Source organism: Microbacterium sp. 18062 (assembly GCF_902706225.1).
Taxonomy (GTDB): domain Bacteria; phylum Actinomycetota; class Actinomycetes; order Actinomycetales; family Microbacteriaceae; genus Microbacterium.
On sequence record NZ_CACSKB010000014.1, the window covers coordinates 1 to 56664 of the forward strand.

At 72.1% G+C, this 56664-nt stretch carries 53 protein-coding genes and 1 tRNA gene (1 of these 54 only partly in view); 31 read left to right on the top strand and 23 right to left on the bottom strand.

Annotation, left to right across the window (positions count from 1 at the left end):
* Nucleotides 1–228: hypothetical protein (locus tag GVL03_RS07035; RefSeq protein WP_235038059.1), on the bottom strand; the 228-nt coding region annotated here is incomplete at its 3' end.
* A gap of 175 nt (nucleotides 229–403) precedes the next feature.
* Here GVL03_RS07035 and GVL03_RS07040 point away from each other — a divergent pair.
* From GVL03_RS07040 to GVL03_RS07055, 4 genes are all read left to right on the top strand, one after another.
* Nucleotides 404–1861: a GuaB1 family IMP dehydrogenase-related protein gene (locus GVL03_RS07040; RefSeq protein ID WP_159500282.1), complete on the top strand. Its 1458-nt coding sequence runs from the start codon at nucleotides 404–406 to the stop codon at nucleotides 1859–1861.
* Nucleotides 1862–2097: 236 nt separating this feature from the next.
* On the top strand, nucleotides 2098–2814 hold the full coding sequence (locus GVL03_RS07045; protein ID WP_159500283.1) for a hypothetical protein: 717 nt from the start codon (nucleotides 2098–2100) through the stop codon (nucleotides 2812–2814).
* Nucleotides 2815–2992: 178 nt separating this feature from the next.
* Nucleotides 2993–4339 carry a hemolysin family protein gene (locus GVL03_RS07050; RefSeq protein WP_159500284.1) on the top strand — a complete coding sequence of 449 codons (1347 nt, stop codon included), beginning with the start codon at nucleotides 2993–2995 and terminating at the stop codon, nucleotides 4337–4339.
* A complete protein-coding gene (locus GVL03_RS07055) occupies nucleotides 4336–5388 on the top strand; it encodes a hemolysin family protein (RefSeq protein WP_159500285.1) in 1053 nt (350 codons plus the stop codon). The genes GVL03_RS07050 and GVL03_RS07055 overlap by 4 nt, the downstream gene beginning before the upstream one ends.
* A gap of 79 nt (nucleotides 5389–5467) precedes the next feature.
* On the opposite strand, the gene GVL03_RS07060 is transcribed toward GVL03_RS07055, so the two are convergent.
* Nucleotides 5468–6532, bottom strand: coding sequence for an NADH:flavin oxidoreductase/NADH oxidase (locus GVL03_RS07060; RefSeq protein ID WP_159500286.1), 1065 nt, complete (start codon nucleotides 6530–6532; stop codon nucleotides 5468–5470).
* A gap of 27 nt (nucleotides 6533–6559) precedes the next feature.
* Between GVL03_RS07060 and GVL03_RS07065 the strand changes: the two genes are divergently transcribed.
* From GVL03_RS07065 to GVL03_RS07080, 4 genes are all read left to right on the top strand, one after another.
* A complete protein-coding gene (locus tag GVL03_RS07065; protein WP_159500287.1) occupies nucleotides 6560–7420 on the top strand; it encodes an ADP/ATP-dependent (S)-NAD(P)H-hydrate dehydratase in 861 nt (286 codons plus the stop codon).
* Between the two features lie 78 nt (nucleotides 7421–7498).
* Nucleotides 7499–8767 (top strand): DUF2029 domain-containing protein, encoded by a 1269-nt coding sequence (locus tag GVL03_RS07070; protein WP_200847085.1) that lies wholly within the window; start codon nucleotides 7499–7501, stop codon nucleotides 8765–8767.
* Nucleotides 8768–8815: 48 nt separating this feature from the next.
* Nucleotides 8816–9130: a thiamine-binding protein gene (locus GVL03_RS07075; RefSeq protein WP_159500288.1), complete on the top strand. Its 315-nt coding sequence runs from the start codon at nucleotides 8816–8818 to the stop codon at nucleotides 9128–9130.
* Nucleotides 9131–9232: 102 nt separating this feature from the next.
* Nucleotides 9233–10447 (top strand): MFS transporter, encoded by a 1215-nt coding sequence (locus tag GVL03_RS07080; protein ID WP_373683830.1) that lies wholly within the window; start codon nucleotides 9233–9235, stop codon nucleotides 10445–10447.
* 17 nt (nucleotides 10448–10464) lie between these two features.
* On the opposite strand, the gene GVL03_RS07085 is transcribed toward GVL03_RS07080, so the two are convergent.
* Nucleotides 10465–11667 carry a homoserine O-acetyltransferase gene (locus tag GVL03_RS07085; RefSeq protein WP_159500290.1) on the bottom strand — a complete coding sequence of 401 codons (1203 nt, stop codon included), beginning with the start codon at nucleotides 11665–11667 and terminating at the stop codon, nucleotides 10465–10467.
* Nucleotides 11668–11812: 145 nt separating this feature from the next.
* Entirely contained in the window at nucleotides 11813–13135 is a 1323-nt protein-coding gene (locus tag GVL03_RS07090) for a bifunctional o-acetylhomoserine/o-acetylserine sulfhydrylase (RefSeq protein ID WP_159500291.1), read from the bottom strand.
* Nucleotides 13136–13271: 136 nt separating this feature from the next.
* Between GVL03_RS07090 and GVL03_RS07095 the strand changes: the two genes are divergently transcribed.
* Entirely contained in the window at nucleotides 13272–14051 is a 780-nt protein-coding gene (locus GVL03_RS07095) for an SDR family oxidoreductase (protein ID WP_200847086.1), read from the top strand.
* Between the two features lie 170 nt (nucleotides 14052–14221).
* Here GVL03_RS07095 and GVL03_RS07100 read toward each other — a convergent pair whose 3' ends face one another.
* Nucleotides 14222–15712, bottom strand: a complete 1491-nt coding sequence (locus GVL03_RS07100) for an MFS transporter (protein ID WP_200847087.1) — start codon at nucleotides 15710–15712, stop codon at nucleotides 14222–14224.
* A gap of 89 nt (nucleotides 15713–15801) precedes the next feature.
* Here GVL03_RS07100 and GVL03_RS07105 point away from each other — a divergent pair, with 89 nt between their 5' ends.
* From GVL03_RS07105 to GVL03_RS07115, 3 genes are read left to right on the top strand one after another with little or no spacing between them, the layout of a single operon-like run.
* Complete coding sequence (locus GVL03_RS07105) at nucleotides 15802–16317, top strand: phosphoribosyltransferase (RefSeq protein WP_159500292.1); 516 nt, start codon at nucleotides 15802–15804, stop codon at nucleotides 16315–16317.
* A gap of 3 nt (nucleotides 16318–16320) precedes the next feature.
* The gene (locus GVL03_RS07110) at nucleotides 16321–17013 is read left to right on the top strand and encodes a uracil-DNA glycosylase (protein WP_159500293.1); all 693 of its coding nucleotides are present in this window, start codon (nucleotides 16321–16323) and stop codon (nucleotides 17011–17013) included.
* 10 nt (nucleotides 17014–17023) lie between these two features.
* Nucleotides 17024–17635 carry a GNAT family N-acetyltransferase gene (locus GVL03_RS07115; protein ID WP_159500294.1) on the top strand — a complete coding sequence of 204 codons (612 nt, stop codon included), beginning with the start codon at nucleotides 17024–17026 and terminating at the stop codon, nucleotides 17633–17635.
* A gap of 56 nt (nucleotides 17636–17691) precedes the next feature.
* On the opposite strand, the gene GVL03_RS07120 is transcribed toward GVL03_RS07115, so the two are convergent.
* Nucleotides 17692–18648: an alpha/beta fold hydrolase gene (locus GVL03_RS07120; RefSeq protein ID WP_159500295.1), complete on the bottom strand. Its 957-nt coding sequence runs from the start codon at nucleotides 18646–18648 to the stop codon at nucleotides 17692–17694.
* Between the two features lie 138 nt (nucleotides 18649–18786).
* On the opposite strand from GVL03_RS07120, the gene GVL03_RS07125 reads away from it, so the two are divergent.
* From GVL03_RS07125 to GVL03_RS07135, 3 genes are all read left to right on the top strand, one after another.
* The gene (locus GVL03_RS07125) at nucleotides 18787–19257 is read left to right on the top strand and encodes a carboxymuconolactone decarboxylase family protein (protein ID WP_159500296.1); all 471 of its coding nucleotides are present in this window, start codon (nucleotides 18787–18789) and stop codon (nucleotides 19255–19257) included.
* Nucleotides 19254–19982, top strand: a complete 729-nt coding sequence (locus tag GVL03_RS07130; protein ID WP_235038060.1) for a tyrosine-protein phosphatase — start codon at nucleotides 19254–19256, stop codon at nucleotides 19980–19982. The genes GVL03_RS07125 and GVL03_RS07130 overlap by 4 nt, the downstream gene beginning before the upstream one ends.
* Nucleotides 19983–20087: 105 nt before the next feature.
* Nucleotides 20088–20558, top strand: a complete 471-nt coding sequence (locus GVL03_RS07135) for an SIP domain-containing protein (RefSeq protein ID WP_159500297.1) — start codon at nucleotides 20088–20090, stop codon at nucleotides 20556–20558.
* A gap of 139 nt (nucleotides 20559–20697) precedes the next feature.
* On the opposite strand, the gene GVL03_RS07140 is transcribed toward GVL03_RS07135, so the two are convergent.
* From GVL03_RS07140 to GVL03_RS07155, 4 genes are read right to left on the bottom strand one after another with little or no spacing between them, the layout of a single operon-like run.
* Entirely contained in the window at nucleotides 20698–21153 is a 456-nt protein-coding gene (locus GVL03_RS07140) for a Fe-S oxidoreductase (protein WP_235038061.1), read from the bottom strand.
* Entirely contained in the window at nucleotides 21150–21965 is an 816-nt protein-coding gene (locus tag GVL03_RS07145) for an arginase family protein (RefSeq protein ID WP_159500298.1), read from the bottom strand. Before GVL03_RS07145 ends, GVL03_RS07140 begins: the two co-directional genes overlap by 4 nt.
* Before the next feature lie 50 nt (nucleotides 21966–22015).
* Nucleotides 22016–22807 carry a PspA/IM30 family protein gene (locus tag GVL03_RS07150; protein WP_159500299.1) on the bottom strand — a complete coding sequence of 264 codons (792 nt, stop codon included), beginning with the start codon at nucleotides 22805–22807 and terminating at the stop codon, nucleotides 22016–22018.
* A gap of 41 nt (nucleotides 22808–22848) precedes the next feature.
* The gene (locus GVL03_RS07155) at nucleotides 22849–24864 is read right to left on the bottom strand and encodes a TPM domain-containing protein (RefSeq protein ID WP_159500300.1); all 2016 of its coding nucleotides are present in this window, start codon (nucleotides 24862–24864) and stop codon (nucleotides 22849–22851) included.
* Nucleotides 24865–25079: 215 nt separating this feature from the next.
* On the opposite strand from GVL03_RS07155, the gene GVL03_RS07160 reads away from it, so the two are divergent.
* From GVL03_RS07160 to GVL03_RS07180, 5 genes are all read left to right on the top strand, one after another.
* A complete protein-coding gene (locus GVL03_RS07160) occupies nucleotides 25080–25913 on the top strand; it encodes a DUF3097 family protein (protein WP_159500301.1) in 834 nt (277 codons plus the stop codon).
* A gap of 299 nt (nucleotides 25914–26212) precedes the next feature.
* Entirely contained in the window at nucleotides 26213–26875 is a 663-nt protein-coding gene (gene trmB / locus GVL03_RS07165) for a tRNA (guanosine(46)-N7)-methyltransferase TrmB (protein WP_159500356.1), read from the top strand.
* Nucleotide 26876: 1 nt separating this feature from the next.
* Complete coding sequence (locus GVL03_RS07170; protein WP_235038065.1) at nucleotides 26877–27752, top strand: CPBP family intramembrane glutamic endopeptidase; 876 nt, start codon at nucleotides 26877–26879, stop codon at nucleotides 27750–27752.
* A gap of 145 nt (nucleotides 27753–27897) precedes the next feature.
* Nucleotides 27898–29196, top strand: coding sequence for a hypothetical protein (locus GVL03_RS07175; protein ID WP_159500302.1), 1299 nt, complete (start codon nucleotides 27898–27900; stop codon nucleotides 29194–29196).
* Nucleotides 29197–29239: 43 nt separating this feature from the next.
* Nucleotides 29240–29312: transfer RNA gene (locus GVL03_RS07180), tRNA-Arg, on the top strand.
* Nucleotides 29313–29661: 349 nt separating this feature from the next.
* Here the strand turns inward: GVL03_RS07180 and GVL03_RS07185 are convergent.
* The 6 genes from GVL03_RS07185 to GVL03_RS07210 form a co-directional block, all read right to left on the bottom strand.
* The gene (locus GVL03_RS07185; RefSeq protein ID WP_159500303.1) at nucleotides 29662–29961 is read right to left on the bottom strand and encodes a metal-sensitive transcriptional regulator; all 300 of its coding nucleotides are present in this window, start codon (nucleotides 29959–29961) and stop codon (nucleotides 29662–29664) included.
* 55 nt (nucleotides 29962–30016) lie between these two features.
* A complete protein-coding gene (locus tag GVL03_RS07190) occupies nucleotides 30017–32179 on the bottom strand; it encodes a heavy metal translocating P-type ATPase (RefSeq protein ID WP_200847088.1) in 2163 nt (720 codons plus the stop codon).
* On the bottom strand, nucleotides 32176–32391 hold the full coding sequence (locus tag GVL03_RS07195) for a heavy-metal-associated domain-containing protein (protein ID WP_159500304.1): 216 nt from the start codon (nucleotides 32389–32391) through the stop codon (nucleotides 32176–32178). Before GVL03_RS07195 ends, GVL03_RS07190 begins: the two co-directional genes overlap by 4 nt.
* A gap of 167 nt (nucleotides 32392–32558) precedes the next feature.
* A complete protein-coding gene (locus GVL03_RS07200) occupies nucleotides 32559–33434 on the bottom strand; it encodes a carbohydrate ABC transporter permease (protein WP_159500305.1) in 876 nt (291 codons plus the stop codon).
* A complete protein-coding gene (locus tag GVL03_RS07205) occupies nucleotides 33431–34378 on the bottom strand; it encodes a carbohydrate ABC transporter permease (RefSeq protein WP_159500306.1) in 948 nt (315 codons plus the stop codon). Before GVL03_RS07205 ends, GVL03_RS07200 begins: the two co-directional genes overlap by 4 nt.
* Complete coding sequence (locus GVL03_RS07210; protein WP_159500307.1) at nucleotides 34378–35616, bottom strand: extracellular solute-binding protein; 1239 nt, start codon at nucleotides 35614–35616, stop codon at nucleotides 34378–34380. The genes GVL03_RS07205 and GVL03_RS07210 overlap by 1 nt, the downstream gene beginning before the upstream one ends.
* A gap of 197 nt (nucleotides 35617–35813) precedes the next feature.
* Here GVL03_RS07210 and GVL03_RS07215 point away from each other — a divergent pair, with 197 nt between their 5' ends.
* A complete protein-coding gene (locus GVL03_RS07215; RefSeq protein ID WP_159500308.1) occupies nucleotides 35814–36875 on the top strand; it encodes a nucleoside hydrolase in 1062 nt (353 codons plus the stop codon).
* 122 nt (nucleotides 36876–36997) lie between these two features.
* Here GVL03_RS07215 and GVL03_RS07220 read toward each other — a convergent pair whose 3' ends face one another.
* The 5 genes from GVL03_RS07220 to GVL03_RS07240 all read right to left on the bottom strand — a co-directional run bounded on the left by GVL03_RS07220 (nucleotide 36998) and on the right by GVL03_RS07240 (nucleotide 42957).
* Nucleotides 36998–38371, bottom strand: coding sequence for an NtaA/DmoA family FMN-dependent monooxygenase (locus GVL03_RS07220; RefSeq protein ID WP_159500309.1), 1374 nt, complete (start codon nucleotides 38369–38371; stop codon nucleotides 36998–37000).
* Complete coding sequence (locus GVL03_RS07225) at nucleotides 38364–39728, bottom strand: amidohydrolase family protein (protein ID WP_159500310.1); 1365 nt, start codon at nucleotides 39726–39728, stop codon at nucleotides 38364–38366. The genes GVL03_RS07220 and GVL03_RS07225 overlap by 8 nt, the downstream gene beginning before the upstream one ends.
* Before the next feature lie 25 nt (nucleotides 39729–39753).
* Complete coding sequence (locus tag GVL03_RS07230; RefSeq protein WP_159500311.1) at nucleotides 39754–41007, bottom strand: adenosylhomocysteinase; 1254 nt, start codon at nucleotides 41005–41007, stop codon at nucleotides 39754–39756.
* Entirely contained in the window at nucleotides 41004–41843 is an 840-nt protein-coding gene (locus GVL03_RS07235; RefSeq protein ID WP_159500312.1) for a hypothetical protein, read from the bottom strand. Before GVL03_RS07235 ends, GVL03_RS07230 begins: the two co-directional genes overlap by 4 nt.
* A gap of 163 nt (nucleotides 41844–42006) precedes the next feature.
* Nucleotides 42007–42957: a manganese catalase family protein gene (locus GVL03_RS07240; protein WP_159500313.1), complete on the bottom strand. Its 951-nt coding sequence runs from the start codon at nucleotides 42955–42957 to the stop codon at nucleotides 42007–42009.
* 225 nt (nucleotides 42958–43182) lie between these two features.
* Between GVL03_RS07240 and GVL03_RS22280 the strand changes: the two genes are divergently transcribed.
* The gene (locus GVL03_RS22280; RefSeq protein ID WP_159500314.1) at nucleotides 43183–43671 is read left to right on the top strand and encodes an SRPBCC domain-containing protein; all 489 of its coding nucleotides are present in this window, start codon (nucleotides 43183–43185) and stop codon (nucleotides 43669–43671) included.
* A complete protein-coding gene (locus GVL03_RS07250) occupies nucleotides 43668–45122 on the top strand; it encodes an NAD(P)/FAD-dependent oxidoreductase (RefSeq protein ID WP_159500315.1) in 1455 nt (484 codons plus the stop codon). Before GVL03_RS22280 ends, GVL03_RS07250 begins: the two co-directional genes overlap by 4 nt.
* A gap of 35 nt (nucleotides 45123–45157) precedes the next feature.
* Here the strand turns inward: GVL03_RS07250 and GVL03_RS07255 are convergent, their stop codons facing one another.
* Together GVL03_RS07255 and GVL03_RS07260 are read right to left on the bottom strand one after the other, a co-directional pair.
* Complete coding sequence (locus GVL03_RS07255) at nucleotides 45158–45718, bottom strand: manganese efflux pump MntP family protein (RefSeq protein ID WP_159500316.1); 561 nt, start codon at nucleotides 45716–45718, stop codon at nucleotides 45158–45160.
* A 242-nt stretch (nucleotides 45719–45960) separates the two neighbouring features.
* Complete coding sequence (locus GVL03_RS07260) at nucleotides 45961–46731, bottom strand: SGNH/GDSL hydrolase family protein (RefSeq protein WP_159500317.1); 771 nt, start codon at nucleotides 46729–46731, stop codon at nucleotides 45961–45963.
* A gap of 90 nt (nucleotides 46732–46821) precedes the next feature.
* On the opposite strand from GVL03_RS07260, the gene GVL03_RS07265 reads away from it, so the two are divergent.
* The 8 genes from GVL03_RS07265 to rho form a co-directional block, all read left to right on the top strand.
* Entirely contained in the window at nucleotides 46822–47628 is an 807-nt protein-coding gene (locus GVL03_RS07265; RefSeq protein WP_159500318.1) for a transglutaminase family protein, read from the top strand.
* A gap of 151 nt (nucleotides 47629–47779) precedes the next feature.
* A complete protein-coding gene (locus GVL03_RS07270) occupies nucleotides 47780–49447 on the top strand; it encodes an arginine--tRNA ligase (protein ID WP_159500319.1) in 1668 nt (555 codons plus the stop codon).
* Between the two features lie 7 nt (nucleotides 49448–49454).
* The gene (locus GVL03_RS07275) at nucleotides 49455–50273 is read left to right on the top strand and encodes a DUF2993 domain-containing protein (RefSeq protein ID WP_159500320.1); all 819 of its coding nucleotides are present in this window, start codon (nucleotides 49455–49457) and stop codon (nucleotides 50271–50273) included.
* A gap of 139 nt (nucleotides 50274–50412) precedes the next feature.
* The gene (lysA, locus tag GVL03_RS07280; protein WP_159500321.1) at nucleotides 50413–51828 is read left to right on the top strand and encodes a diaminopimelate decarboxylase; all 1416 of its coding nucleotides are present in this window, start codon (nucleotides 50413–50415) and stop codon (nucleotides 51826–51828) included.
* Complete coding sequence (locus GVL03_RS07285) at nucleotides 51825–53147, top strand: homoserine dehydrogenase (RefSeq protein WP_159500322.1); 1323 nt, start codon at nucleotides 51825–51827, stop codon at nucleotides 53145–53147. Before lysA ends, GVL03_RS07285 begins: the two co-directional genes overlap by 4 nt.
* A gap of 1 nt (nucleotide 53148) precedes the next feature.
* Nucleotides 53149–54234: a threonine synthase gene (gene thrC, locus GVL03_RS07290; RefSeq protein ID WP_159500323.1), complete on the top strand. Its 1086-nt coding sequence runs from the start codon at nucleotides 53149–53151 to the stop codon at nucleotides 54232–54234.
* The gene (gene thrB / locus GVL03_RS07295) at nucleotides 54231–55166 is read left to right on the top strand and encodes a homoserine kinase (protein WP_159500324.1); all 936 of its coding nucleotides are present in this window, start codon (nucleotides 54231–54233) and stop codon (nucleotides 55164–55166) included. The genes thrC and thrB overlap by 4 nt, the downstream gene beginning before the upstream one ends.
* Nucleotides 55167–55352: 186 nt before the next feature.
* On the top strand, nucleotides 55353–56664 hold the 5' portion of the coding sequence (gene rho / locus GVL03_RS07300) for a transcription termination factor Rho (RefSeq protein ID WP_235038062.1). The gene runs 737 nt beyond the window's last position; 1312 of the gene's 2049 nt are visible here — the first part of the coding sequence; it begins with the start codon at nucleotides 55353–55355; its stop codon lies beyond the right edge, outside the window.

A 56664-nucleotide genomic window follows, 5' to 3' on the forward strand; every position in this document is an offset into this window, starting at 1 on the left:
GAGACAGGTGGGGGCGGGGGCTGCGCTGGGAGTCTCGACCGCGTCCTTGTGGGCCTCGGCGCTCGCGGTCAGGTCGGCGGGCGTGTAGGCCTCCAGGACCGGCCACCACGACTTGTCGACCGAGTTCCTGTCGACCTTGAACTGCTCATAGAGTTCTTCGACGAGCCATTCGTTCGCCCCGAACTCTCCGTCGTTCGACACTCCGACGCCCGTCACCTGGCTCGACACCCTCGATCGCCTGCTTTCGTGAGATTCGTTGGCATTGCGGGGCCATCGTGGTGCCCGCACACACGACTACCAAGGGTAGCCCAGTCTTCCCCGGGCGGCACGGGGAACGGCGCGTCCCCGCTGTCACGACCTGCATCATTATCCGGACTGTCAGGAATCGCTAACCTTGACAGACATGGAGTTCCACGGCGAAGACCCAGAACCGGACCTGACGTACTCGGATGTGTTCCTCATCCCTCGCCGGTCCGCCATCACGAGCCGGCTGGACGTCGACCTATCGCCGGGCGACGGCACGACCGCCCGCATCCCGCTCGTCTCGGCCAACATGAACTCGGTGACCGGTGCACGTCTGGCCGCGACGCTGGCCCGCCGTGGCGGGCTGGGCGTGCTGCCGCAGGACATGCCGCTGCAGGAGCTGGACGCCGCCGTCCGCTGGGTCAAGCGCCAGCCGGTGCGCTGGGACACGCCGCTCGTGCTGCCGCCGGGCGCGACCGTCGGCGACGCGTCGAGACTGCTCCCGGCGACCCCCGGACACGGGATCGTCGTCGCCGACGACCCCGGTGAGGCGCTCACCCTCGACCGCATCACCGGGGTGGTCCCGGCGTCGCGCCTCGCGAGCGCGCTGGCGGACGCCGTGCTCGGCGACCTCGTGCGCGGGCGGCCGGTCGCGATCGACGCCGACGACATCGCCGACGCGCGCGCCGCGTTCGACCTGCTCGTCGCCGCCGACGTCGAGACGGTCTGCGTCGTGCAGCACGGCCGGCTCGTCGGGACGCTGTCGCAGCGCAGCGCCCTGCGGTCGACGCTGTACCGCCCCGGGGTCGACGCGGACGGGCGGCTCATCGTCGCGGCAGCGATCGGCATCAACGGAGACGCCTCCGGCAAGGCGCGGGCGCTCGCCGCCGCGGGCGTGGACGTGCTCGTGCTCGACACGGCGCACGGGCACCAGGAGGGGATGCTGCGCGCCCTGCGCGAGGTGTCGGCGCTGGGGCTCGGCCTCCCGATCGTCGCCGGCAACATCGTCACGGCCGAGGGCGTCGGCGACCTCGTGGCGGCGGGGGCGACGATCCTGAAGGTGGGGGTCGGCCCCGGCGCCATGTGCACCACCCGTATGATGACCGCGGTCGGGCGTCCCCAGTTCTCCGCGGTGCTCGAGACCGCCGCGGCGGCGCGGGAGCTCGGCGCCCACGTCTGGGCCGACGGCGGCGTGCGCTACCCGCGCGATGTCGCGCTGGCACTCGCGGCGGGCGCCGCGTCCGTCATGATCGGGTCCTGGTTCGCCGGGACGATCGAGGCGCCGGGCGAGCTGCTCGCCGACGCGGAGGGCCGGGTCTACAAGGAGTCGTGGGGGATGGCCTCGACCAAGGCCGTGCAGGCCCGCTTCGGCCGTCTCGACGCGTACGAGCGTGCGCGCAAGGAGCTGTTCGCCGAGGGCATCTCGTCGTCGAGGATCTATCTCGATCCGCTGCGGCCGGGGCTCGAGGACCTGCTGGACATGATCACGTCGGGCGTGCGCTCATCGTTCGCCTACGCCGGCGCGTCGACGGTGGCCGGGTTCCACGAGCGGGCCCTCGTCGGGCTGCAGTCCGCCTCGGGCTACGAGGAGGGCAAGGCGCTCCCCGTCAGCTGGTGACCGCCGGGTCAGCTGGTGATCGCCGGGCCTTCGCGGTGTCGTCTTGTGGCGCCCCGGGCCTGTGGTGGTGTCCTGGAGCGGCGATGGCGCCTTCGGCCTGCGATGGCTGTTGAAGCTTCGATAGCCATTGCGGATTCTCGGCGCCGTGTTCCGGATCTGCGCAGCGGGCCGATCCGTGGATCGCGCGATGTGTCCTCCCCAGAGCCGCTCGTACGGCGGGTCATCCCCATCGCGGGGTGCGGCCCGCATCCGGATGCGGCACGCCGCCATCGTGGACGGATGCAGCTGCCGCGCACCGAGCCCGGATCGAGATCTTCCGTCGCCGCGAGAACGACGGTGTGCCCGTCGACGACCGGCGCCTCCGTCGTCTCGTAGAGTCGGGCGAGTTCGTCCGCATCGTCGGCGGCTCCTATGCGCGCGCCTCGCAGTGGCGGGCGCTCACCCCCATCGACCGGCACTATGCGCGGGTCATCGAGGCGGTGGATCGCACCCGCGGACCGGTGACCGTCTCGCACTTCGCCGCTGCCGCCGCGTGGGGGATGGACATGGTCGGTGCGTGGTCCGAGCGCATCGATGTACTGGTGCCGCGCACGAGCGGCGGGCGTTCCTCGGGGGCGTTCCGCCGCCATACGGTGCAGAGCTCGGATGCGCAGACGATCCCGTGGCGTGGCCATCGGATCACCACCCCGGCGCAGACGGCATGGGACCTGGCGCGAGTCCTGTCGTTCACCGATGCCGTGGTCGTGTTCGACCAGGCGCTGTGGCACCGCCGTGGTGGTGCCTTGTATCCCGCGGTGGTGCTGACAATCTGCGATGGCGCTACTTTCCCGCGGTGGCGGCCGCATCCTGCGATGGCGTCACTTGTTTCGGTAGCCGCGGCAGGTTTCGGTAGCCATGCCGGGCACCCCTGGGATGGCTACCGAATCCTGGGATGGCGCCAGCGGTTTCGGTAGCCACGACAGGTTTGTGCAGCCGTCACCGGACCCGGCACCGGGTGATGACCTGGTGACGGGCGACCGAGCGGCGCCGGGCGCACGCACGGTTCGCTAAAGTGGTCGGCACGATGGACGACCCTCCCAGTTGCAGACCCTCGCCCCACCGACCCGTCTCCCGCCAGGGAGGTGATGTGTGATGGATTACGTCATGCTGGGCGTGGGGCTCCTGCTCACGGTCGGAACCGGCCTGTTCGTCGCGAGCGAGTTCGCGCTCGTGAACCTCGACCGTGCCGACCTCGAATCCCGTCAGGCCGCCGGGGAGACGCGGTTGTCGCTGACGATCAGCGCGCTGCGGATCACCTCGACCCATCTGTCGAGCGCTCAGCTCGGCATCACCTTGACGACGCTGCTCACCGGATACACGATGGAGCCCGCGATCTCGAACCTGCTGCGCCCCGTGCTCACCTCGTGGGGACTGCCCGAGGGGGTCGTGGTCGGGCTCGCCGCCGTCATCGGCATCACGATCGCGACGATCGTCTCCATGATCCTCGGCGAGCTGGTGCCGAAGAACTTCGCGCTCGCCATCCCCCGCCGGACCGCGAAGCTCGTGATGCCGTTCCAAGTCGCGTTCACGACGGTGTTCCGCCCCGCGATCGCCCTGCTCAACGGCAGCGCGAACGGCATCCTGCGCAGCATCGGGATCGAGCCGAAGGAGGAGCTCTCCGGCGCGCGCACGGCCGAGGAGCTCTCGAGCCTCGTCCGCCGCTCCGCCAGCGCCGGTGTGCTCGAGGAGGACACCGCGTCGCTCCTGGACCGCAGCCTGACGTTCGCCCGGCTGAGCGCCGACGACGTGATGACCCCGCGCCCGCGCGTGCACGCGGTGGCCGCGTCCGACTCGGCCGAGGACGTCATCCAGCTCGCCCGTACGACCGGTCACAGCCGCTTCCCCGTCTTCGACGAGTCGATGGACGACATCGTCGGCATCGTGCATCTGAAGGCCGCCGTCAGCGTCCCGCGCGACCGCCGCGACGACGTGCCGGCCGCGGCGCTCGCCAGCGAGCCGCTGCGGGTCCCCGAGACCGTGCACCTGGACGCGCTCGTCGCCGAGCTGCGCGCCCGCGGCTACCAGATGGCGGTCGTCGTGGACGAGTACGGCGGGACGGCGGGTGTGGTCACCCTGGAGGATCTGGTTGAGGAGATCGTCGGCGAGGTGCTCGACGAGCACGACCGTCGCCGCGCGGAGGTCGTGCGCGGTGCCGACTCGCTCACGTTCTCCGCGGCGCTGCGCCCGGACGAGCTGCGCGACCGTGCCGGTGTCGAGGTGCCCGAGGGGGACGTCTACGATACGGTCGGCGGATTCCTCATGAGCGAGCTCGAACGCATCCCGCGCGTGGGAGACGAGGTCGAGATCGAGGACGGCACGCTCGCCGTGGCACGGATGGACGGTCGTCGCGTCGACCGCGTGAAGTTCACGCCCAGGCCGATACCCGGGGGCGCCGGTGCCGATGTCGAACGCGAGATCCGAGGGGGTGAGTCCCGATGAGCGATTGGGCCGGAATCGCCTGGCTGGTCGTGCTGCTGGTGTTCAACGCGTTCTTCGTGGGCGCGGAGTTCGCGGTCATCTCCGCCCGGCGGTCGCAGATCGAGCCGCTCGCGGAGAAGGGGTCCCGCGCGGCCAAGACGGCGCTGTGGGCGATGGAGCACGCGACGCTGATGCTCGCCACCTGCCAGCTGGGCATCACGATCTGCTCGCTGGTGATCCTGAACGTCTCGGAGCCGGCGATCCACCACCTCCTGGCCGTGCCGCTGGAGCTGACCGGATGGGGGACGGGCGCGGTCGACGTGATCTCGTTCGTCATCGCCCTCGTGCTGGTGTCGTACCTGCACGTCGTGTTCGGCGAGATGGTGCCGAAGAACCTCGCGTTCTCGGTGCCCGACCGCGCCGTGCTCATGCTCGCGCCGCCGCTCGTGTGGGTCTCGAAGGTCTTCCACCCGATCATCGTCACGCTCAACTGGATCGCGAACCACGTCGTCCGTCTCTTCCGTGTCGAGCCGAAGGACGAGGCCGCCTCCACCTTCACGCTCGAGGAGGTCGCCACGATCGTGACCCAGTCGCGCATCGAGGGGGTGCTCGACGACTCCGCCGGCACCGTGACCGCGGTGGTCGAGTTCACCGACAAGAAGGCGATGGATGCGGCCGTGCCGCTCGCGGAGCTCGTGACGCTGCCGCAGACGACCACCGCATCCGAGATCGAACGCGCGGTCGCGAAGCACGGCTTCTCGCGATACGTGATCGTCGACGACGCCGGCGTGCCGGTCGGGTACGTGCACCTGAAGGACGTGCTACGGGTCGCCGAGGGCCCCGCCGACCCGCACATCGACCGGCCCATCCCGGCGAAGCGGATCCATCAGATGGTGCCGTTGCAGGAGACGACGGACCTCGAGGACGCCCTCGCGCTCATGCGCCGGGCCGGCCGCCATCTCGCCCAGGTGCGAAACAGCACCGGCGAGACGACGGCCGTGCTGTTCCTCGAGGACATCATCGAGGAGCTCATCGGAGAGGTGCAGGACGCCACCCGCCGCGCCCGCTGAGGCCGCCTCCCGTGCCCTCTCGCGGTCCGGGGCGGCCCTGGGAGCGCGAGAGGCGCGGGCGCGCGCGGGCGGAGGCCGGTCAGTGCCGGCGGGCGCGGGCGTACTGCGGGGGCCACGGCGCGTCGGACACGCCCAGCTCGCCGGCGGCGCGCAACCCGAAGTGCGGATCCCGCAGCCACTCGCGGCCCGACATCACTGCATCCGCATCGCCGTCGACGAGCACCTGCTCGGCGTGGGCCCCGGAGTCGATGAGGCCGACCGCGTTGACGGCGAGACCGGCCTCGCGCAGCCGCCGGGCGAACGCCACCTGGTAGCCGGGGCCGAGCGTGATCCGCTGGTGCGCGACGAGGCCGCCCGACGAGACGTCGAAGAAGTCCGCGCCCCGGTCGGCGGCCCACTGCGCGACCTGCACGGTGTCCTCGACGCTCCAGCCGCCCTCGGCCCAGTCGGATGCGGAGAAGCGCACGAAGAGCGCGATGTCCGGCGTCTCGCGGCGCACCGCCTCCACGATGCGCAGCAGCAGGTGCGCGCGGCCGGCGAGCGGGCCGCCGTACTCGTCGGTACGCGTGTTCGACAGCGGCGAGAGGAACGTGTGCAGGAGGTATCCGTGCGCGGCGTGCACCTCGAGCACCGTGAAGCCGGCGTCGGCCGCGCGCCGGGCCGCCGCGATGAAGTCGGCCACCACGGCGTCGATGTCGGCGGGGGTCATCTCCCTCGGCGTCGCGTATCCCTCGTACGCGATGGCCGAGGGGCCGAGCGTCTCCCACCCGCCCTCGGCGACCGGCACGCTGCCGCGGCCGTCGGTGAGCGGCGACCAGGTCGAGGCCTTCCGGCCGGCGTGGGCGAGCTGGATGCCGGCGGCCGCGCCTCGTGCGCGGATCGCCGCCGCGATGGGCGCCCAGGCGTCGCGGTGGGCATCGCTCCAGATGCCGGTGTCGTCGGGGGAGATGCGTCCCTCCGGCGACACCGCGGTCGCCTCGGCCATGACGAGCCCGGCGCCCCCCGACGCGAACTGCGCGAGGTGCACGTGGTGCCATTCGCCGGGCAGGCCGTCCTGCGCGCTGTACTGGCACATGGGGGACACCCAGAGTCGATTGCGCATCTCGGCGGCGCGGATGGTGAAGGGCGTGAACAGAGCGGCCACGGATCTCCTCGGGGATAGGGTGTCGCCATGACGGCGGTGGAATGGGATGCGGCGCGGACCCGTGCATCTCTGCGTGAGCCAACGGCCGATGACGACAAGTATTCCCGTGGCGTGGTGGGCATGCGCACCGGCTCGCAGGAGTATCCGGGCGCCGCCGTGCTCGGCGTCGAGGCTGCGTGGCGGACCGGCACGGGGATGGTGCGTTACGCCGGGCCGTCGCGCCCGGAGGGTCTGGTGCTCGCGCGACGGCCGGAGACGGTCGCCGCGGAGGGACGTGTGCAGGCGTGGGTGATCGGCTCCGGCACGGATGCCTCGGCGCGCACGTCGCCGGAGCGGGCCGCGCTCGTCCGCATCCTGGCCGGCGACGTGCCCGTCGTCGTCGACGCCGGCGCCCTCGATCTCGCGGCATCGGCGACCGCGCCGATGGTCGTCACGCCCCATGCGCGCGAGCTCGACAGGCTGCGGCGGAGTCTCGGTCTCGAGCAGCTGCCCCCGGGCGCGGACGAGGAGCGGCGTTCGGCCGCAGCGCAGGAGACCGCGGCGGCGCTCGGCGCGGTGGTGCTGCTGAAGGGGGCGACGACGCTCGTCGCGGAGCCCGGCGGCGCCGTGCGGGCGGTGCGCAGCGGGTCGCCGTGGCTCGCGACCGCGGGCACCGGAGACGTGCTGGGCGGCGCGCTCGGCGCGGTGATCGCCGGCTGCTCCGCGCGCGGTGCGACCGCGCTCGCCGACCTCGCCGACGGCGCCGCGTCGGCCGCGTGGCTGCACGGCCGTGCCGGGGGCATCGCCGCGGAGCGGCTCGGGGCCGTCGGCGGACCCGTCACCGCGCTCGACGTCGCCGAGGCTCTGCCGTCCGCCGTCGCCGAGGTGCTCGCCGCGCATCGACGGTGACCGCCGGGGCCGTGCCTCCCGTCCGCGGGACGTGCGTGCGGTCCGGGAGTGCGCGCATGTCGCCCGTAGGATGAAGCGGTGTCGAAACGGGCGGTGCTGTGGATCGCGTTCCTCGTCGTCCACGTCGGCGTCTCGATCCTCGGCTGGGTCATGCCGAACGAGCCGATGGGCGATGTCTACCGGGTGTACGAGCCCTGGTCGGGTGCGTTCCTGAACGGCGGGTGGTTCACCGAGCTCGACTCCGCCACCGGACAGGAGATGCGCACCGAGGTGGGTTTCGTCGGGATCACCGAGTCCTGGGTGTACCCGCAGCTCGCGCTGCTGCCGATGCTCGCCGCCTGGGCGTTCGCGTGGGCGGTGTCGTACACCCCGGCGTGGGCGATCATGGTGGGCCTCGTGGATGCCGCCGCCTTCGCGGTGCTCGTCGGCCGGGGCCGCTCGACCGGACGGAACGCCGCCGCCTGGTTCTGGCTCGCCTTCGTCGCGCTGATGGGGCCGGTCGCGCTCTACCGCCTCGACGCGATCACGGTGCCGCTGGGCATCCTGGGCTGCCTCTGGCTCGTCCGGCGACCCTGGCTCGGCTCGATCCTGCTGGCGGTCGCGACCTGGATCAAGGTGTGGCCCGCGGCGTTGCTGGCCGCGGCGGTGATCGCTGTCCGACGCCGGTCCGCCGTGATCGGCGGGGCGGTGGCGGTGAGCGTCGTGACGCTCGGGGCGGTCGTGCTGGCCGGCGGAGCCGCGCACGCCTTCGGTTTCGTCGGCGACCAGACCGGGCGCGGCCTGCAGGTCGAGTCCCCGGTGAGCACGTTCTATCTCTGGGACCTGATGCTCGGCGGGCCCTCGCGCGTCTACTACAACCCCGATCTGCTGACCTTCGAGGTGCTCGGTCCGTACGTGGACCCGGTGATCGACGCGATGACGCCGCTGCTCGTGATCGCGGTGGTCTCCATCGCGCTCCTCGGCGCCTACAAGGCCTGGCGCGGCGCGACCTTCGTCACGCTGTTCCCGCCCCTCGCCCTCGCCCTGGTGACCGCGTTCGTCGCTTTCAACAAGGTGGGCTCGCCGCAGTACATGGTCTGGCTCGTCGTGCCCCTCGTCGTCGGCCTCGTCATCGACCGGCGCTGCTGGTGGAAGCCGGCGCTGCTCGGCCTGGTCATCGCGCTCGCGACGCAGATCATCTACCCGATGACGTACTTCGACCTCCTGGTCGCGATGCCGTTCCCCGTCGTCGTCATCACGGTGCGCAACCTCCTTCTCGTCGTGCTGACGGTCTGGTCGGTCCTGCTGCTCGCGCGGGTGCGCACCCGCCGCAGCGTGGGGCGGACCGCGCCTGTTCCCGTCGGCTGATCGCTCCGCATCCGTCCGTCCGTCCGTCCGATCCGAAACGAGGTCCCCATGCTCGTCGCCTTCTCCGTCGCACCGTCCGGAAACGGCCGCGCCGACGGCTCCGTCCACGACGCGGTCGCCGCCGCCGTCCGGGTCGTCCGCGCCTCCGGGCTGCCGCACCGCACCACCTCGATGTTCACCGAGATCGAGGGAGAGTGGGACGAGGTCTTCGCCGTCGTCAAGGCCGCCACCGAGGCCGTGCAGCCGTACGGCTCCCGCGTCTCGCTCGTGCTGAAGGCCGACATCCGCCCCGGATACTCGGGCGAGATCGTCGCGAAGGTGGAGCGGCTGGAAGAGGCGATCGCCGCGGACCCCGACGATTGACGCGGATGCTCGCGACCGTCGTCTCGAATCGATTCGACTTGCGCGTCTCCCGCTGACTAGCATGGGCCGGTGACCTCTTCGACTCGGACGAAGGGGGCGGCGATGTGGGCGCTCCTGTCCCTCGCCATCGGCAGCTTCGGCATCGGCATGACCGAGTTCACCGTGATGGGGCTCCTGCCCGACATCGGTCAGGAGCTGCTGCCCGGCTCGTGGACGGCGAACCCCGACGAGGCGATCGCGCAGGCCGGCTGGCTCATCAGCCTGTATGCGCTCGGCGTGGTGGTCGGCGCCCCCACGATCGCGGGATCGGTGGCGCGCTTCCCGCGGCACCGGGTGATGGTCCTCCTCGCGCTCGCCCTCACCGTCTTCAACGCCCTCACCGTGTTCGCGCCCACCTTCGAGCTCGTCGCCGCGTCGCGGTTCCTCGCGGGCCTGCCGCACGGCGCGTACTTCGGCATCGGCGCACTCGTCGCCGCGGAGGTGCTGGGCCCCGGAAACCGGGCCAAGGGGGTCGCGTTCGTCCTGACCGGCCTGACGGTCGCGAACGTCGTCGGCGTGCCGCTCGGCACATTCCTCGGCCAGCAGTTCGGATGGCGCGTCGCCTTCGCGCTCGTCGCCCTCGTCTTCGCGCTCGCCACGGCGATGATCGCGATCTTCGTGCCGCGCCGCCCCGGCCGGCCCGGCCAGACGCTCCGCGCCGAGCTCGGGGTCTTCCGCATCGGGCAGGTGTGGTTCGCGCTCGGCACGGGGGCGATCGGATTCGGCGGCTTCTTCGCCGTCTACTCCTACGTGTCCCCTCTCGTCACGGACGTCGCCCGCTCGCCCGTCTGGGCGGTGCCGATCGTGCTGATCGTGATCGGGCTCGGGATGACGGTCGGCAACCTCGTCGGCGGACACCTCGCCGACATCGACCTGCGTCGCACCCTCCTGTGGGGGCTGACCGCGCTCGCGGGGGTCCTCGTGATCCTCGCGCTCACCGCCGCCTGGATCGTCACGCTCGGCGTTCTCGTGTTCCTGGTCGGACTCGTCTCTGCGGCGCTCAGTCCCCCCATCCAGTCTCGCCTCATGGACGTCTCCGGCGACAACCAGTCGATCGCCGCCGCGCTCAACCACTCGGCGCTGAACATCGGCAACAGCCTCGGCGCGTTTCTCGGAGGTCTCGTCATCGCCGCCGGATGGGGCTTCGTCGCGCCGACCTGGGTCGGGGTGGGGCTCGCCGTGGGCGGTCTCACGATCGCCGCGACCGGCTACGCCGTCGAGAGTCGCGCCGGCACGCCCGCGCCCGTGCTGCATCCGCACGAGCCGCTGTCCGACTGACCGCGCGGGCGGGGGACTCAGGTCGCGAGCAGCCGGCTCAGGTGCCGGGCGACCGCGTCGGTCTCGATGAGGAAGCCGTCGTGGCCGAAGTCGCTGGAGATGACGACCGTCTCGTCGCCCAGAGCGTTCCGGATGCTGCGCGCGATGCGGTGCTGTCCGTCCACAGGGAAGAGCCGGTCGCTGTCGATGCCGAGGACGAGGGCGGTCGCGGTGACGCGTCGCAGCGCCTCCTCGACGCCGCCCCGGTCGCGCCCGACGTCGTGCGAGTTCATCGCCTCGACGAGCGTGATGTAGCTGTTCGCGTCGAAGCGGCGCGTGAACTTGTTGCCGTGGAAGTCGAGGTAGGACTCTACTGCGAACCTGCCGCCGTGTCCGAGCGGGCTGACCCCCGACTGCCACGAGCGCTGGAACCGCTGGTTCAGCTCCGTCGGACTGCGGTAGTTGAGCAGCGCCATGCGGCGCGCGAGTGCGAGCCCCCGGTGCGGGCCGTCGCCGGCGAGCGCGTCGTAGTACTCACCGCCGACGTAGCGCGGATCCATGCGGATGGCCTCGATCTGCACCGAGTTGAGGGCGATCTGGTCGGCCGTGGTCACCGGGGGAGCCGAGAGGACGGCCAGGCGCGCGACCCGCTCGGGATGGGCGACGCTCCACTCGAGGGCATGCATCCCGCCCATCGAGCCGCCGACGACGGCGCCCCACCGATCGATGCCGAGGGCGTCGGCCAGCGCGACCTGCGCGGCCACCTGATCGCGGATCGTGAGGTACGGGAACCGTGCGGCCCACTCGTAGCCGTCCGGCGAGATGCTCGCGGGGCCCGTCGAGCCCTGGCATCCCCCCAGCATGTTCGGAGCGATGACGAACCAGCGGTCGGTGTCGATCGCGGCTCCCGGGCCGACGATGTTCTCCCACCAGCCGGCCGTCGCGTGGCCGGAGCCGGCGGGACCGCGCACGTGGCTGTCTCCGGTGAGCGCGTGCAGCACCAGCACCGCATTGTCGCGGCTGTCGTTCAACGCCCCCCAGGTCTCGTAGGCGAGACGGTATGCCGGCAGCTGTTCGCCGCCCTCGGTGCGGAAGCCGGCGAAGGCGGTGAACTGCCGGTCGCCGTTCGGGTCGCCGTCGCGCCATGCCCCGGTGGCCGGAGGGCGCCCGCGCAGCAGACGCGTGTCGGCCTCCGTCACCAGCGCGCTCGGCACGGTGTCCTCGGAGGTCTGCCAGTCCATGTGCTCCATTCTTCCGGGCTTCGCCGGGTGTGCGGGCACGTGTTACGTCGCCGGCCTCGACGACGGGTCGGCGTGTGCTCGGGTGAGACGACGGATGCTCCGGACCCGCGCGGGTCCGGAGCATCCGTCGTCCTTCGAGATGCGCTCAGGCGCGTGCGGCCTCCGAGAGGCGGCGGGCCGCGGCGAGGGCCTGCTCGAGGTCGGCCTTCAGGTCGACGACGTTCTCGATGCCCACCGAGAGGCGCACGAGGCCCGGAGTGACACCGGCGGTGAGCTGCTGCTCCGGCGTCAGCTGCGAGTGGGTGGTCGAGGCGGGGTGGATCACCAGCGAGCGGACGTCGCCGATGTTCGCCAGGTGGCTGAAGAGGGTCAGGCTGTTGACGAACTCGCGACCCGCGCCCACGCCGCCCTTGAGCTCGAACGAGAGCACCGCGCCGACGCCTTTGGGCGCGTACTGGTTGGCCGCCGCGTACCAGGGCGAGGTGGGGAGGCCGGAGTAGTTCACCGAGGCGACGTCGTCCTGGTTCTCGAGCCACTCGGCGATCTCCTGCGCGTTCTGCACGTGACGCTCGATGCGCAGCGACAGCGTCTCGATGCCCTGCAGCAGCAGCCAGGCGCTGATCGGCGCGATCGCGGCGCCCAGGTCGCGCAGCAGCTGCACACGGGCCTTGGTGATGTAGGCGACGCCGTCGCCGAGCACGCCGGTGTAGCTCAGGCCGTGGTACGAGGGGTCGGGCTCGGTGAGACCGGGGAAGCGCTCGACGTTCTGCGACCAGGGGAACTTCCCGCCGTCGACGATGACGCCGCCGATGGTCGTGCCGTGCCCGCCGAGGAACTTCGTGGCCGAGTGCAGGACGATGTCGGCACCGAACTCCAGCGGACGGATGAGGTACGGCGTCGCGATCGTGTTGTCGACGATCAGCGGCACGCCGGACTCGTGCGCGACGTCGGCGACGGCGCGGATGTCGAGGACGTTGATCTGGGGGTTTCCGACCGTCTCGGCGAAGAACAGCTTCGTGTTCGGCTGCACCGCACGACGCCACTCCTCAGGGTCGTCCTGGTTCTCCACGAACGTCGTCGTGATCCCGAGCTTCGCGAGCGTGTACTTGAACAGGTTGTACGTGCCGCCGTAGATCGAGCTGGAGGAGACGATGTGGTCGCCGGACTCGGCGATGTTGAGGATGGCGAAGGTCTCCGCCGCCTGGCCCGAGGCCACCAGCAGTGCGGCCGTGCCGCCCTCGAGCGCCGCGATGCGCTCCTCCACGACGCTCTGCGTCGGGTTGATGATGCGGGTGTAGACGTTGCCGGGCTCGGCGAGCGAGAACAGGTTGGCGGCGTGATCGGCGTTGTCGAACACGTACGACGTGGTCTGGTAGATCGGGGTCGCCCGCGCCTTGGTCGTCGGGTCGGGTGCGGCGCCAGAGTGGACCTGCTTGGTCTCGAAACGCCAGTTCTCGGGTGCGGACATCGCGGTCTCCTGAAACTCCGTGGGTGCCGCGGCGGGTGTCGCGGACACCTCGAGATTACGGGCGGGCCCGAGGCGCGACAACGCATGGGACACGTGACGTAACACCCTCGTCGCCCGGATTGCGTAGCGTGGAGCCATGGCGAACAGACGTGCTGTGGTGACCGGAGCGAGCTCGGGGATCGGTGAGGCGACCGCGCGGGCGCTGCGCTCCCGCGGATGGGATGTCGTGGGAGTCGCGCGTCGCGCCGACCGCCTCGAGGCCCTCGAGGCGGCGACCGGCGTCGTCGCGTACGCCGCGGACCTCACGGTCGAGGCGGACGTCGAGGCCCTCGCGAGCTGGCTGGCCGGTTCCGGCCCGGTGCATGCCCTGGTGCAGGTCGCCGGCGGCGCACGCGGCACCGACCGGGTCGCCGAGGGGACCGCTGCCGACTGGCGGTGGATGTACGAGGCCAACGTGCTCTCCTCGCAGCGGCTCGTCGCGCACCTGCTGCCGCTCCTGCGGCGGGCGGCCGCATCCGATTCCCACGCGGACGCGTTGTTCGTGACCTCCACGGCGGCGCAGGTCGCCTACCCGGGCGGCGGCGGCTACAACGCGGCGAAGGCCGCGGAGTCGATGCTCGTGAGCGCGCTGCGGCTCGAGCTGAACGGCGAGCCGATCCGGGTGATCGAGATCGCCCCGGGCATGGTGCGCACGGAGGAGTTCTCGCTGAACCGGCTGGGCGGCGACGCCGCAGCCGCGGACGACGTCTACGCGGACGTGGAGCAGCCGCTGTCGGCGGACGACGTGGCCGATGTCATCGCGTACGCCCTGGGGGCGCCGGGGCACGTGAACCTCGACCTGGTCACGGTTCGGCCGGTCGCCCAGTCGGCGCAGCATCTGCTGGCGCGCGGGCCGTTGCGGGTGCGGGAGTCCTGACCCGAAAGTCTCCCCGCCCCGGTTCTGTTCAACAGGCGCATTGCCTGGACTTTCCCCACCCCACGGAGTGCCCCGCCAGGGGCGCGGAGAAGCTGACCCGAAAGTCTCCCCGGAGTGGGAAGATCTCGCCTCCTTCGTCGGTCGTCAGCGACCCAGGCCGCTGGCCCGCGTCAGATGATCTGCGACTCGCCGGCGGCGGCGGCCGCCTCGGCGGTGTCGGTGTCGGCGAACGCGACCTTCGGCACCGCGAAGAGCACCGCGGCGGCGACGAACCCGCCGACCGCGCAGATCGTCCACACCGCGAGGTAGCCGCCGAGCGATGCGGCCGTCTGGCTTGCCACGGCGCCGAGGCCGGCGGCGAGCACGACCCCGAAGACAGCGGAGGCGAACGTGCCGCCGATCGTCTTGGTGGTGTTGGTGAGCGCGGAGGCGACCCCGGTCTGCCCACGCGGCGCCGCGGCGGCCGCGGCGGCCGGCAGCGCCGCGACGAGCGCACCCGAGCCGAGGCCCGCGATCGAGAGGTTCAGCAGCACCTGCCAGAGCTCGAGGTGGAACGGGAGGAACAGCAGATACCCGATGCCGACCAGCAGCGATGCGCCGATGAGGATCAGTCGCGGGCTCGCCCGGCGCGAGGTGAGGGAGAACACGACCGCGCCGACGATGAGCGACACGAGGTACACGCCGATGACGTTCGAGCGTCCGGTCGCGTCGAGGCCGAGACCATAGCCGAGCGAGGAGTCCGTGCCGGCGTACGTCGAGAGCGGGCCCTGCGCGCCCAGCAGGCTGATGCCGACGAGGGCGGCGGTCGCCTGGACCGGCCACATCTCGGGACGTCGGAGGACGCGGATGTCAATGGCCGGGTCCTCCTGCCGGAGCTCGAACCGGACGAACCACACGAACGCGGCGAGCCCCGCCGCCAGCAGCGCCCAGGTCCAGACGAACCCGGGTCCGTTGAGCCGCAGGAACGTGAGCGCGCTCGTGACCAGCAGCAGCGCGACGGCGAGGATGACGAAGCCTCCCGCGTCGAGCCGTCGTCCCGGGAGCGGCTCGGACTCGGGGACGCCGAACCAGATGACGAACCCGATGAGCGTCACCGCTATGGCGGGGATCATGAGGGTCACGGTGAGGTTCTCCGCCGTCGCGGCGAAGATGCGCCCGGCCGCCAGGGCTCCGACGATCGCGCCGGCCTGGAGGCCCACCACGAGCAGGCCCGCCGCCCGTCGAGTGGCCGAGACGCCGCGGCCCTGCCGGCGCCCGCGTTCGAAGATGAGCGCGATCTCGAGGGGCAGCCAGACGACGTAGAACCCCTGCAGCGCCCACGCGATGAGGAACCCCCAGAAACCGTCGGCGAAAACGATCCACCAGGTCGCGCCGGCGGTGAGGACCGTGGCGACGAGCAGGATCCGCTTGTGGCCGTACATGTCGCCGAGCTTCGCCAGCACGGGGACGACGAGCGCGGACAGCAGCAGCTGCGCCGCCTCGAACCAGTTCACGTCGGAGTCGTGCACGCCGAGGTGCTCCACGATGTCGCTGAACAGGGGCACATAGTATCCCTGCAGGATGCCGCTCGTGATCTCGACGAGGACGAACCATCCGATGAGCGAGGCGGTGATGCCCAGCGCGGAGGAGCGCAGTCGGCCGCGGGCGTCGGTTCGGGTCATGGCGACACGTTACTGGGCGCGGGCGCGGGCGTGCGTCCCGGAGGCCGGGAACGACCACGCGAGGCGCCCGCCGGCCGTAGGCTGGACGGGTGACTGAACAGAGCGCGGCGCCCGAGCGCGAGACCCTGACCTGGGACCGCTTCGGCGACGCATCCCGGGATCTTGCCCGCGACGTCATCGCCGCGGGGTTCGCGCCCGAGGTGGTCGTCGCGATCGCCCGCGGCGGGCTGCTTCCCGCGGGGGCGATCGCCTACGGGCTCGGCGTGAAGAACTGCGGTGCGATCAACGTGGAGTTCTACACCGGCATCGGCACGGTGCTCGACGCCCCGGAGCTGCTGCCGCCCGAGCTCGACCTGACCTACCTCGACGGCCGACGCGTCCTGCTCGTCGACGACGTCGCCGACAGCGGCCGCACGCTCGACCTCGCGGTGCGGCTGCTCACCGGGCGCGGCGCCGACGTGCGCTCGGCGGTCATCTACACGAAGCCCACGACCATCGTCCGCCCCGACTTCGAGTGGAAGCACACCGATCTCTGGATCGACTTCCCGTGGTCCTGGCAGGGCTCGGTCCTGGAAGAGGATGCGGGCCTGCCCGCATCGGCCTGAGCCATGGCGCGCTCGCTGCCGGAGCTCGCGGCGTCCGGACTCATGGATCCGGGCTGGGCCGAGGCCCTCGCGCCGGTGGGCCCCGACATCGCGGCGCTCGGCGAACGCCTGCGCGGCGAGGTCGCGGCGGGCCGGCGCTACCTGCCCGCGGGCAACCGCGTGCTGCGTGCCTTCGAACGGCCCCTCGCCGACGTGCGGGTGCTGATCGTCGGGCAGGACCCCTACCCGACGCCGGGGCATCCGATCGGTCTCTCGTTCGCCGTCGACGCGCACGTGCGTCCACTGCCGCGGAGTCTCGCGAACATCTATCAGGAGCTCTCCGCCGACCTCGGCATCGAGCCCGCTCCCCACGGGGATCTCACCGCCTGGACGGATCAGGGCGTCATGCTGCTCAACCGTGTGCTCACGGTCGCCCCCGGCGCGCCCGGATCGCACCGCGGCTGGGGATGGGAGCGCGTCACCGAGCACGCGATCCGCACGCTCGCCGCGCGGGACGCCCCGCTGGTGGCCATCCTGTGGGGCAGGGATGCGGCGAACCTGCGACCCCTGCTCGGCACGACGCCGATCATCGAGTCGCCGCATCCGTCGCCGCTGTCCGCGCACCGCGGGTTCTTCGGCTCCCGGCCGTTCTCCCGCGCGAACGAACTGCTCGCCGAGCGCGGCGCCGACCCCGTCGACTGGCGTATCCCGGCGTAGGCTGTTCGCCATGCTCGAAGAGGAATACGACCGGAACCGGCGGCGGATGCCATGGCATCTGCGGCGCGCCGTCGAGCCCGAACGCCCCTTCACCTACGAGATACGCCCCGCCGAGCCGCGGGACCTGCCGCACATCCGCGAGATCTACAACCACTACGTCACCAACTCGGTGGTCACCTTCGACGAGAAGAAGTGGTCGTTTGCGAAGTGGCGGGAGAAGTTCGACTTCCTGAAGAAGCTCGACCTGCCGTTCCTGGTCGCCGAGTCTCCCTCGGGACAGATCCTGGGGTACGCGCTCGCGCAGCCATGGGCCGGGAAGTCCGCGTTCCGGTACACGCTGGAGGACTCCATCTACCTCGGGCAGGCGGCGTCGGGCAAGGGGCTGGGTCGGGCGCTCCTCGAAGCCCTGATCGCGGCGTGCGAGGAGAAGGGCATCCGCGAGCTCGTCGCGGTCATCAGCGACAAGGGCGCCGAGGGATCCATCGCGCTGCACGAGAAGCTCGGGTTCGTCGAGGTCGGCCGGATGGGGCGGGTGGGCTTCAAGTTCGGCCGCTGGCTCGGCACGGTCTACCTGCAGAAGTCGCTGAAGCCGGTCAGGAAGCGCGGACTCTTCCGCCGCTGAGGCGGCCGGGACCGCTCGTGCGGTGGGTCGCGTGGCCGCGTTGTCGCGCGACGGCGTCAGTTGCTCTCCGCCGCGGTGCGCAGCAGATTCGCGAGGGGGACCGGGATCTCCTCGTGCACGTTGTGGTGCGCGTGCACGACGACGACCTCGGCATCGGGGCATCGCCGGGCGAACTCCGTCGCATCCTCCTCGGTCACGTAGCCGCGATCTGCGCGGATCAGGGTCAGCGGCGCACGGACCCCCTCGACGTCGTCCCAGCCGGCCGCCGAGAGCACGTCCCGCAGGGTGTCCGGGGCGGTCGGGGCGTCGCCGTCCGCGGTGTCTGCGCCTGGGGCGGCGGCGTTCGCCGCGGCGGCGGCGAGGTGCGCGAAGTGGTGCTTCCACTCGACCCGTCCGTCCGGCCGGATGCGCGAGTTCAGGTAGACCCCTCGGGTGGCCGCGGCGCGCGTGCCGCCCAGCCCGAAGCCGAGCGCCCGCTCCACCAGCTCGTCGCGCGTGGCCCAGTCGGTGGGGCCGGCGAAGAACTGCCGCACCTGGCGGGGACCCGCATCCGGATCGACGCCGGGCGTGATGTCGATGATCACGAGGCGCCGGACCAGATCGGGATGGGCCGCCGCCACGGCCGCGGCGGCGAGGCCGCCGAGCGAATGCCCGACGAGCACCTGCGGTCGGTCGGTCCACTCGCGCAGGGCGAGGGCGACGTCGCCGGCGAGGGTGCGCGGCGAGTAGTCGGCATCCTCGCGCCACGACGAGTCACCGTGTCCGGCCAGGTCGATCGCGAGCGCCGGGAGGCCGAGGGCGAGGATCGTCGTGTCCCACGTGTGCGCGTTCAGCCCCGCGCCGTGGAGGAAGGCGACCAGGGGCGGATCGTCGCCGTAGCGGAGCCCGGCGAGCGTCCGGCCGTCGGGGAGGTCGAGCGTCCGCCGTGCGGCGGCGGGGAGGGGGCCGCGGCGGCCGATGTCGGCGGCCTGCGCCGGGAGGAACGAGAACTCGTCGAAAGCGTCGTCGGTCACGAGGGAATGCTACGCGCAGCCATGCCGCTCCGGGACGACGATGCGCCGTATGACGCAGGATCACGGCCGTCCGGTGCCCCGGTCGGGATCGGGCGACGCTCCGCCCCGGCGCGCTGGTCGATCGGTACCCTGGGACCCATGAGCGAAGAGCGCCGGGTCCATCTCTCCAGGTCGGCGCCCGAGGCCTACAGGGCTCTCGAGGCGCTCGCCAAGACGGTCGGAGCGGTCGCCGCCGAGGCGGGCATCGACGACCGGCTCAAGGAGCTCGTGCAGCTGCACGCGTCACAGTTGAACGGATGCGCGTTCTGCGTCCGCGTGCACGTCGATCGCGGCCTCGCGGCGGGCCTGGACGCCGATGCGATCGCGCAGGTGGCCGTCTGGCGCGAGTCGGGCGTGTTCACGGAGCGGGAGCGCGCGGGACTCGAGCTCGCCGAGGCCGTCACCTTCATCGACGAGGGGGGCGTGCCCGACGAGGTCTACGATCGCGTCGGCGGCATCCTCTCGGAGACCGAGTACGTGGCGCTGAGCTGGATCCTCGTCTCGATCAACGCGTTCAACCGCATCGCCATCGCGGGACGCTACCCGGTGCCGCCGCGCGACCTGTCGTGAACGAGGTGCCCGCCCGCGCCATCGCGGGCGCCGAGAACTTCCGAGACACCGGCGGGCTTCCGGCGGCGGGCGGGACGACCCGATCGGGGGTCCTCTTCCGCTCCGGCACCCTCGCGCGCCTCGCCCCTGCCGCGCAGGCGGCGATCGCCGAGCTGGGGCTTCGGCGCATCATCGATCTGCGCGACGACGACGAAGTGCGGCGGGATCCGACGCTGCTCGAGCCCGTGGTGCTCGACACGGTGCGGGTCCCGCTGCTCCTCGGCTCGGTGTCCTCCTTCCTCGAGGCCGACCGGGGGCTCGACGAGCTCTACGCGCATATCGTCGATGAGTCGGCGCCGCAACTGATCGAGGTCGTGCATGGCGTGCTGGCGATGCAGCCGGTGCTCGTGCACTGCACGGCGGGCAAGGACCGCACGGGCGTCTCGATCGCGCTGATCCTCGCGGCGACGGGTGTGGAGGAGGACGCCATCGTCGCGGACTACGCGCGTACCGCGGCCATGCTCTCGCCGGAGCGGAATCGTCGCGTCCTGTCGTCGCTGCGGATGGCACATCCGCAGTCGGCGCATCTCGAGGAGCTCGTCACGGGCTCGCCGGAACCGGTGATGCGGACGCTGCTCGACCGCCTGCGGAGCTCCTACGGCGCCCCCGTCGAGTACCTGCGGGCGGCGGGCCTGCACGACGACGAGATCGTCGAGCTCCGCCGCATCCTGGTCGCCGCGTCCTGAGCCGTCGGGGCCGACGCGGGCGGATGCGCCGCATCCTGTGCGATCGAGAAGAATTCCCCGCGAGGGTAGGCATGCCTAACCTCGCGGGGTTATAGTGGGTGCGTCATGATCGAGCACACCGTCCACAGCCAGAGCGCCTGCCGTGCGTCCAAGCACGTGCGCGCCCAGCACCTGGTGACGGCTGACGAGACCTCGCTCTCCGACCTCGAGATGCTGCTGACGACGCTCCCGCTCTGCTCCACGGGCCGCGTGTTCGTCGAGGTCCCCGACGAGGAGCACATCGTCGACATCCGCGTTCCCGCCCGCATGACGATCACGTGGCTCGCGCGGTCCCGTCGCACGGGGGATCCTGGCACGGGACGCGCCTGCGCCCCCGGCGTCGCCCTCAGCCGAGCCGTCATCGCGTGGGCCGACGAGATGCTCTGCACCGATGACGACGCCTGCGGCACGTCGGTGACGCTGCTCGGCGGCTACCTCGGCACGGCCGACATCGTCGACCACCTCGTCGAGAACCGGGGCATCCCGGCGGTGCGCATCCACACCCCGGAGCGCTTCGGTCTGCTCACCTCGCGCTGAGGTCAGCGTCTCGGCGCCCCTGGCGGGCCACACATGTCATGAGCTATGAACGGGCCGGCCTCCCCATGACCTGGCGACGCGCCCCTTCGTCTCGGAGCTCGCGCTTTCGCTTCAGGAACCGAACCCGGAGACCTCCGGGTCAGCGGGAGGAGCGGCGCACGTAGTTGCCGTCCTCGAGGCCGGCCTCGATCTCGAAGCGGTTGCGCAGCGGGTCGCGGCCCGCGAGCGCGTACAGCACGGGCATGAGGAAGCCGTAGCGACGCCACTGACGCTCGTGGACGGCCTCGTGCGCGAGGAGCCGCGCGTTCGTGGGACCGTCGCCGGTGAGGAAGCAGTTCCCCACGCACACGCCGCCGCGGGGATACGCCCAGGAGGGCAGCCCGCGGAACACGTGGAGCGGGCCGTGCCGCTCCACCCGGCCGCGGCTCCACACCGATCCCCACATCCAGCCGACGGTGCATCCGTACAGGTAGCCGATCCGGCTGACGGGGGAGTCGAGCAGGAATGCAGGGATCCAGCGGTCGAGCCGCCGTCCCCGTTCCACGGCGCGTTCGGCACGCGCGCGCCAGTCGGCCGGCGGGCGAGCGGCGCTCACGCGAGCGCCCCCACGAGGCGCAGGATCGTCCCCAGGTCGGATGCGGCGTCCGCGGGGGAGGCGGGGGCGAACTCGGTGATCGTGGCGCCGGCGACGGGAAAGGCCTCGCGGAGGGCTCTGAGCGCGGCCACGAGCGCGACCGGATCCGCTCCGAAGGGCACCGGGAAGCCGATCCCGGTGATCGCGGACGGGTCGAGCACGTCGAGGTCGATGTGGATGTGGATGCGGCGCGCGCCGGTGGCGGCGACCGCGGCGACGAGCTGCGCGGGATCGTCGAGGGCGTCGGTGGGGAGCATCCGGATCCCCGCCTCCTCGACGAACGCCGCTTCTGCGGGGTCCAGATCGCGGGTTCCGACGAGCACGACCCGCGCGGGCGTGACCGCACCCGCGGGCAGGGCGAGACCTTCGGGGCCTTCTCCGAGGATCGCCCGCAGCACCATGCCGTGGAAGGCGCCCGACAGGCTGCTCTCGGGGGAGTTCAGGTCGGCGTGCGCGTCCATCCAGACGACGGCGAGGTCGTCTCCCGCCGTCGCGGCGACCGCCCCGGCGGCGACGCCGCAGTCGCCGCCCACCACGATGAGCGGCTCCTCCGCGTGACGCACCGCCTCTTCGACGAGCTCGCGGACGCGTCGCAGCGTCGAGAGCCGGCGTACGCCCGTGCCCAGGTCCTCTCCGGCCTCGGCCGGGACCTCGATCATGGTGCACGCGGCTCTCGGCAGATCGCCGGCGATCGCCTCGGCGCCGTCGACGAGCTGCATCGCCCGTGCCGAGGAGGAGCCCTGCCACTGCGGCACGATCAGGAAGCGCGCCATCTCCATCACCTCCGGAAGGGCGGGGCCGCGACGCGCGACCCCGCCGTCGCTCACTGCTGGTGCTGCTGCGGCAGTTGCTGCTGCGGGACGGGCTGCCCCTCGGCGCCGGCGCCGAGCGCGCCCTGCGGCTGGCCCCCTGCCTTCAGCGCGGCCAGCCGCGCCTCGACCTCGGTGAGCTCGCCGATGTCGTCGAGGCTCTCGAACTGGGCGTCGAGGCTCGACGCGGCGAGCTCCGCCTTGCCCTGGGCGAGAGCCTCCTGACGGCGGATCTTGTCCTCGAATCGGCCGATCTCGCTCGTCGGGTCGAGCACGTTGACGCTCTTGATGGCATCGTGCACCTTGTTCTGCGCCTCGGCGACCTTGGCACGCGCGAGCAGCTCGCTGCGCTTGGTCTTCAGCTGCTCGAGCTTCTGCTTCATGCCGCTGAGGCCGTCTTTGAGCTTGTCGACGACCTCGGTCTGCGCGGCGATCTGCGGGGCGGCGGCCTTCGCCTGGCTCTCCTCGGAGAGCTGGCGCTGCAGCGCGATCTTGGCGAGGTTGTCGAACTTGTCGGCATCCGTCGCGTTCCCGGCGCCGCGCAGGTCGTCGGCCCGCCGGCTGGCGGCGAGGGCCTTGCTGCCCCACTCGGCCGCGGCCTGCACGTCCTCCTGGTGGTCGCGCTCCAGCAGCCGCAGGTTGCCGATCGTCTCGGCGATGGCCGCCTCCGCGTCGGCGATGTTGTTCGTGTAGTCGCGCACGAGCTGGTCGAGCATCTTCTGCGGGTCCTCCGCAGAATCGATCATCGCGTTGACGTTCGCGCGGACGAGGGTCGAGATGCGTCCGAAGATGGACTGCTTGGCCATCGTGTTTCCTTTCCTTGAGGTGTTCTCCGGGTGGGGCGGGGTCAGAAACGGCCGCCGCCGGAGCGGGACCGGCCGCCGCCGCCGAAGCTTCCGCCGCCGCTCCGGGAGCGTCCGCCCCCGAAGCCGCCGCCGCCACGGGAGCCGCCCCCGCCGCCGCGCGAGCCGCCGCCGAACCCGCCGAAGCCGCTGTTGCGGGAGCGTCCGCCGCCGCCTCCGAGCATCGAGCCGATGAGGAGCCCGCCCAGCATGGCGCCCATGTCGTTCCCTCCGCCGCCTCCGGCCGGGGCGAACACATCGACGTCGCCCCGTGCGGATTCGGTCGCCGAGGCGGCGAGCTGTGCGGCGCGCTGAGCGGCCTGCAGGGCGCGCTCGGGGTCGGTCGCCTGCAGTCCCTGCGCCTCGGTGAGCGAGGTGCGGGCCTCGGTCAGCCGCGTGCGTGCGGTGGCGCCGACGGCACCGCGCCGGGCGGCGATGAAGTCCTCGGCGGCCGAGATCTGGGCCGCGGCCTGCGCCAGGGTGGGACCGAGCAGCTGACGGGCGTGGTCGATGCGGGCCGCGGCGTCGCGGGCGGACAGCAGGAGGGCGTCGAGCTTCTCGTCCGCGGCCTGCAGCCGCTGCAGGGTCGCCACGGGATCGCCCGCGCCCTCGCGGGCCGCGTCGGCCTCGACGCGGGCTGCGGCCACGGCGCTCGCGAGGCGGCCGTCGGCATCCGGCAGAGCGGCTGCGGAGGCGATGTCGCGGTCGAGCTCCGCTGCGAGCGCCGGGATCTGTGCGGCGGCGCTCGTCAGCTGCGCATCGAGGGTGTCGACGGCCTGCGCCAGCCCGCGCGCCTGCGCCACGGCGTCCTCGGCCGAGCGGATGGCGACCGCGGCGTCTCCCGACGCGCCGCGGGCGAGCGCGGCGGCGGCGGCGGCGAGCTGGTCATCTGCGAAGCCGAGACGATGGCGGGCCTGCTCGATGTTGTCGGCGACGGTCACGAGCGCGGACGCGGCATAGGTCGCGCTCAGCTGTGCGATCCGGGCCGACGCGGGGGAGACCTCGTCCTCGGCGTTCTTGCGCTCTGCGCGCACGCGGTCGAGTGCGGCCGGGGCGTCCTGCTCGAGCCGACGCAGCTCGTCGAAGGCCGCGGCCTGCTCGTCGAGGCGCGCCTCGGCGCTCTCGCACAGCGCGAGCACCTCGGTGTGCCACGCGCGCACCTGCTCGTCGCTGTCGGGGATGTCGTCGTCGAGCTGCTGACGCAGGGAGAACGCCCGGTCGAGGTCGGCCCGGGATGCGGCGAGGGCGGCGACGAACGGCGCGGTCGCCGAGTCGGGGAACTGCGCTGTGGCGAAGCCGAGCTCCTGCTCGCCCGTGCGGAGGGCGTCGTCGGTACGGACGAGGGCCGCGGCGGCGCGCCGCCCGAGATCGGCTGTGCTCTCGGCGGGCTTCGCGGCTGCACCGTCGCCCTTCCGGCGCGAGCGCACCACGAAGAAGATGACGACGGCCACGATGGCGGCACCGGCGATGACGGCGATGATCACGCCGACGTCGATGCCGGAGCCGTCCGCGGGTGAGACGGAGCCGTCGTCGTCGGACGAGACGGTGCCGCCGACTGCGACGGTGATGCCGTCGGCGGCCGCGTCGATCGCCCCCGCCCAGTCGTCGTCACGGAGGGCGGGCAGGATGCTCTGCTGTTCGATCGTGGCGAGCTGGTCCTCGCTCAACGGCCCTGCGGAGTCGCCGGAGAGGTAGAACTGGCGCGAGTCGACCGCGACCGCGAGCAGGTACTGGCTCGGCCCCAGCCCGTTCTGCTCGGCCGTCGTGTTCGCCCAATCCTCGGCGGCGGCGGGATCGCTGAAGCGATCGACGTAGACGACCCACAGATCGAGGCCGGTCTCGTCCGTGAGACGTTCGAGTCGCGCCTCGGCGGCGTCGACCTCGGCGGAGCCGAGAACCGCGGCGTCGTCGTAGACGTAGCCGGATCCGAGGGTGACCGGTGCCGCGGCGAGGGCGGGGCCGGCTCCGATGAGGACGAACGCGAGCGCGGCGAGAAGAGTAAGAGCCCAGCGCTGTCGCATCGATCGTCTCCTCCGAGGGGGGTGGGACACGTCCCGTCACGAGTCTATGCAGTCCGACTCGAAAATCCCCCGAGAGACGGCTTCCGAGTCCTCCGCGAGGGGCAGTGCTCCGGCGCCGCTGATCAGGGGCCGCCGATCCGGCGTGTGCCAGGGACGCGCGCATCGGCGGGTCGCTCCGCGGCGCGCGGCCGACGAGTGGGTACGCTGGCGCACCGATGGACGACCGATACGGATCAGATGTGCTCGCCGCCGGCTGGCGCGAGCGCTCGCAGCGCACGCTCGCCCGCGTGGAAGCGCAGCGTGATCTCGTGGTCGAGGTCGCCGAGGACGGCTACTGCGGTGCGGTGGTCGGGATCACCGGCGGGCTCGTCGAGCTCGAGGACCGCCATGACCGGCGCCGCGTCTTCCCTCTCGGGCCCGGATTCCTCGTCGACGGCGAGGCGGTCGTGCTGGTCGCCCCCGCACGATCGGCGCCCGCGGCGTCCCGGCGCACCGCGTCCGGCTCGTTCGCCGTGGCCGAGGCACGTGCCCGGGTGGCCCGGCCGAGCCGCATCCTCGTCGAGGGGCGTCATGACGCCGAGCTCGTGGAGAAGGTCTGGGGCGACGACCTGCGGGTCGAAGGCGTCGTCGTGGAGTACCTCGAGGGGGTCGACCTGCTCGCCGAGATGCTGGACGCCGAGCCGCCCACCGCCGAACGGCGTTACGGGGTGCTCGTGGACCACCTCGTGCCGGGATCGAAGGAGGCGCGCATCGCCCAGACGGTGGAGCGTGGACGCCACGGCGCACACGTGCGGATCGTCGGCCACCCGTTCGTCGACGTGTGGCAGTGCGTGACCCCGCGTGCGCTCGGCATCCGGGCGTGGCCGGAGGTCCCGCGCGGGATCGACTGGAAGACGGGCGTCTGTCGCGGGCTCGGCTGGCCGGCCGCCGAGCAGGCCGACTTCGCCCGCGCGTGGAAGCGGATCCTCGGCTCGGTGCACTCGTACCGCGACCTGGAGCCGACACTGCTCGGACGCGTCGAGGAGCTCATCGACTTCGTGACGGCCTGACCCGCCACGGAGCGCTCAGCAGGAGCCCGGGCCGCTGAGCCGGAGAGTCGCGGAGCCCGCGAGACTGCAGCGGGGCGCCGAGACAGCGGGGCAACCCCACGGTCTCGGCGCCCACGTGCAGTCTCGCGGTTCTCGCCGCCCCGCGGAGGCCCCTGAGCGACGAGCCCAGCTCCGAGACGAAGGGCGGCGACCGGGCCGGTCGCCCCGGCGACACGGCTGGCTACCCTGGGAGGGTGACCGAACCCGCGCCCGGAGTCTTCCGCGACCGTCCCGTCTCGTTCGTCCGCCGCAGCGGCAGGATGTCCGAGGCGCAGGAGCGCGCGTGGAGCGAGCTCGCCCCGGCGTTCGTGCTGCCGGTGCCGCGCGACACGGCCGCGACGAGCGTCGCCCGCGGCGCCGAGCTGGATCCGGTCGCGGTATGGGGGCGCACGGCGCCGCTCGTGGTCGAGATCGGATCCGGGCAGGGGCACGCGATCGTGCATGGGGCATCCTCCCGGCCCGACGACGACTTCCTCGCGGTCGAGGTCTTCCGGGCGGGCCTGGCCCGCACGATGCTCGATGCCGAGCGCGCGGCCCTGCGCAACCTCCGGCTCGTCGAGGCGAACGCCCCCGAGGTGCTCGAGCGGCTGCTCCCGGCGGGCTCCGTCGACGAGCTGTGGGTCTTCTTCCCCGACCCGTGGCACAAGAAGAAGCACACCAAGCGCCGGCTCGTGCAGCCGGAGTTCGTGCCGCACGCCGGCCGCGCGGTGCGACCGGGCGGGATGCTCCGTCTCGCGACCGACTGGGAGGACTACGCGCGGCAGATGCGCGACGTGCTGGATGCGGCGCCGGAGTTCGAGCGGGCGTTCGAGGACGACTGGGCGCCGCGGTTCGACGGGCGGGTGCTGACCGCCTTCGAGCGCAAGGGCGAGCGCGCGGGGCGCGCCATCCGGGATCTCGTCTACCGCCGCGCGGGTGCCTGACGTGCCGGCTGCGACATCGGCGATCCCGTCGACCGGGCGCCCGCTGTGGACGTGGGGCATCCTGCCCGCGTTGCTCGTCTGCCTCGCCGCGCCCGCGTTCTTCGTGCTGCTCACGCCGTGGCTCGGCTGGCTGCTGCTCGCAACAGGGCTCGCTGCGGCGTGGTGGCTCGACCGTCGCGGGGAGCCCGTCGACGCGGGCATCGGCTCGTCCCGGCGCCCCTCGTTGCTGCGCGACCTCTCGCTCATCGGCCTGGGCCTTCTCATCGTCAGCGCCATCCCGCTCGCGGCCGAGCTCGACAACGCCGCCATGCTGCGCTTCACGCTCGCACTCGGCGGCGCCGTCGCCGTGCCCTATCTCGTCTCCCGGTTCGTCTACCGTGATCACGGCATCCGGTTCCCGTGGCGCGGCGGCGGGCGCTGGACGCTGTTCCAGTGGTCGTGGCTCGCCGCCGTGCTGGTGCTCGGCTGGTTGATCCTGCCGTTCTACTTCATCACGTCGGGCGTGTACCTCAACTGGCCCGTCGTCGACACTCCCGATCTCATCGCGCGCCTGTTCGTCGGCGTCGGCACCGTCGGCATCTGGGACGAGCTGTTCTTCGTCTGCACGGTCTTCGCGCTGTTGCGCCGACATCTGCGCGATCCCGTCGCGAACGTCCTCCAGATGATCGTGTTCGTCTCGTTCCTGTGGGAGCTCGGCTACCGCGCCTGGGGCCCGGCGCTGACCATCCCCTTCGCGTTGCTGCAGGGCTTCATCTTCTTGCGCACCCGATCGCTCGCCTACGTCGTGACGGTGCACCTGCTCTTCGACGCCGTCGTGTTCGCCGTGCTCGTGCACGCCCACAACCCGGGCCTGCTGGACGGCTGGTTCCTGGTCTGACCCGCGCGGAGCGGGGCTCTGTTCGCCCGCATGACATCCCGTTCACCCGGATGAGGGGGCGGGCATGGCATGATCCTCCCAGCGACGCGGCGGCTCGCCGCATACCCGTCGGCTCCAGGCGTGCACGGCGCGCGGGAAGGACCTCGTGACCTCGACCGACTCCGCGCGCCGGCCGCCGGGAGCGACCGCGCCCGACGGGTCTCTGCGCGGTCGTCTCCGCCGGGCGGGGGCGGGCGTGAGGGGCTGGGTCGAGGACGCGATGCGTCCCGACCCGCGCGTGCGGCGCGTCACCCGCCGCGACCTCGCCGCCGTGCTCCGGGTCTGGGCGCTCGGCCGTGCGGTCAGCCTCGCGCTCCTCGGTATCGGCTATGCGCTGTCGAAGACCTTCGACTGGGGGTTCGGAGCGCAGGGTCTCCCCGCGGGGGACTTCCTCTCGTTCCTCACCGCATGGGATGCCGACCGGTACGGCCGCATCTCGCGGATCGGCTACCCCCTCGAACTGCCCATCGACGCGAGCGGGACGGTGTATCCGAACGACTGGGCCTTCATGCCGGTCTTCCCGCTGCTCGAGCGCGCGGTCGCGGACGCGACCGGCTGGGGCTGGCAGCTCAGCGGCATCGTGCTCGGCGTCGTCTTCAGTGCCGGCGCGACGGTCGCGCTCTTCCTCTTCCTGCGCGCAGTGACCTCGCCGCGGCAGGCGTGGTGGGCGGTGGTCCTCTTCTCCCTCGGGCCGCTGTCGTTCATCTTCATGGTCGCCTACGCCGAGTCGCTGTTCCTCATGCTCCTGTTCGCGGGGCTGCTGCTGGCAGTGCGACGGCGGTTCATGTGGATCGCACCGATCGGCGTCCTCGCCGCGTTCGTCCGACCGGGCGCGCTCACGCTCGCCCTCGCCCTCGGCATCCTCTTCGTCGTGCGCTGGGCGCGCCGCCGGGTCGACCCGTTCCCGGCGGCGCAGATCGTGGGCCTGCTCGTCGCGGGGCTCTCGATCGCCGTGGCGGGGCTCTCCTGGGCGTGGATCGTCGAGATCGTCACGGCCACCCCGCACGCCTACGTCCTCACCGAGACGTCCTGGTGGCGTCCGTACCTCGGCGAGGTGCACTTCGTCCCGCTGACCCCCTGGTTCCTGTTCGCCGGCACCTACCTCGGGGTCTTCGGCATCCTGCTGGTGCTCGTGGCCATGGCCCTGTGCGGGATGCTGATCTGGTCGCGATCGGTCCGCCGCCTGGGCCTGGTGATCGGCGCATTCGTGCTGAGCTACGGCCTGTACCTGTTCGGGGTGTTCCTGCCGCAGCAGAGCCTGTTCCGACTGCTCCTGCCCGCCTCGCCCCTGCTCGCCCACGAACGGCTGAGCTCGACCCGGGCATGGCGCCGCGGGACGCTCGGCGCCGCGATCGGACTGCAGGCGCTCGCCGTGCTCGTGCTCTGGACGATCGGGTATCCCTGAGGCGTCAGGAGGCCGGTTCCCGGGTGATAGTCTCGATCGGTACGCCTCCGTAGCTCAGTGGATAGAGCGCCGGTTTCCGGTACCGTAGGTCGCAGGTTCGACTCCTGTCGGGGGCACCCGTTGTTCGATGTTCGAGACTCCGGCACGTTGACTCGTGTCGGAGTCTCGGCTTCGGCGTCCGCGCGTGGCGTTCCGTCCAGGGGAGGGTCTCCTGCCGGATCTCAGGGGCGAGGATCACCGGCTTCGCGAGGGCGGCGTAGATCTCGTCTCCTTCGCCGATGCGCATGCGGGTGGAGAACTCCTGGTTCGCGAGTCTGCGGTGCTGATCGCTGCAGCCGGCGCGGATGCGGCCGATGTCGGCGGCGAGCTCGGCGAGGACCCTGTCGTGGAACTGCGTGAACTGCGTGAACTGCTCCAGCCGGCTCGCCCTGGAGATGACGCGACAGGGCGCGGGGCCTTTGACGCTCAGGACCTCACGAGCCGGGCGATCGCGGCCGACGCCTCGGCGATCCTCCGGTCGGCTTCGGGGCCGCCCTCCGCGGCCGCGTCGAGGACGCAGCGTCTGAGGTGGTCGTCGAGCAGTCCGAGGGCGACGCTCTCCAGCGCCGACGTGAGGGCGCTGATCTGGGTGAGGATGTCGATGCAGTAGGCGTCCTCGGCGACCATGCGGTGGATGCCTCGAGCCTGGCCCTCGATCCTCTTCACTCGCGCGAGGTAGCGGTCCTTGTCGGTGACGTGGCCGTGCGCGCCCGCGGTCGGCGTCATGGTCGTGTCTCCTTCCGGCGGCGTGAGCGCGCTCCGCGGGCTCGGAGCGGGCGGGTCATGACGGCCGAGCCTCGATGAACGCCCGCGCGGTGTCCTCGGGTCGCAGATCGAGGCGGCGCAGCAGCTGGGCGTTGAGTGCGACGACGACGGTGGAGCCCGACATCAGGATCGCTCCGACGCTCATGGGCAGCACGAACCCGATCGGGGCCAGGACGCCGGCGGCCAGGGGGACCGAGACGAGGTTGTAGCCGGCCGCCCACCAGAGGTTCTGCGCCATCTTCCGGTAGGTCGCCCGCGACAGCTCGATGACCGAGAGCACCGCGCGGGGGTCGGATGAGGCGAGGATGACGCCCGCCGATCCGATGGCGACGTCCGTGCCGGCACCGATCGCGATGCCCACATCGGCCTGCGCCAGAGCCGGGGCGTCGTTGACGCCGTCGCCCACCATGGCCACCTTCCTGCCCTCGTGCTGGAGCTCTGCGACCTTGGCGGCCTTGTCCTCGGGGCGGACCCCGGCGAACACGCGGTCGATGCCGAGCTCCTTCGCGACGGTGTCGGCCACCGCCTGCGCGTCGCCGGTGATCATCACGACCTGCGCGCCCGCGGCGTGGAGCGCATCGACGGCCTCGCGGGACTCCGGTCGGATCTCGTCGGACAGGCGCAGTGCGCCGACGACCTCGCCGTCGGCGACGACGTGGAGGATGATCGCGCCCTCCTTCCGCCACGTGTCGGCGACGGGAAGCTCATCGAGCCCGTGCCGCTCGAGAAGGTACGGGCCCCCGACCTCGATGACGGCTCCGTCCACGGTCGCTCTCACGCCCACCGCCGGAGAGGACGAGAAGCCGGCGGCGGCGGCCACCCGGAGCCCTCGGCCGCGGGCGGCGCCGACGATCGCCCTGGCGAGCGGGTGCTCGCTGTCGCTCTCGGCCGCGGCGGCCCGCGCGAGCACCTCGTCGTCGGCGTGCGCCGGCGCGGACTTCACGCCGCTCACGGCCGGCTCCCCCCTGGTGAGGGTTCCGGTCTTGTCGAAGAGCACCGCGTCCACGGCGCGCATGGACTCGAGCGCCAGGCGGTCCTTGATCAGGACGCCGCCGAGGGCGGCGCGTTCGGTGGCGATCGACACCACCAGCGGGATCGCCAGACCGAGGGCATGGGGGCAGGCGATGACCAGCACCGTGATGGTGCGCACCACGGCGACATCGGGCAGACCGACGAGCGACCAGACGACCGCGGTGATCGCGGCGGCGCCCAGGGCGAACCAGAACAGCCACGCGGCGGCGGTGTCGGCGAGGCGCTGGGCTCGGGAGGACGAGGCCTGTGCGTCGGCGACCAGCCTGCGGATGCCGGCCAGAGCGGTGTCGTCGCCCGTCGCGGTGACCTCCACGCGCAGCCCGGAGTCGGTGGCCACGGTGCCGGCGACGACCGTGTCGCCCTTCTGCCGGCGGACGCTTCTGGACTCTCCGGTCACCATGGACTCGTCCATGCTCGCGCTGCCGTCGACGATCCTGCCGTCGGCGGGCACGGTCGAGCCCGGGCGGACGAGGACGACGTCGCCGACCGCGAGATCGGCCGGTGAGACCCGCACCACCTCGTCGCCCTCGATCCTCTCGGCCTCGTCCGGCAGGAGTGCGGCGAGGGAGTCCAGAGCCGAGGCGGTCTGGGCGAGCGAACGCATCTCGATCCAATGACCCAGCAGCATGATGACCACCAGCAGGGCGAGCTCCCACCAGAAGTCCAGCTCGTGATCCAGCACATTCAGGCTCGCGCCCCACGAGGCGACGAACGCCACCGTGAGCGCCAGGCCGATCAGCAGCATCATCCCGGGCTTGCGGGCGCGGATCTCGCCGACCGCTCCGGTCAGGAACGGCCGGCCGCCCCAGGCGTAGACGACGGTGCCCAGCAGCGGTGAGATCCACGGCAGCCACTCGGTCTCGGGCAGGCGGTAGCCGATGAGGTGGGAGAACATCCCGTTGAAGCCGATCACCGGCACCGCGAGGGCGAGCATGATCCAGAACAGCCGGCGGAACTGCCCGACGTGATCGCCGTGATCGTGCCCGCCGTGCTGATGGTCGGGATGGCCCTCGTGTCCGGGATGGCGTGCATGCCCGTGGGCAGCGTCGGCGCCGTCCTGCGTGCCGACGTGGTGGGCGCCGTGCGCGGACGGGGCGGAGCGCTCTTCGTGCCGGTGTGCGGGGACCGGGGGATCTTCGCGTGTCATCGGGCACGCACCGCCCGGTAGCCCGCCTCGTCGACCGCGGCGACGACCGCGGTGTCGGCGATCGGGAGTCGGGAGGTCACGGTCAGCCGTCCGGTGGCCGCGCTGACGTCGATCCGCTCGACGCCGGGAAGACGGGAGACCTCCGTGCGCACCGATCCCTCGCAGTGTCCGCAGGTCATCCCGGTGACGGCGTAGGTGGTCGTCATGCTCATGTCGCTGCTCCTCTCAGATACCCCTAGGGGGTATCTACAGATATACCCCAGGGGGGTATGGATATCAAGAGGTCGTGACGATCGTGCGTCGCGCGCCGGGCGCACCGCTGTCCTTCGTCTCGGAGCTGTGCTCCTCGCTCAGGGACCGAGAGGACGAGACTCTCGCTTCAGCGCCCGCCGCCGGCGGCGAGGCCCGCCTTCACGTGCCGCTGCGCGGCGAAGATCACTACGAGCGCGGGGAGACTCGCGACGAGGGACGCCGCCATCGTCGCCGCCCACGTGTTGAGGTTCGAGTTCGACAGCGCAAGAATGAGCACCGAGACCGGGTACATCTCATTGCGGGTCACGAGGGTCAGCCCGAACAGCAGGTCACCCCAGCTGAAGAGGAACGTGAAGACCCCGGCGGTGATGATCGAGTTGCGCGAGAGCGGGACGACCATCCGCCACAGCGTGCCGAGCGGGCCGAGCCCGTCGACGGTGGCGGCCTCGAGGATCTCGGGGTCGAGACCCAGCATGAACGAGCGCATCACGATGATCGCGAACGGGACGCCCGCCGTCGCGTTCGCGAGGATCAGACCGAGGTATGTGTTCAGCAGCCCCCACTCGTTGAACATCGCGTAGAACGAGGTCGCCAGCACGATGCTGGGGATCATCTGGGCGAGCAGCAGCAGGATGAGCGCGAGGCTCACGGCGCGCGAGCGCAGCCGGCTCAGCGCGTAGGCGGCCGGGGTGGCGACGAGCAGGCTCACCAGCACCGAGCCGAGCGACACGACGATCGTCACGCGCAGACCGCTCAGGCCCGCGTCGTCGAGCGCGGTCTCGTAGCCGCCGAGGCCGGGCTCGAGTGGGAACCACGCCGTATTGGCCGAGTTGGCGTTCGGCTGCAGCGAGGCGGACAGCATCCAGTACACGGGGAAGAGATAGACCACGAGGATGGCGACGGTGAGCACGGTCCAGCCCCACCCGCGGCGGCGCAGGGGCGGATGCCGCGTGGTCACGGCGGCGGGCACGGTTCCGGTGCGCTCGGGGGCGGTGGTGGTCATCGTTCGGAGCGCTCCTTGCGCATGGACAGCAGCGTGTAGACGATGGCGAACACGAAGCTGATGCCCAGCAGCAGCATCCCGTACGCCCCTCCGGGGCCGAACTTGAACTCCTGGAACGCGGACCGGTACGACAGCAGCCCCAGGGTCACGGTGCTGTTGGCCGGCCCTCCGGCGGTCAGCACGAGGACGAGGTCGACGATGAGCAGCGTGTAGACGACGCTCATGATGACGAGCACCGAGATCACGGGCCAGATGGCCGGGACGATGATCGACCTGAGCCGCTGCCACGCCCCCGCGCCGTCGAGCTGCGCGGCCTCGAGCTGCTCGGCCGGCACCTGCTTGAGCGCGGCGCTCAAGATGGTGGACCAGTACGGCAGGCTCGCCCACACCGCGACGACGATGACCGCGGGCAGAGCGGTGGCGGGGTTCGCGAGCCATGCCTCGGTGGGAAGCCCCAGGGTCTCGAGCACGTCGTTGACCGCACCGCCGCCGGACAGGAGCGATTTCCAGATCGTGGCGACCACGACCGCCGGCAGGAGCCACGGGATGAGGATGAGGGCCGGGAGCCATCGGCTGCCCGGGAAGCGCCGCGTGAACAGCAGGGCGAGCGCCAGACCGAGCACGAGCTCGCTGGTGACGGCGACCACGGTGATCACGAGCGTGTTGGCGATCGCACGGCCGGTGACCGGCGCGGCGAGGATGTCGGCGAAGTTCTGGAGCCCGACGAACGGGGCGCGGCCGGTGATGAAGGTGCCGGTGGTGAACTCGGTCGTGCTCATGAACACGCCGTAGCCGAGCGGGAAGAGGAAGAAGAGGGCGAAGAACGCGATCGCCGGTACGAGAAAGGCCCACAGCTCCGCGCGGCGGCGGCCCGCGAGGGACAGCCGCGGCCGGCCGGGGGTGCGCACCCCCGGCCGGCCGGTCGCCACAGACGGCGAGGTCATCAACCGGCGGATGCCTGCTGCAGAGCCTCTTCGGCGGTCTGGCCGTCGACCGTCGCGCCCTGGATGGCGTCGACGTACTGCTGCTGGAGCGTGTTCCACTCCGTGCCGAGCTCGGCGGAGTTGTACGCGCCCTGCACAGCCTCGACGAAGGACTCCGCCGCCGGGACCTCGGCGACGAAGGCGTCCTGGGCGCTGGTGAGCGCCGGGATGTAGCCGCCCTGGATCGCGGTGTCGAGCTGGTTCTCCTCCGACGCGCGGCACTCGACGAGAGCGGCGGCGGCGGCCTCGCGGTCGGTGTCGGAGCTCGCCGCGACGCCGTACGCGTAGCCCAGCAGGTTCACCCGCGGCGACTCGCCGGCCTCGGCGGTCGGGAAGGGGAAGGTGCCGTACTCGAACGCGATGCTGGTGTCGACAAGGTTCCACGGGCCCGAGACCGTGATCGCGGCCGAGCCGGAGGTCCACTGGTCGATCGAGTCCCAGCCCCAGTTCACGAACTCGTTCGAGAGGGCGCCAGCGTCGACGAGCTGCTTGTACAGGTCGACCGCCGCGACCGCACCCTCGCTCGTCGGGTCGGCGGGGTCGCCGCCGGCGGAGAGGAGGAACGGCAGGAAGTAGACGGGCGTCGAGCCGTCGCCGCCGATGCCCGGGAGCACGATGCCCTGCTGGCCGTCGGTGGTGAGCGACGACGCGAGCGTCACGAGGTCGGCGAAGGTCTCCGGAGCGGTCTCCTCGACGCCCGCGGCGGCGAAGGCCTCCTTGTTGTAGAACAGCGCGTAGTCCTCGACCTGCACCGTCAGCCCGTACAGGGTGCCGTCATACTCGCCGAGGGCGGCGACGGTGTCGTCGAGGCCCTCGGTGGACACGTCGTAGGCGGACAGGTCGGCGAGCACCCCCTGTGAGGCGAGCTCGGGAAGCTGCGTGTCGGTCGACAGCAGCGCGATGTCGGGGAGGGTCTGCGAGCTCGCCGCCTGCAGCAGGCTCGTCGTGTAGTCGCCGGACTGGGTCTGCACGTCGACGGTGATGCCGAGTTCATCGGCGCAGGACTCGAAGTACTCCTTCTGGAGCGTCTGGTACGGATCGAAGTCGATGTTGTTCCAGATCGTGAGCTCGATGCCTTCGAACCCCTCGCCGTTGGACGCGTCGTCGCCCGAGGACGAACAGCCCGAGAGGATGAGCGCGGCCGAGAGGCCGACGGCCGGGAGGGCGGCGATACGCGCGCGCCTGTGGAGAGATGCCATGGTGCAGAGTCCTTGTCTCGACCGGGGTGCACCGGTCGTCGGGGTGAAAGGACGGCGAATGCCGGTGACGGCATGATGACTCGTCGGACGCCCCGGCGTCACGTCGGAAGAAACACTCCGACATCCAGCGTCATCCTCGAGCGGAGCGGGTGCCGTCCCGGGCAGGGTAGGAAGGTTGTTCACCCGAAGGAGAGAACATGACCGTACCCTCGACCCCCGATCCGACCGCGCAGTGGATCGTCGTCGACACCGACACCGGGCTCGACGATGCGCACTCGCTGCTCTACCTGCTCGCGCAGCCGGATGTGGAGATCCTCGGGATCACGACCATCTACGGCAACACTCCGGTGCGGGATGCGGCGCAGAACGTCGCGACCGTGCTGCGGATCGCCGGCCGCGAGGACATCCCGGTGTATCTCGGCGCGGCGGGGCCCATCGAGGGGGAAGCGAGCATCGCCGACTTCGTGCACGGCTCCGACGGGCTGGGCGACCGCTTCGACCGTGCGCCTCTGCGGGTGGAGGAGGAGACCGCGGTCGAGTACCTGGTGCGGGTGGCGAACGAGCTCCCCGGGCAGGTGGACCTGCATCCGATCGGTCCGCTGACCAACATCGCCCGGGCGCTCGAGCTCGATCCCGATCTCTTCCTGAAGTACCGCTCCGTGGTCATCATGGGAGGAGCGGGTCCGTACCCGGCGCCCGGTGGGGCGACCATCACCGATGCCAACACCGCGAACGACCGTATCGCTGCGGAGCGCGTGTTCGGTGCGCGCAACAACGGCAACGTCGTGATGGTGGGGGTCAACGTCACCGCGCAAGCGCTGCTCGAGGAAGACGTCCTGGGAGTTCTCTACAGCGTCGGCACGCCGTGGGCGCGATTCGCCGGCGACGTGCTCGACGCGTACAACGACTTCTACCAGTACAAGTGGGGGAGACGGATCTCGTCGGCGCACGACGGCCTCGCGACCGCGATCCTCCACCGTCCCGAGATCGTCACCGGATGGATCGACGGTCCGGTCGACTTCACGCCGTACGGCGGTTCGCTCGCCACCCGTGTCGCCCTGACCCACGACGGGCTGCCGCTCGTGTTCGGCACCCCTGAGGGCCCGGTCACCCGCGCGATCACGAGCTTCGACGCCGTGGAGTTCCGCCGCCGCTTCGTCGGCGCGCTCGCCACCGGCGACCGTCGTGCGCCGATCGACACGGGCCGGATCGCCCCCACGGCCTGGCCCTTCGGCCGCCCCTCCGGCACCCTCGCCTGACCGGCACGGGCCCGCCGATCGTCGGGCTCGTTCGCTTGTCGGGCCCGCCGGTCGCCCGAGCCCGCGGGAGATCGGGGGCTATCGCGGGCCATCGGGCGCACGCCCGCACCGGGCGGGATCGGTCAGCTGCCTCGGCGGTACGAGGCGGCCGGATGCCCGGGCGGCAGGCGATCGGCGCGGTCCGCGCGCAGGCGTGAGCGGAGGGTGCCGTCGTGCGGGAACCGGCCGTACAGGCCGCGGACGCGGAGCTCCGGCACGACCAGTTCGACGAAGTCGTCGAGCGAGTCCGGAGAGATGAACTGGTGCAGCAGGAAGCCGTCGATGCCCGACTCGGCGACGAACGACTCGATGTTCGCCGCGATCTCACCCGGGGTACCGATGAAGCGATCGTCGGCGAACGCGGTCACCGACGCGAACTGCCGCCGCACGTCGCCGGCGAGCAGCGGCGGTGTGTCCGGGCGCGTGCCCGCGGTCTGGGTGTGGTTCGTGTTCTGCTTCGCGATGGGCTCGTCGTCGGCGTATCGCGAGAAGTCGATGCCGCTCCATCCCGCGTAAGCGGCCAGCTGTGCCTCGGACGAGTAGTGCGCCTGGAAGTCGTCGACCTTCTGCTGCACGGCGATGCGCGTGGGCGCGGTGATCACGTTGATGCCGACGACGGCGCGGATCTGCTCCGGATCCCGCCCGAGCGCCGCGGCCCGCGAACGGATGTCGGCGAGCCCGGAGCGGATGGCGGCGGGATCGGAGTCGCCCACGAAGATCAGCTCCGCGTGGCGCGCGGCGAACTCGCGTCCGCGCGGCGACCAGCCGGCCTGCACGAGCACCGGCGTGCGCTGCGGCGACGGCACGCTCACGTGGGGTCCGGCGACGCGGAACTGCTCCCCGACGTGGTCGATCGCGTGCACCCGGGAGGCATCGGCGAACACGCGCTCGGCCTTGCTGCCGCGGAAGGCCTCCTCCTCCCAGCTGCCCTCCCAGAGGGCGTACGCGACCTCGAGGAACTCGTCGGCGCGGTCGTACCTCCGGTCGTGGGCGATGACGTCCAGGCCGAAGTTGCGGGCGGCTCCGGGCAGGTACGAGGTGACGATGTTCCAGGCGACACGCCCGTCCGTCAGATGATCGAGCGTGCTGAACCTGCGGGCGTGCGCGAACGGGTGCTCGTAGGTCGTGGAGACCGTCGCGCCGAAGGCGATCCGGTCGGTCACCGCGGCGAGGGCCGGGATGTGCAGGAGAGGGTCGTGCGCGGGCAGCTCCACGCCCCATTCCAGGGCTGTCGCGGCCGACCCGCGGTAGGTGTCGTAGAGGCCCAGGACGTCGCCGAAGAAGAACAGGTCGAACCCGGCCTCCTCAGCGCGACGACCGAGGTCGAGCCAGTAGCGCAGCCCCGTGGCGGTGAGTCGCTCGTCGGCGGGATGCGTCCATAGGCTCACGGCGCCCGAGCCGTTGCCGACGCATGCCTGCTCGTACAGCCCGTAGAGCAGGGGTCTCGGATCAGGCACGGGTGTCCTCCCTCGGGTCGGCCGGGTCGTGCTTCGGGCCGGCCGTAGCGCGCCCGGGGGAGGCGAGGTCGCGCCACGGGCCGGCGGCGGCGCGCGAGCGCGTGCGGCCGTCGATGATCGTCGCGAGGGACTCCGGCGCGCCGACCTCGACCAGCTCGGCGAGGGCGTCGCGCGGGTCGCCGGCACGGATGGGGAAGACCGCGAGGTCGGCGCGGGCGCCCGACTGGAGCACGCCCGTCGCCGGCGCGTCGAGGCCGAGCGCGACGGCGCCGCCTCGGGTCGCGGCCCCGAGCAGGCGCGCGTGCAGGTCCGCGTCGGCATAGCCCTGGCTGCGGGCCAGGCTGTACAGCGCCGCGACGTCATCGAGCACGTTGAGAGAGGGCGAGGACGAGAGCGAGTCGGTGCCGACCGCGATCGGGTTTCCCTCGCGCAGATACGCGCCGATCGGCGGCGGGTCGAGTCCGATCACGGCGTTCGACCGGGGGCAGAGGGCGACCGAGACCCCCCGTCGGCGCAACAGGGCGCGATCGTCGGCGTCGACGTAGACGCCGTGGGCGAGATGTGTGCGGGGGTTCAGCGCCCCGACCGAGTCGAGGTATGCGATCACACCGTGACCGGCGCCGCCGTCCCGCAGCAGGGCGAACTCGCCGCGGCCGTGCGCTCGCGCGCGATCGGCGAGGTCGCCGGTGCCGGTGCGGACGTAGGCGTCCTCCCACGCGGATTCGGCCGCATGGATGTGCTGGCGCACGCCGAGCTCCGCGGCGAGTGCGGTGAGGTCGCGGAGCACCTCGGTGTCGAGTGAGTAGATGGCGTGCGGCGAGATCCCGGCCGTCGGCGGCTCGGGAAGCGCGCGCAGCTGCGCGATCACCGTCTCGCGGCCGTCGATTCCCCAGGCCGCGTCGCTCCAGCCGAGCACCTCCCAGTACGCGACGCCGTGCAGCCCCGCCTCGTGCGTCGCGGCAGCCGCTTCGGGGTCGGTGACGATCTCGGCGACGGCGGTCGTGCCCGTCCGGAGCGCCTGCCGCGCGCCCTCGGCGGCCGATGCGCCCCAGTCGCGCGGCACGGGATACAGCTCCATGAACGCGCTCATCCACGTCTCGAAGCCGGAGTAGCTGCCCTGACCGACCACCGCCATGTCCGAGTACTGCAGGTGCGTGTGCGCGTTGACGAGGCCGGGGACGAGCGTGCCGTCCCATTCCACGCGCTCGAACGCCGCATCCCGCAGAGCGGCCGTCAGCTCGTCGTGCGTGCCGACACGGACGACGGTGCCGCCGTCGACGAGCACGGCGCCGTCGGCGATGGGCGGCGGCGCGACGGGCAGGACGGTGCGGGCGCGGTGGAGGACGAGAGAGCTCATGGGTCGCTTGTTCGATCGGTGGCGGTCACGGGGCGGCGGGGCGCCAGGAGTCGAGGAAGGCGCGCTGGGTCTCGGAGACGGTGTCGACCGTACCGCCGAACGACGCGAGGGCGGCGGCGGCCACACGGTCGTCCGCCGCGCGGGGGAGCGCGTACACACGCGCGTCGAGCCGGTCGCGTTCCTCGATCAGATAGGCGACCGCGGCCAGCTGCACCCCGAACGACAGGTCCATGATCTGCACCGGGTTGCCCTCGGCCGCGCTGACGTTGATGCAGTGACCGTCATCGAGGATCCGGATCGTGCGCCCGCCGGGGATGCGCAACGCCGAGACCTTGCCGCTGCGGGAGACCTCGACGGCTCCGCGGCGCACCGCGTCGTCGAGCGCGATCTCCTGCGAGACACCGCCGCCGACGGCGACCGCCGCGTGCTCCGGAAGCCGCTGCAGATGCTCGAACCCGACCGTGCCCGCCACCCCGCTCGCCGAGATCAGGATGTCCGCATCCGCCACCGCGTCGACGAGCGGGAGCACGGCGTAGCCCGCGAACGCGGCCTGGAGCGCCGCCACGGGGTCGACCTCGGCGACCGTGACGCGCGCGCCGAGCGCCGAGGCGTGCCGGGCGATGCCGCTGCCCACCCGCCCGTAGCCGGCCACCACGACGTGGGCTCCGGCGAAGGGCTCGCCGAGGAGGTCCGCGACGGCGAACACGACCGTCTGGCCGGTGCCGTGGGCGTTGTCGAAGAGCGACTTCGTGCGAGCGTCGTTCGCGGCGACGACGGGCAGTCGCAGTTCGCCGAGCCGCTCCATCGTGCGTAGCGGCCGCACGCCGCTGGTGGTCTGCTCGGTCGCGCCGATCGCTGCATCCAGGACGTCGGGCCGTTCGATGTGCGCGAGCCGGATGGTGGCGGACCCGTCGTCGACGATGATGTCGGGGCGGTGGCCGAGGAGCGCCAGCACGTTCTCGCGGTCTTCGGCGGACCCGGCCGCGGCGAAGGCGTAGACGGGGATGCCGGCGTGGGCGAGGGCAGCGGCGACCGCGTCGTCGGTGTCGCGTCCGACGCACGACACGGCCACGTCGGCGCCGGCTTCGGCGAGCGAGAGGGCGAGGTTCGCCGTCTTAGGCTCGAGCACGTCCGAGATCGCGATGCGCACGTCCCGCACGGTGCCCGCCGCGGCGAGCTCGTCGCCGATCGCCCGGGTGGCGGGCATGAAGGTGCGCGCCCAGGCGATGCGCTCCGCGCCCTCCCGCCAGCGGGTGGGATCCGCGATCCGGCCGCTCATGCGATCACCAGCTCGGCGAGCTGCGCGTCGGCGCGGTCGGGGTCGATGGTTTCGCCCTGCGTCGTGAGGAGGGCGAACGCCACGATCACGTCGGCGACGTGGCGGTCCAGGCCGGAGAGCCCGTTCCCGGATGCGGCGGTGGAGATGAGGGGCGGGGGGTCCACGCGCCAGCCCCCGCCGACGACCGCGTGCACGCCGGAGCGCGCCGCATCCGCGGTCGCCGCGTCACCGTCGCCGCTGTCCGCCGCGTGCGCGGATGCTGCATCCGGAATCGCCGCGCCGGCGGGCGAGGCGTCGACGAGGAGGCGGCCCGCGCCGGGGACGGAGATCGGCTCGTCCGCCTCGCCGGAGTGGAACACGTGGTCGAGGTGGGCTGGGCCGAGCTCGTCGGGCGGCGCATCGGCGAGACCCGCCAGGCGCGCGCGCAGGCGGGGGAGCGGGGAGCCGCTCACCACGAGCACGCGACTGCCGATCCGCGTGAGCGCGGTGGACAGGGCGGCGGCGATGGGGCCGTCGCCGACGACGGCGACGCGCGCGCCCGCCAGGCTGAGGTTCGTCCGGGCGGAGAAGGCGCGGATCACCTGCTCGGCGCGCGCCTGGCCGAGCAACGCGCCCACGGCCGGCAGGCCCCAGGGATCGACGGCGCCGGGAGCGGTCGTCACGTCCAGCGCCCAGCGCTCCCGCGCGAGATCCCGGACGGCTTCCGGCAGCGCCGCGCCACCCAGATCGAGGGCGATCCCGGCCGTGGCGGGCCGCGGGGACAGCCCGGCGCGCGCGCTGAGCGGCAGTGGAACAGCGGCGGAGGGCTCGGGAGCGGGCACGCGGGTCAGGGGCACGCGCGCGAGATTATGGGCTGAGGGCCCCTCTGCGCCAATCGGCGCGCGACAATCCGGAAACTGCCGTCACCGTCGGGGTGCCGCCGAACTCCTCCGGATCCGTGCCGAATCGCGTATCGGGGGTGCCGGTGGAGCCACGGAGGAGGAGTTCGGCACGCCGTGCTCAGCGCATCTTGCCGAACGTGGCGTCGATGTCGGCCATCTCCATCGCGGCGGTCGCCTCGATGAGCTCTCGGAGCTCGCTGTCGGCCCCGGGCGAGAACTCCTCGAGCCGCTCGGGCGAGATCGTGATCGGCACGCCCTCGGGCGCCTGCTCGCTCGCGTCGAGCTCGGTGCCGTCGTTCGAGGGCGACAGTCCCTGGAAGATCTTCCCCGCCTCGGACTGCGCCGTGAGGTCGAAGGAGTACTGCTTGCTCTGCAGCCCCCGGTCCAGGAGAGCCTTGACCTCGGGGAACGCCTCGGCGTTCGTCTTCGGGATCGGCAGCGACGTGCGCCAGTCGATCCCGAGGGTCTCGAGCGCCTTCGCATAGGCGTTCTCGTGCGCCTGGTCCCGGACGATCAGGTACGAGATCGTGCTGCGCGCGGTCTTGTTGTCGGTCATCTCGTAGAGCCGGCATTTCTGCAGTCGCCCGGTGGACTCGAGCATGAGGTTGTAAAGCAGGTCGAGCACGAGGTTGCCCGAGTTGTAGACGTAGCTGCCGCTCCAGGGGTTGCCCACCGCGTCCACCGGCAGGGCGCCCTGCGCGCCGACGAGGTAGTGGTGGATGTTGCCCGCCGAGAGCGCGATCTTCAGGGGCACGGCGCCGCCCGCGCCGGGGGCGTCCACCGGATCGGTGGCCTCGCCCCGATAGCGGGGAGAACCGTCGAGGAGTCGGGAGATCGTGGTGCCGATGAGCTCGACGTGGCTGATCTCCTCGGTGCCGATGCCCTGGATGAGGTCCTTGTAGGGCTTGCCCGCGGGACCGCGGAAGTTGATGCTCTGGAACAGGTACTGCATCATCGTGCGCATCTCGCCGAACTGGCCGCCGAGCCCTTCCTGCAGCGCGCCTGCCGCGGCCGGATCGGGCTCGTCCTGAGCGATCTCGTTGATGAACTCCTGCAGATGGAAATACATGGCTGCCTCCGGGGCTGAGGGATGGGGTGCCCACAGCATCCGCCCGCCGACGCGCTCCGAGGGGCTCTCGACCGGACCTCTCCCGAGGTCTAGACTCATGCGCCCGCGTCCGGCTCGATCGCCATATCCGCAGATCGGCCTCGAGGCAACCGCGCGCGGTGACGGCGAACGGTTTGTAGCGTTCTGAGGGACGGTCGTCCCCGGCCGCCGGAGAGTCGAGGCCCCATGTCCCGCAACGTCCGCCTGGTGCGATGCTCGCCCGACGACGTCTTCCGCGTGCTCGGCAACGGCTGGCTCTTTCCGAGCTGGGTCGTCGGCGCGTCCCGGATGCGGGACGTCGGCGACGACTGGCCCGCGGTGGGGTCGCGTCTGCACCACTCGTTCGGCGTGTGGCCCGTGCTGATCGACGACGCGACGGAGGTGCTCGAGATCGACCCGCCCCATCGCATCGTCCTGCGCGCGAAGGGCTGGCCGCTGGGCGAGGCGAAGGTCGTGATCGACGTGAAGCCGCACGGGTCGGGGGCACTGGTCCGCATGCAGGAGGAGGCGGTCGCCGGGCCCGGCAGCCTCATCCCCGCTCCGGCGCTCGACCTTCCGCTGCACTGGCGGAACAACGAGACCCTGCATCGGCTGGCTTATCTGGCCGAGGGGATGTCGGCTCGACCGGTCGAGCACACCTCGATCGGTCGGGAACGCGAGGACCGGGTCCCGTGAGCGACCGCGTGGACGCGGTCGTCGTCGGAAGCGGCCCGAACGGGCTCGCCGCCGCCGTCACCCTCGCGCGTGCGGGGCTGCAGGTGCGGGTCTACGAACGCGCCGACGGCATCGGCGGGGGAGCGTCGACGCGCGAGCTCACCCTGCCGGGATTCCGGCACGACGTGTGCTCGGCCGTCCATCCGCTCGCGTTCGAGTCCCGGTTCTTCCGCGAGTTCGGACTCGCCTCGCGGGTGCGCTTCGCCGTCCCCGAGATCTCGTACGCGCACCCGCTCGACGGCGGGCGGGCGGGCATCGCCTACCGCGATCTCGACCGCACGCGCGAGGGACTCGGCGGCGACGGCGTCGCCTATGCGCGACTCATGGCGCCGTTGGTCGAGCGTGCGTCGGCGGTGGCCTCCTTCACAGGCGGGTCGCTGCTGCGGCTGCCGGCCGATCCGCTGACGGCGTCGCTGTTCGGCGCGCGTGCGATCGAGCAGGGCAGCGCCGCGTGGAACCTCCGCTTCCGCCAGGACGCGGCGCCCGCGATGATCACCGGCGTATCGGCCCACAGCATCCTGCCCCAGCCGAGCCTCGCGGCCGCAGGCGCCGGGCTCGCGCTCGCCGCCTACGGGCATGCCCGGGGCTGGCCCCTTCCGATCGGCGGCAGCCAGGCGATCGCGGACGCCATGGCCGACGACCTCCGCGCGCACGGTGGCAAGATCGTGACCGGTCACGAGGTCGTCTCCCTCGCCGAGCTCCCGGCGGCCCGGGTCGTGCTCCTCGACGTCACCCCGGCGGCGCTGATCCGGATCGCCGGCGACGCGGTGCCCGCGGCGTATCGCCGGGCGCTGGCGCGGTTCCGGTACGGCGACGGGGTCGCGAAGGTCGATTTCGCGCTGTCGGATCCCGTGCCGTGGGCCAACCCCGCCGTGCGCGAGGCCGGGACGGTGCACCTCGGCGGCACGCGCGCGGAGATCGCCGCATCCGAGAACGCGGTGGGAGCGGGCCGTCTGAGCGAGAATCCCTACGTGCTCGCCGCGCAGCCGTCGCTGTTCGATGCCGCCCGTGCGCCCGCGGGCGAGCACACGCTGTGGGCCTACACGCACGTGCCGGCGGGCTCGCCCGCGGATCGCGAGGAGGCGATCGTGCGGCAGATCGAGCGGTTCGCGCCCGGCTTTCGCGACACGATCCTCGCCTCGCGCTCGCGCAGCGCGGTCGAGGTGGCTCGGGACAACCCGAACTATCCGGGAGGGGACATCTCGGCCGGGGCGCCCACGATGGCCCAGCTGCTGCGCCGGCCGACCCTCGGCCCGGACCCGTGGCGCACCCCGATCCCGGGCGTCTACCTGTGCTCGGCATCGACGAGTCCCGGACCCGGTGTGCACGGGCTCGGCGGATGGTGGGCGGCGCTGAGCGCCCTGCGGCACGAGTTCGGCACCCGTGCGCTTCCCGACCTCTCGCCGCGCTGACCGGGGCGCGGGCTCCGGGCGGGCGCGGCTCGCGCTCAGACGAGGAGATGCTCGAGGAGGATCTTCGTGCCGATGCCGATGAGTACGAGACCGCCGGCGATCTCGGCGATCTTCTCGAACCGGCGGCCGACGCGGTGTCCGATGAGGACGCCCGCGTAGGTGAGCACCGCGGTGATGACCCCGATCACGATGACCGCCAGCACGATGTCGACGTGCAGGAACGCGAAGCTCAGGCCCACAGCGAGGGCGTCGATGCTCGTCGCGACGGCGAGCGCGAGAAGCTCCCGGACGGAGATGCGGCCGGCGGGGCGGTCGTCGTGGTCTCCGCGGAAGGCCTCCCACAGCATCTTCCCGCCGATGAGGGCGAGCAGGCCGAACGCGACCCAGTGGTCCACGGGGGCGATGAACTCGTTCAGCTGTGCGCCGACGATCCAGCCGATGAGCGGCATGAGTGCCTGGAACAGGCCGAACGTGAGGGCGATGAGCAGGGCGTCGCGCTGGACGTGCCGCCGCAGGCGCACTCCCTGCGCGAGCGAGACGGCGAATGCGTCGGCGGAGACGCCGACGGCCACGACGAACAGGTTGAACAACGACACGAAAGGCGCCTTCCTGCCGGCGGCGTCCGGAGACCCCGACCCGGCGATGGGTGTCGAGAGTCTCGTTCACCCGGGAATCCGGGCGGCGCACCGGGTGAGGTCAGTCTCACCAGCATGTCGACGCGCTCTGCGGGAACTACTCCCTCTCGTCGCGTCATCCTCACAGAATCGGCGTCGTCGCGCTGTTCGGCGGCCCGAAACGCGACGGCCCGGGACGCGGGCGACTCCGGAACCGCGGTGGCTCAGGACGCGGGTGCGAAGGACGCGAGGGCGCGGGCGACCCGCTCGGCGAGGTAGGCGTGCCCCGCGGTGGTGGGGTGGTCGCGCCCGATCTCGCCGCTGTCGATGATCCAGCCGTAGTCCTCGGCCGTGATCCACTCCTCGAGGATCGGCGAGACGTACGGCCATCCGCGAGCGCCCGCGAGGGCCGCGAGCGTCCGATCGATCTGCGCGGTCGCGCTCTCGACGGGCAGGACCTGCGGGGCGGGACCCAGGACGAGGACACGGGCGTCGGGGTAGCGGGCGGCGAGGTCGTCCCACGCGGCGGTGACGGCATCCGCGTATCCGTCGAGCGCGCTCCTGCGGTCGTTGATCGAGCCCTGCACGATGATGAGGTCGGGGTCCAGGGTCGGGTCGAGCCGGGCGATGCGCTCGCCGAACGTGCCGATGCCCTCGGCTCCCGGCACGAGGTAGCCGCTGCCGCGCACGCCCTCGACGACGGTCTCGCCATCGAGGAGTCCCGCCAGCACATAGGCGTATCCCTCGGTGGGCAGGGTCGCCGCGGACCCGTAGGTCCACGAGTCGCCGAAGACCAGGACGCGGGGATGCTCCGGCAGCTCGATCGGCGCGATCGCGGCGGCGTCGGCGGGCCCCGCCTCGGCCTGCGCGACGACCGCCTCGCCGGGACCCCAGGGGCGCCAGAGCGCGAGCGCGCAGACCACCGCGATCGCCGCCGCGACCGCCGAGATCGCGGCCAGCGAACGGCGCGCGCGGGGGCGGGACGATCGAGTCATGCGATGAGCGTATGACGAGTTCGACGGGGCCGGATCCACCGGCGTCACGAGAGGTCTCCGCGGAGTCCGGCGACATGCGAGGATTGCTCGGTGCAGCGCGTCGTGACCGCAGAGATGGACCTCGATCTCGAGTCGTGCGTCGACCTCGTCTTCCAGATCACCGCGGCCCAGACGATGCCCGTCTCGACCGAGCAGCTGACCTTCCGTCAGGGCGACCGGATCTACACGGCGACCGAGATCGTCGACCAGTCCGGCAGCCGCCTGCACCGGCTGACGGCCGAGGCCGGGCTGCTCGAGGTACGCTACGAGGCGACCGTCTCGGGTCGCGCGACGCACGCGCACACGAGCGACCTCGAGGCGATCACGTATCTGCGACCGAGCCGGTACTGCCAGTCCGACGAGGTGTTCTCGCAGGCGCGACGCCAGTTCCGGGGCGTCGAGGGCCACGACCTCGTCGACGCGGTGTCGTCGTTCGTCGCCGCGAGCGTCACCTACACGCCCGGGCTCAGCCTCGGCACCGACAGCGCCGTGACGACCCTCATGACCGGGCAGGGCGTCTGCCGCGACTACGCGCACCTCGTCATCGCGCTGCTGCGCGCCATGGACGTGCCGGCGCGCTACGCCGCCTGTTTCGCGCCCGGGCTCGATCCGATGGACTTCCACGCCGTCGCCGAGGCGTACCTCGACGGGGCCTGGTACGTCGTCGACGCCACCCGTCTCGCGCCGCGCTCGTCGCTCGTGCGCATCGCCACGGGGCGCGACGCCGCCGACTGCGCCTTCCTCAGCTACCACGGCGGACACGTCGGACTCGAGCGCCTGCGCGTGGACGCCTGGTATGCGGGCGCGGGTGCCGCATCCGTCGTCGACGACCACCTCGCCCCCGTCCAGCTCGCGTAGCCGGCCTCACCGCATCCGGCAGAAACCGCGAGACTGCAGCCGGGCGTCGAGACCGCGGGGTTGTCCCGCTGTCTCGGCGCGCCACTGCAGTCTCGCGGTCCAGGGCGACGGGCGGGCCACGCGCCCGCGCGATCGTAGGATGGAGGACGCCATGGATCCCGAACAGCTCTCCGCCGCCCTCCTCGCCGTCGTCGCCCCGCTCGCCGAGGCGCGACGCCCCGGCGCCGCGGTCGACCTGTCGGTCACCGACGTCGTGCTCGACCGCCCGAAGAACCGCGAGCACGGCGACTGGGCGTCGAACATCGCGCTGAAGCTCGCCAAGAGGCTCGGCGCGAGCCCGCGCGACCTCGCGGCCGAGATCGCCGGCCCCCTCGCCGAGGTCGACGGCATCGCTGCCGTCGAGGTGGCGGGCCCCGGGTTCATCAACATCCGTCTGGACGCGGCCGCCGCCGGCGCGTTGGCGAAGGTCATCGTCGAGGCGGGCGCCGCCTTCGGCCACAACACCTCGCAGCGCGGCAACTCGATCAACCTCGAGTTCGTGAGCGCCAACCCCACCGGGCCGCTGCACATCGGGCACACCCGCTGGGCCGCGCTCGGCGACGCGATCGCCCGGCTGCTGCTCGCCTCGGGGGCGGACCTCGTGCGCGAGTTCTACATCAACGACGCCGGCGCCCAGATGCACCGCTTCGGCCGGTCGGTGCTCGCCGCGGTCGAGGGCGTGCCCGGCCCCGAGGACGGCTACGCGGGGGCGTACATCCAGGAGCTCGCCGCACGGGTGCGCGCGGAGCGCCCCGACCTCGACGAGCTCGTCGGCGACGAGAAGCTGCACGAGGTGGGTGAGCTCGCCTACCGGCTGCAGCTCGGCGAGATCCAGGCCTCGCTCGAGCAGTTCAACGTGCACTTCGACGAGTGGTTCTCCGAGCGCGTGCTGCACGCGCCCGGCGCGGACGGCGCTCCGAGCCTCGTCGACGAGGCCGTCGACCGTCTGCGCGCGCAGGGGCACGTCTTCGACCAGGACGACGCCGTGTGGGTGCGCACGACCGACTTCGGCGACGACAAGGATCGCGTCATCCGCCGCTCGAACGGCGAGTACACCTACTTCGCGGCGGATGCGGCCTACTACCTGAACAAGGGCGATCGCGGCTACCGGCACAAGATCTACCTGCTGGGCGCCGACCACCACGGCTACGTGCATCGCCTCAAGGCGCTCGCCGGTGCGGCCGGAGACGATCCCGAGAAGGACATCGAGGTGCTCATCGGGCAGCTGGTGTCGGTCAACGGCGCGCGGCTGAGCAAGCGGGCGGGCAACATCATCGAGCTCGACGATCTGCGGACGTGGCTCGGCACCGACGCGCTCCGGTACTCGCTGGCGCGATACCCCGCCGACTCGCCGCTGACCCTCGATCCCGAGATCCTGCGCAAGCGCACGAACGACAACCCGGTGTTCTACGTGCAGTACGCCCACGCGCGCACGCACAACGTCGGCCGGAACGCCGCGACATCCGGCATCGACCGCAGCGCCTTCGCCCCCGCGCTGCTGACCCACGAGACCGAGTCGGCGCTGCTCGGGGCCCTCCAGGAGTTCCCGCGTCTGGTGGCGTTCGCCGCCGACGTGCGTGAGCCCCATCGCATCGCCCGCTACCTCGAGGAGCTCGCCGGCCTCTACCACCGCTGGTACGACAACTGCCGCGTGATCCCGCTCGGCGACGAGACCCCGACGGACCTGCACCGTACACGCCTGTGGCTCAACGACGCCACCGGACAGGTGCTGCGCAACGGTCTCGACCTCTTGGGCGTGAGCGCCCCGGAACGGATGTGAGCATGCGATGAGCGGCGACACCCAGCCGACGGTGCCCTTTCCCGACGAGTGGCGGGAGCAGGGCGCCGCACCGCGCCGGCATCGGCGCTGGCCGTGGCTGGTCGCGGTGCTCGTCGTACTGGCGCTCGCGGTCGCCGCCTGGTTCGCGGGGGAGTGGATCGCACGCGACCTCGTCACCAAGGCCGTGCGTCAGCAGATCGTGGCTCGGCTGGACCTTCCGGTCGATCAGCGGATCGACGTGGACATCCCGGGATCGATCCTCCTGCAGCTGGCCGGTGGCACGGTCCACGACGTCCATCTCGTCTCGGACGACGTGACGGTCGGTCAGGTCACTGGCGACGTCGAGGTCGATCTGCACGAGCTGGCGCTCTGGAACGGACCGACGATGGCCGACGGCACCGCCACGGTCTCGCTCGACGCCGAGCAGCTGCGCGCGCTCCTCGCCGGCGTCGACGGGTTCCCCGCCGAGACGGTCGGCCTCGCCGCGCCGAACGTGACCGCCTCGACCGAGCTGACCTTCTTCGGCGCCTCGTTCCCTCTCGGCATCGCCCTCACCCCGACGGCGGCCGACGGCGCGCTGCTGCTGACTCCGGCCGCGCTGCAGCTCGCCGGCGCCGACATCACCGCAGACGACCTGCGCGCGCGCTTCGGCGGGCTCGTCGACCCGCTGCTGCAGAGCTGGCCCGTCTGCGTCGCCCAGTACCTCCCCGTGGGCGTGCCGCTCACCGGCGTCGAGGTGACCGGCGACCGGCTCATCGCCGACTTCGCCGTGCGCGGGACGCTCCTGACGGATGCGGCGGAGCGCGCCAAGGGCTCCTGCGGCTGACGCCCGCCCCGCAGCGCATGGCGAGCGCGGCATGGAGGGTGCCCTAGACTCGAGTCACTCGCGACGGCGTGTCGTGGGGGCACGACGCTGTCGGACCCGATCACGTCGCCCAGCAGCCACCACCGATTGGGTTACCTCTGTGTCCGCTTCGACGTCTCGGCCCACCGTGCCGGCGTGGCTGGAGGTCCCCGCCGACGCGAACGACCTCGCCGCCGGCGTCTGGCCCGCCTCGGCGCGCCGCACCGCGGACGGCGCGCTCGAGCTCGCCGGGGTGAGCGCCGCCGCGCTGCAGGCGAGCTTCGGCACGCCCCTCTACGTCCTCGACGAGGACGAGGTGCGCGTCCGCGCGCGCCGCGTCCGCGCCGCCTTCTGCGCCGCCGCTGCGCGTCATGGCGCCGATGCGCGCGTCTACTACGCGGGCAAGGCGTTCCTGTCCACCGAGGTCGTGCGCTGGGTCGCCGAAGAGGGCCTCGCCGTCGACGTCTGCAGCGCGGGAGAGCTCGCCGTCGCCCTCGCGGGCGGCGCGGAGCCCGCGCGCCTCGGATTCCACGGCAACAACAAGCGCCCCGCCGAGTTGCGCCGCGCCGTCGAGATCGGCATCGGCTCGATCGTGGTCGACAGCCTCGACGAGATCTCGCGCCTGGCCGAGATCACGGCGGGGGCCGCCGTGCCCCAGAGAGTGCTGATCCGGGTAAACACCGGCATCCACGCCGAGACGCACGACTTCCTCGCGACGGCGCACGAGGACCAGAAGTTCGGGTTCTCGCCGGATGCGGCCCGCGTCGCGGCCGCCCGCATCCGCGAGGTGCCGGGGCTCGCGCTGATCGGCCTGCACTGCCACATCGGGTCCCAGATCTTCGGCTCGTCCGGGTTCGCGGCATCGGCCGCGCGGCTCGTCGAGCTGCACGCCGAGCTGCTCTCCGGCGGGGACCTGCCGGTGCTGAACCTCGGCGGCGGCTTCGGCATCGCCTACACCCGTGTCGACACCCCTGCGGTCATCGAGGAGCTCGCCGACCGCATCGTGGACGCGGTGGCCGACGCCTGCGCCGCCCACGGCATCCCCGTGCCCGCCCTGGCCGTCGAACCCGGCCGCACGATCGTCGGTCCCGCCGGCGTCACCCTCTACGAGGTCGGCACGGTGAAGCCCGTCGAGCTCGGCGACGGACTCGTGCGCACCTACGTGAGCGTCGACGGCGGGATGAGCGACAACGCGCGCCCCGCGCTCTACGGCGCGCAGTACTCCGCGCGCATCGTGTCTCGGGCGAGCTCCGTCGCGCCCGCGCTCGCCCGCGTGGTCGGCTCGCACTGCGAGTCGGGCGACATCGTGGTCGAAGCGGAGTACCTCCCCGGCGACGTCGCACCCGGCGACCTTCTCGCCGTGCCCGCGACGGGTGCCTACTGCTTCTCGCTCTCCAGCAACTACAACTACGCACCCAGGCCCGCCGTGGTCGCGGTGCGCGACGGACGCGCGCGCGTCATCGTCCGCGGCGAGACGGTCGACGACCTGCTTGCCCGCGATGCCGGCGTGACGTCCCCCACGAAAGGTGAGGCATGATCGACTACCGCCATCTGCGCGTCGCGCTCCTCGGCGCCGGGGCCGTCGGCTCGCAGGTCGCCGCTCTGCTGCTCCAGCACGGCGACGAGCTCGCCGACCGCGCGGGCGCCAGTCTGCAGCTGGCCGGCATCGCCGTGCGCGACGTGGACGCCCCGCGCGACACCGATCTGCCGCAGGAGCTGTTCACCACGGATGCGGAGTCCCTCATCCTCGGCGCCGACATCGTCATCGAGCTCATCGGCGGGATCGAGCCCGCCCGCACCTACCTGTTGCAGGCCATCAACTCCGGCGCCGACGTCGTGACCGCCAACAAGGCGCTGCTCGCGACCCACGGCCCCGAGATCTTCGACGCCGCCGACCAGGTCGGCGCCCAGGTCTATTACGAGGCGGCGGCCGCGGGCGCCATCCCGATCATCCGTCCGCTGCGCGACTCGCTCGCCGGCGACCGGGTGCAGCGGATCATGGGCATCGTCAACGGCACGACCAACTACATCCTCGACCGCATGGACACCGAGGGAGCCGCGTTCGGCGACGTGCTCGCCCAGGCGCAGGCCCTCGGCTACGCCGAGTCCGACCCGACCGCCGACGTCGAGGGCTACGACGCGGCGCAGAAGGCCGCCATCCTCGCCTCGCTCGCCTTCCACACCGCCGTGCCGCTGGAGGCGGTGCACCGTGAGGGGATCACGCAGGTCACGGCGCAGATGGTCGAGGACGCCCGCCGAGCGGGCTACGTCATCAAGCTGCTCGCCGTCTGCGAGCGTCTCACCGGGCACGGCTCCCCGACGGGCGAGGCGATCTCGGTACGCGTCTACCCGGCCCTGGTGCCGCGCAGCCACCCGCTCGCAAGCGTGCACGGCGCGAACAACGCCGTGTTCGTCGAGGCCGAGGCCGCCGGCAGCCTGATGTTCTACGGCGCCGGTGCCGGCGGCGTGCAGACCGCCTCGGCCGTGCTCGGCGACGTCGTCTCCGCCGCCCGCCGCCACATCGCCGGCGGCGTGGGCGTCGGCGAGTCGACGCGCGCGAACCTGCCGGTGCTCGAGATCGGGCACGCGGTCACCCAGTACCAGATCACGCTCGAGGTCGACGATCGGCCCGGCGTCCTCGCGACCATCGCGACCACCCTCAGCGAGGGGCGTGTCTCGATCGCGACGGTGGAGCAGACCGTCATCGCCGATGACGGGGAGACCGGCGCTCGGGCGCGACTGGTCATCGGAACGCACAAGGCACGCGAGCAGGACCTCAGCGACACCGTGGAGAGGCTCGCCGTGAGCGATGTCGCCCCCCATGTCGTCTCGGTGCTGCGCGTGGAAGGAGACTGACATGGCACACGTCTGGCGCGGAGTCCTCCGCGAGTACGCCGACCGGCTCGGCGTGACCGGGAGCTCGACGGTCGTGACCCTCGGCGAGGGCGGCACTCCGCTCCTGCCCGCCCCGGCGCTGTCGCAGCGCACCGGCGCGGACGTCTGGGTCAAGTTCGAGGGCATGAACCCGACCGGGTCCTTCAAGGACCGTGGGATGACCGTGGCGCTCTCGCGTGCCGTCGAGCACGGAGCGAAGGCCGTCATCTGCGCCTCGACGGGCAACACGTCGGCGTCGGCGGCGGCATACGCGGCGCACGCGGGCATCACCGCCGCCGTGCTCGTCCCCGAGGGCAAGATCGCCATGGGCAAGCTCAGCCAGGCGGTCGCGCACGGCGGCAGGCTGATCCAGATCCGCGGCAACTTCGACGACTGCCTCGAGATCGCCCGCGAGCTCGCCGACGACTATCCGGTGCACCTGGTCAACTCCGTCAACCCCGACCGCATCGACGGGCAGAAGACGGCCGCGTACGAGATCGTCGAGCAGCTCGGCGACGCGCCGGACTTCCACTTCATCCCGGTGGGCAACGCCGGCAACTACACCGCCTACACGCGCGGGTACCGCGAAGAGGCCGGACGGGGCGCCTCGACCCGCGTGCCCCGGATGTTCGGCTTCCAGGCGGCCGGTTCCGCGCCGCTCGTGCGCGGAGAGGTCGTGAAGAACCCCGAGACGGTGGCGAGCGCCATCCGCATCGGCAACCCCGCATCGTGGCAGCTCGCCCTCGAGGCACGTGACGCCACCGACGGCTGGTTCGGCGCCATCGACGACGACCGCATCCTCGCCGCGCAGAAGCTGCTGTCCGAGGAGGTCGGCATCTTCGTCGAGCCTGCGTCGGCCATCTCGGTGGCGGGGCTCCTCGACCGCGCGGAGGCCGGGATCCTCCCGGCGGGCGCGCGCGTCGTGCTGACGGTCACCGGGCACGGCCTGAAGGACCCGCAGTGGGTGCTCCGCAACGCCGACGGCAGCGACGTCCGGCCGACGGTCGTCGATGCGGAGGTCACCGAGGTCGCAGCCGTGCTCGAGCTCGCGCGCGAGGCAGGGGCGTGACCACGCCCCTGGGCCGCAGCGTCTCGGTGCGGGTCCCCGCGACCAGCGCCAACCTCGGCCCGGGATTCGACACGCTCGGGCTCGCGCTGAGCGTCTACGACGAGCTCGAGGTCACCGTGATCGACGACGGCCGGCTCGAGATCGAGGTGGAGGGCGCGGGCGCGGGAGACGTCCCGCGCGACGCGTCGCATCTCGTCGTCCGCGCGATCACCCACGCGTTCGCGGCGGCGGGCCGGAGGCTGCCGGGTCTGGCGCTGCGTGCGACCAACGTGATCCCGCACGGCCGGGGGATGGGCTCGTCCGGCGCCGCCGTCGTCTCGGGGCTTCTGGCCGCGAAGGGACTGCTGGCCGGGGATGTGGAGCTCGGCTCGGAGTCCCTGCTGCGCCTGGCCACCGAGCTCGAGGGGCATCCCGACAACGTCGCGCCCGCCCTGTTCGGGGGCCTCACGATCGCGTGGGTCGACGAGACCGGTCCGCAGCACAAGAAGCTGCTGGTGCACCGCGGCGTCTCGCCGATCGTGTTCGTGCCCGAGTTCACGATGTCGACGTCGGTCGCACGAGGACTCCAGCCGGCGCAGTTCTCCCGCGAGGACGCCGTCTTCAACGTGTCGCGTTCCGCCCTGCTGATCGCCGCGCTCACGCAGAGCCCGGAGCTGCTGCTGGCCGCGACGGAGGACAAACTGCACCAGAGCTACCGGGCGGCGGCCATGCCCGAGACCGACAGGCTCGTGCAGGCGCTGCGCCGGGCGGGCTTCGCAGCCGTCGTCTCCGGCGCGGGCCCGAGTGTGCTCGTGCTGGCCGACGGGCCCGGCCGCCGCCTCGAAGCGGCTCGGCTCGTGGCCTCTCACGCGGACACTCCGTGGGAGGCCCTCATGCTCGCCGTCGACTTCAAGGGTGGTACAGTGAGGGACAACGCGGAGGGTGCCACGTAACCAGCGTGTATCTGGCCTCCGTCGCAATCTGCGAACCACCGCGTGACCCCCTGAATCCGTCCTGCGACGTCGTCCTGGTGACATCGTCGCGGAGCGCCCCGCGCGAATGACGGACGCGGGCGGGCGTCCGTCCATCGGACGCCTTGTGCGGTCACGCGCATCGACTCGTTTCACAAGGGAGAACTCGTGGAGTCCGTCTCCGAGATCCAGACCACTGAAGAGAACACCGCCGCTGCAGAGCAGGATGCGGCCGCCGACGTGACCGCGACCGCGTCGAGCGAGGCGCCCGCCGACCTCGTCGCCGAGGCCGAGCTCGCCGACGCCGTCGCGAGCATCGAGACGGCGGAGGAGGGGCCCGCTGCGGCTCCCGCCGCCGAGCCGCCCGCGAAGGCGCCGCGCAAGCGTGCGCCCCGCCGCGCCAAGAGCGCCGACGTCGCCGAGAAGGCGGCCGCGGATGCTGCGGCCGCGGAGACCGCGCCCGCCGAGGCGCCCGCGGACACAGCGCCCGCCGTCACAGCGCCCACCGAGGCCGCTGCCGATGCGCCCGTCGTGGATGCCGCCGGAGAGACCGCATCGACCGCCGAGCCGACCGCCGCCGCTCAGGCCGACGTCGAGCCGGTGGAGGAGGCGCCGCGCAAGGCGCCCCGTCGCGGCCGCAAGCCGAAGGCCGAGACCGCTCCGGTCGAGGAGGCTCCGGCCGAGGCCGCTGCCTCGGCGGAGACCGTGCCGGCGGCGGAGACCGCGCCGGTCGAGACCGCCCCGGCGGCAGAAGAGGCACCCGCCGAGACCGCGCAGAACGCCGCTCCCGCCGAGGAGAACGGCGACGACGCCGAGCAGCCGAGCCGAGGCCGCAACCGTAGCCGCAACCGCAACCGCAACCGTCGTGAGAGCGGCGAGGCCCGACAGGGCGGTCAGGCGCAGAACGCCCAGACGCAGAACGCCCAGCCCGCGCCCGCCGAGGACGACGACAACGCGCAGGGAGCCGGCCGCGGTCGGCAGCGCAACAAGCGTCGCGGTCAGGGCCAGAACGACGAGTTCGACACCGAGATCGGCGAGGACGACGTCCTCATCCCGATCGCGGGTGTTCTGGACGTGCTCGACAACTACGCGTTCGTCCGCACCACCGGCTACCTCCCCGGGCAGAGCGACGTCTACGTCTCGCTCGGTCAGGTGAAGAAGTACAACCTGCGCAAGGGCGACGCCGTGGTCGGCGCGATCAAGCAGCCCCGTGAGGGCGAGCAGCCCGGGCGTCAGAAGTACAACGCCCTCGTCAAGGTCGACTCGATCAACGGCCTGTCGGTCGAGGACGCCGCCGAGCGCGTCGAGTTCGGCCAGCTGACCCCGCTCTACCCGCAGGAGCGCCTGCGCCTCGAGACGGCCCCCGAGAAGCTCACGCAGCGCATCATCGACCTGGTGGCCCCCATCGGCAAGGGACAGCGCGGCCTCATCGTCGCGCCGCCCAAGGCGGGCAAGACCATCGTGCTGCAGCAGATCGCGA

Coding starts and splice junctions, on each gene's coding strand:
- GVL03_RS07040 (WP_159500282.1), top strand. CDS start 404: ATGGAGTTCCACGGCGAAGACCCAGAACCGGACCTGACGTACTCGGAT.
- GVL03_RS07225 (WP_159500310.1), bottom strand. CDS start 39,728: ATGAGCTCTCTCGTCCTCCACCGCGCCCGCACCGTCCTGCCCGTCGCG.
- GVL03_RS07050 (WP_159500284.1), top strand. CDS start 2,993: ATGGATTACGTCATGCTGGGCGTGGGGCTCCTGCTCACGGTCGGAACC.
- trmB (WP_159500356.1), top strand. CDS start 26,213: ATGTCCGAGGCGCAGGAGCGCGCGTGGAGCGAGCTCGCCCCGGCGTTC.
- GVL03_RS07200 (WP_159500305.1), bottom strand. CDS start 33,434: ATGACCACCACCGCCCCCGAGCGCACCGGAACCGTGCCCGCCGCCGTG.
- GVL03_RS07270 (WP_159500319.1), top strand. CDS start 47,780: ATGGATCCCGAACAGCTCTCCGCCGCCCTCCTCGCCGTCGTCGCCCCG.
- GVL03_RS07210 (WP_159500307.1), bottom strand. CDS start 35,616: ATGGCATCTCTCCACAGGCGCGCGCGTATCGCCGCCCTCCCGGCCGTC.
- GVL03_RS07080 (WP_373683830.1), top strand. CDS start 9,233: ATGTGGGCGCTCCTGTCCCTCGCCATCGGCAGCTTCGGCATCGGCATG.
- GVL03_RS07240 (WP_159500313.1), bottom strand. CDS start 42,957: ATGTATTTCCATCTGCAGGAGTTCATCAACGAGATCGCTCAGGACGAG.
- GVL03_RS07285 (WP_159500322.1), top strand. CDS start 51,825: ATGATCGACTACCGCCATCTGCGCGTCGCGCTCCTCGGCGCCGGGGCC.
- GVL03_RS07155 (WP_159500300.1), bottom strand. CDS start 24,864: ATGCGACAGCGCTGGGCTCTTACTCTTCTCGCCGCGCTCGCGTTCGTC.
- GVL03_RS07190 (WP_200847088.1), bottom strand. CDS start 32,179: ATGACACGCGAAGATCCCCCGGTCCCCGCACACCGGCACGAAGAGCGC.
- GVL03_RS07110 (WP_159500293.1), top strand. CDS start 16,321: ATGGCGCGCTCGCTGCCGGAGCTCGCGGCGTCCGGACTCATGGATCCG.
- GVL03_RS07145 (WP_159500298.1), bottom strand. CDS start 21,965: ATGGCGCGCTTCCTGATCGTGCCGCAGTGGCAGGGCTCCTCCTCGGCA.
- GVL03_RS07215 (WP_159500308.1), top strand. CDS start 35,814: ATGACCGTACCCTCGACCCCCGATCCGACCGCGCAGTGGATCGTCGTC.
- GVL03_RS07075 (WP_159500288.1), top strand. CDS start 8,816: ATGCTCGTCGCCTTCTCCGTCGCACCGTCCGGAAACGGCCGCGCCGAC.
- GVL03_RS07150 (WP_159500299.1), bottom strand. CDS start 22,807: ATGGCCAAGCAGTCCATCTTCGGACGCATCTCGACCCTCGTCCGCGCG.
- GVL03_RS07135 (WP_159500297.1), top strand. CDS start 20,088: ATGATCGAGCACACCGTCCACAGCCAGAGCGCCTGCCGTGCGTCCAAG.
- GVL03_RS07100 (WP_200847087.1), bottom strand. CDS start 15,712: ATGACCCGAACCGACGCCCGCGGCCGACTGCGCTCCTCCGCGCTGGGC.
- GVL03_RS07260 (WP_159500317.1), bottom strand. CDS start 46,731: ATGACTCGATCGTCCCGCCCCCGCGCGCGCCGTTCGCTGGCCGCGATC.
- GVL03_RS07085 (WP_159500290.1), bottom strand. CDS start 11,667: ATGGACTGGCAGACCTCCGAGGACACCGTGCCGAGCGCGCTGGTGACG.
- GVL03_RS07090 (WP_159500291.1), bottom strand. CDS start 13,135: ATGTCCGCACCCGAGAACTGGCGTTTCGAGACCAAGCAGGTCCACTCT.
- GVL03_RS07195 (WP_159500304.1), bottom strand. CDS start 32,391: ATGAGCATGACGACCACCTACGCCGTCACCGGGATGACCTGCGGACAC.
- GVL03_RS07185 (WP_159500303.1), bottom strand. CDS start 29,961: ATGACGCCGACCGCGGGCGCGCACGGCCACGTCACCGACAAGGACCGC.
- GVL03_RS07205 (WP_159500306.1), bottom strand. CDS start 34,378: ATGACCTCGCCGTCTGTGGCGACCGGCCGGCCGGGGGTGCGCACCCCC.
- GVL03_RS07055 (WP_159500285.1), top strand. CDS start 4,336: ATGAGCGATTGGGCCGGAATCGCCTGGCTGGTCGTGCTGCTGGTGTTC.
- GVL03_RS07065 (WP_159500287.1), top strand. CDS start 6,560: ATGACGGCGGTGGAATGGGATGCGGCGCGGACCCGTGCATCTCTGCGT.
- GVL03_RS07230 (WP_159500311.1), bottom strand. CDS start 41,007: ATGAGCGGCCGGATCGCGGATCCCACCCGCTGGCGGGAGGGCGCGGAG.
- GVL03_RS07115 (WP_159500294.1), top strand. CDS start 17,024: ATGCTCGAAGAGGAATACGACCGGAACCGGCGGCGGATGCCATGGCAT.
- GVL03_RS07160 (WP_159500301.1), top strand. CDS start 25,080: ATGGACGACCGATACGGATCAGATGTGCTCGCCGCCGGCTGGCGCGAG.
- GVL03_RS07095 (WP_200847086.1), top strand. CDS start 13,272: ATGGCGAACAGACGTGCTGTGGTGACCGGAGCGAGCTCGGGGATCGGT.
- thrC (WP_159500323.1), top strand. CDS start 53,149: ATGGCACACGTCTGGCGCGGAGTCCTCCGCGAGTACGCCGACCGGCTC.
- GVL03_RS07125 (WP_159500296.1), top strand. CDS start 18,787: ATGAGCGAAGAGCGCCGGGTCCATCTCTCCAGGTCGGCGCCCGAGGCC.
- GVL03_RS07275 (WP_159500320.1), top strand. CDS start 49,455: ATGAGCGGCGACACCCAGCCGACGGTGCCCTTTCCCGACGAGTGGCGG.
- GVL03_RS22280 (WP_159500314.1), top strand. CDS start 43,183: ATGTCCCGCAACGTCCGCCTGGTGCGATGCTCGCCCGACGACGTCTTC.